We start from the raw sequence: 57,671 nt of genomic DNA, 5'->3' as shown, positions 1-57,671 counted from the left end.
ACGACTACGACGTCCGCGTGGCCAAGGTCGACGGCGAGCACGTCTGGCACGTCCACGACCACACCGACGAGTTCTTCCTGGTCCTCGGCGGCGAACTGCACATCTCCCTGCGGGAACCGGCGGGCGAGCGCACGGTCGTCCTCCCCAAGGGCTCCGTCTTCACCGTCCCCCGCGGCACCGAGCACAAGCCGTACGCCCCGACGCCCTCCGCGATCCTGGTCCTGGAACCCACCGGCACCCTCACCGTCGGCGACCGCCACGACGACGTACCGGACCACGTGGACGCCACCACGGGGCACGCGCTGAGGTGACTGTCAGTGCCGGGTGGCACGCTTGATCCATGACCGAGTCATCCCCGGCCCCGACCCCCCGTCGCGTCCGCGTCCGCGCCCCCGAGCTGATCGGCAAGGGCGGCTGGCTGAACACGGGCGGCCGCCCGTACGGCCTCGCCGACCTGCGGGGACGCATAGTGATCCTGGACTTCTGGACGTTCTGCTGCATCAACTGCCTGCATGTCCTGGACGAGCTCAGAGAGCTGGAGGAGAAGCACCGGGACACCGTGGTGGTCATCGGGGTGCACTCGCCGAAGTTCGCGCACGAGGCCGACCACCGGGCGGTCGTCGACGCCGTGGAGCGGTACGGCGTCGAGCATCCGGTCCTCGACGACCCCGAGCTCGCCACCTGGAAGCAGTACGCGGTGCGGGCCTGGCCGACGCTCGTCGTGATCGACCCGGAGGGGTACGTCGTCGCGCAGCACGCCGGTGAGGGCCATGTGCACGCCATCGAGCGGCTGGTGACGGAGCTGGAGACCGAGCACGAGGCGAAGGGCACCCTGCGCCGCGGTGACGGGCCGTATGTGGCACCGGAGCCGGAGCCGACGGTGCTGCGCTTCCCGGGCAAGGCGCTGCGTCTGCCCTCCGGGAACTTCTTGGTCAGCGACACGACCCGGCACCAGTTGGTGGAGTTGGCAGAGGACGGGGAGACGGTCGTACGGCGGATCGGTCAGGGCAGTCGTGGTGCCACGGACGGCTCCCCGGACCGAGCGCGGTTCCAGGAGCCGCAGGGGCTCGACCTCCTGCCGGACGGGACGGTGGCGATCGCCGACACGGTGAACCATCTGATCCGGCGCTTCGATCCCGGGACGGGCCGGACCACGACTCTTGCGGGGACGGGTTGGCAGTGGATGCAGGGAGAGGCCACCTCGGGCCCAGGGAGGGACGTCAAACTCTCCTCACCGTGGGACGTGGCCTGGTGGAACGACCGGCTCTGGGTCGCCATGGCCGGCGTCCACCAGCTCTGGGCGTACGACCCGGCCGACGGCACGGTGGCCGTCACCGCCGGCACCACCAACGAGGGCCTCGTCGACGGCCCGGCAGCCGAGGCCTGGTTCGCCCAGCCGTCCGGCCTCGCCGTCTCCCTCGACGGGGAGCGGCTGTGGCTGGCCGACTCCGAGACGTCCGCCCTGCGCTGGGTGGACCGCGACGGCACCGTCCACACCGCCGTAGGCACCGGCCTCTTCGACTTCGGCCACCGCGACGGCGCCGCCGAACAGGCCCTGCTGCAGCACCCGTTGGGCGTCACCGCCCTCCCCGACGGCTCGGTGGCGGTCAGCGACACCTACAACCACGCCCTGCGCCGCTACGACCCCGCGACCGGCGAGGTCACCACCCTGGCCACGGATCTGCGGGAGCCGTCGGACGCGGTCCTGGTCGGCGACGACATCGTGGTCGTGGAGTCGGCCCGGCACCGGCTGACCCGGCTGCGCCTGCCGGAGGAGGCCGTACGCGTCGAGGCGGTCGCCCACCGCACGCAGCGCGCCGCCACCGAAGTCGCCCCCGGCAAGCTGCAGTTGGACGTGATCTTCCAGGCCCCGGCGGGCCAGAAGCTCGACACCCGGTACGGTCCCTCGACTCGCCTCCTGGTCTCCTCCACCCCGCCCGAGCTGCTGCTCGCCGGTGAGGGCGCGGACACGGACCTCGCCCGCACGCTGGAGATCAACCCGGCGGTCCCCGAAGGCGTCCGGCACGTCTCCGCCATGGCGGCGTCATGCGACGACGACCCTTCGAACGAGTACCCGGCCTGCCATGTCCACCAGCAGGACTGGGGCGTGCCGGTCCGCCTCACGCGGACCGGCACGCCCCGCCTGCCGTTGGTGCTCGCGGGGATGGACGCTCAGACGCCGTAACCGTCGCTGTAGCCGTCCCGCCTGTGGTGGTGTCCGGTCTCGTCGACGACCGGCGTCGACGGCGGGACCACCACGCGTCGGCGCCTGGCGATGCTGCTGAACGTCGTGGTTCCGATCAGTCCGACGATCATCAGGATGATGCCGACGAGGTCGAGATTGACACCCTGCATGTCCCAGTCGGTCGCGAACGTGAGGATGGCTCCCACGGCGATGAGGATGATGCACCCGCCGAGGCCCATGAGTTGTCGCCTCCCTGTCCGGTGGTTCCGGTCAGAGGCGGGTACCCCGGCCCCGCGGGGCTACCCCTCCAAGAACGCCACCAACGAGTTCGCCAGCAGGTGCGGGTCGTCCGCGCCGCACAACTCCCGCGCGCTGTGCATCGAGAGGATCGCCACGCCGATGTCGACCGTCTTGATGCCGTGCCGGGCCGCGGTGATCGGGCCGATCGTCGTGCCGCAGGGCATGGAGTTGTTGGAGACGAAGGACTGGAAGGGCACGTCGGCCTTCTCGCAGGCGGCGGCCCACACCGCGCGGCCCGAACCGTCGGTGGCGTAGCGGTTGTTGACGTTGACCTTCAGGATCGGCCCGCCGTTGACGCGCGGGTGGTGCGTCGGGTCGTGGCGCTCGGCGTAGTTGGGGTGGACCGCGTGGCCCGTGTCGGAGGAGAGGCAGACCGTGGCCGCGAAGGCACGTGCCTTGTCCTCGTACGCCCCCCCGCGCGCGAACACCGAACGCTCCAGGATGCCGCCCAGCAGCGGACCGTCGGCGCCGGTGTCGCTCTGCGAGCCGTTCTCCTCGTGGTCGAAGGCGGCCAGCACCGGGATGTACGGCAGTCCGGCGCCCGAGCCGGCCACCGCGGTCAGTGCCGCCGCGCCCGCGTGCACGGACAGCAGGTTGTCCATGCGCGGGCCGGCGACCAGTTCCTTGTCCCGGCCGAGGTACGCCGGCGGCTCCACGGAGTGCACCATCAGGTCCCAGCCGGTGACCTCGCCCGCCGCCAGCCCGGCCGTCTCCTCCAGGAAGGCGATCAGGTCGCCGTCCCGCACGTCGTTGCCCAGGCCCCAGATGGGCTGCAGATGCCGCTGCTTGTCGAGCTTGAGCCCCTCCGCCGACACGGCACGGTCCAAGTGGATGGCGAGTTGGGGGACACGCAGCAGCGGACGGTCCACGTTCACCAGTCGCGTCGTGCCGTCCCGCAGCGTCAGCCGGCCCGCCAGGCCCAGGTCGCGGTCGAGCCAGGAGTTGAGCAGCGGTCCGCCGTAGATCTCCACGGCCACCTGCCGCCAGCCGTGCGCCCCGGTGTCCGGCAGCGGCTTCACCCGCAGGTTGGGGGAGTCCGTGTGCGCGCCGACGATCCGGAACGGCGTGTGGGGCGCCGCGCCCTCGGGGACGTACCAGGCCACGATCGCGCCACCGCGCAGCACGTACTTGCCGCCGCTCGTCCCGTCCCAGGCGTCCGTCTCCCCGACCTGTCGGAAACCGGCCTTTTCCAGCCGCTCGGCGGTGTTCGCCACGGCGTGGTACGGCGACGGGCTTGCCGCGAGGAAGGACATGAGGTCGTCGGTGTGGCCGCGGTCGAAGCGGGGGGGTTCGCTCATGGGGTTCACCTTAACGACGTACGAGGGCCCGCTCCCGGTGATGGGGAGCGGGCCCTCGCAAGGGCGATGTGGGTTTCTGCCGCTTGGAACCGAGTTGACTGGAACGAGCTGACTAGAACGCCGCCTCGTCCAGCTCCATCAGCTCCAGGTCGATGCCCTCGGCGAGCTTGCGCGCACCGGTGACACCCGGCAGGACGTTGGCCGCGAAGAACTTCGCCGCCGCGATCTTGCCCGTGTAGAAGGCCACATCTTTAGAAGACACAGCCTTGGCGGAGGCCGTCTCCAGCTTCTCGGCGGCGATCGCGGCGCCCTTGAGGAGCAGGTAGCCGACGACGACGTCACCGGTGGCCAGCAGCAGGCGGGTGGTGTTCAGGCCCACCTTGTAGATGTTCTTGACGTCCTGCTCGGTGGCCGCGAGGTCGGTCAGCATCAGGCCGACGATCGCCTCCAGCTCGACGGCCGCCTTCGCGAGGTGCTCGCGGGCGCCGGCCAGTTCCTCGCCGCCCTCGCCGAGCGCCAGGAACTTCTTGATGTCCTCGGCGAGCGAGTTCAGCGCGGCGCCCTGGTTGCGGACGATCTTCCGGAAGAAGAAGTCCTGGCCCTGGATCGCGGTGGTGCCCTCGTACAGGGTGTCGATCTTGGCGTCGCGGATGTACTGCTCGATCGGGTACTCCTGCAGGAAGCCGGAGCCGCCGAAGGTCTGCAGCGACTGGGCGAGCTGCTCGTAGCCCTTCTCGGAGCCGTAGCCCTTGACGATCGGCAGGAGCAGGTCGTTGAGCGCGTGCTCGGCCTTGGCGTCCTCGCCGGCCGCCTCCTTGACCGCGATCGCGTCCTGGATCGAGGCCGTGTACAGCACCAGGGCACGCATGCCCTCCGCGTACGCCTTCTGCGTCATCAGCGAGCGGCGCACGTCCGGGTGGTGGGTGATGGTGACCTTGGGCGCGGTCTTGTCCATGAAGTTCGCGAGGTCCGGACCCTGGACGCGCTCCTTGGCGTACTCCAGCGCGTTCAGGTAGCCCGTCGACAGCGTGGAGATCGCCTTCGTGCCGACCATCATGCGGGCGAACTCGATGATGCGGAACATCTGGCGGATGCCGTCGTGCTTGTCGCCGATCAGCCAGCCCTTCGCGGGGTGCTGGTCGCCGAAGGTCATCTCGCAGGTGTTGGAGGCCTTCAGGCCCATCTTGTGCTCGACGTTCGTGGCGTAGACGCCGTTGCGCTCGCCCAGCTCACCGGTCTCGAAGTCGAAGAGGTACTTCGGGACGAGGAAGAGGGACAGGCCCTTGGTGCCCGGACCGGCACCTTCCGGCCGCGCGAGCACGTAGTGAAGGATGTTCTCCTCCATGTCGTGCTCACCGGAGGTGATGAAGCGCTTCACGCCCTCGATGTGCCAGGAGCCGTCCTCCTGCTGGATCGCCTTGGTGCGGCCGGCGCCCACGTCCGAGCCGGCGTCCGGCTCGGTGAGGACCATGGTGGAGCCCCAGGTCTTCTCGACGGCGATCTGCGCGATCTTCTTCTGGACCTCGTTGCCCTCGTCGTAGAGGATCCCGGCGAACGCCGGGCCGGAGGAGTACATCCACACGGCCGGGTTCGCGCCGAGGATCAGCTCCGCGTACGACCAGATCAGCGACGGGGGTGCCGTCGTGCCGCCGATCGCCTCGGGCAGGCCGAGACGCCAGTACTCGGAGTCCATGAAGGCCTTGTAGCTCTTCTTGAAGGACGCCGGGACCGGCGCGGTGTTCGTCTCGGGGTCGAAGACCGGCGGGTTGCGGTCGGCGTCGGCGAAGGACTCCGCCAGTTCGTTCTCGGCGAGGCGGGTGAGCTCCTCGAGGATGCTCTTCGCGGTCTCGGTGTCCATCTCCTCGAACGGGCCGGTGCCGTACAGCTTGTCGCGCCCGAGTACTTCGAAGAGATTGAACTCGATGTCGCGGAGATTCGACTTGTAGTGCCCCATGGCGACGGCTCCGTTAGAGAGATCGGCGAGGCACTGGGTGTGCATCCTCGCGCTAGTTCACGTACCAACAAGTAGCTACGATGATGCTACCCGCCAGTAATAAGACGCAACCCCGATCCGCAATCTGTGACAGGTCACACCGGAACCGTCAGCGTCGCCGTGTACCCCTCCGCCGGGCTCCCCTTCATGGTGGCCATCTGCTGGTCGTAGCCGTCGCTGAAAATGCCGTCCGTCTCCAGGGACAGCTCGCTCAGGTTCGTCACGCTCCGGCGGTAGCCGTCCGTGGCGTACACCGTGTCGCAGACGTCCTTCGGGAACGCGAGCTGTGAGGTGTTGGTGATGGAGGTCGCGGCCGTGGCGTCGGCCAGGCTGCCGTAGACCTCGAAGTGGATGTGCGGCCAGCGGCCCGTGTAGCAGCCCGGGAAGATGCTCTTGAAGGTGACCTGGCCCTTGTCGTCGGTCTCCTGGACGCCCCGCAGGTAGTTCTCGTCGGTGACGCCCTCGGAGTAGAGGGAGTAGTTGCCGTCCCGGTCGCAGTGCCAGATATAGACGGCGGCGCCCTTCTTCGGCGTCCCGCAGCCGGAGGCGGCGTCCACGACCGTGAGGGTGACGGTCAGGGGGACGCCCTCGGCGGTGCCGCCCGCGGAGTCGCCGAAGCTCTTGGTGATGTCGCTGCGGACGACACCGCTCTCCTTCAGGACGTTCACGCCGTTCGAGCCGTCGCCGGGGAAGGGGCCGGCGGTCTCGTCGGGAATGGTGGCGCACTCGGCGGACGAGGAGTCGGAGGTGGGCGCCGAGGATGACGTCGAGGTCTCCTCCTCGGAGGTGCAGCCCACCAGCGGTACCAGGCTCGCGCCCGCCATGAGCCGGATCATCCGGCGGCGGGCGAGGACGGGAAGGTCGTACGAGAGTCCTCTGTCGTGCTCGTGGACCTCGTCGTCGTGATGTCGGCTCATGGTCTGACGCTAATGAAGGGCAGCTGTCGGAAACCAGGCCAGTCGCTGTCGAGTCGCTGTCGGTTTGCCAGGGCCCCGTTCCGGCCTCCCGTATTGGTCCCCCGTACCGGCCCGCCGTCCCCGCGCTCTCGGTACGCTTGCGCCCATGTACGGCTACGACCAGAACGTCGGCGCACAGCAGGGGTACGCCCCGCCGCAGCAGCCCATGGCCGGCGGCGTCGGCGGGTACGGCCAGCAGCCCCCGCTCTACCCCGAGCCGTCCCCGCCCTCGCTCGCGGACGCGGTGCGGGCCTTCACCACCGGGCAGATGTCCGCCGAGGACTTCCAGCAGGTCTTCGCCACGTCGAAGGTCTACTGCCCGCGCGGCGACAACCCCGGCTTCCTCGCCCTGCACAACACCCAGCAGCCGGTGATCCCGATGTTCACCTCGCTCAAGGAGCTGCGGCGGTACGCGGGCAAGGAGTCCAAGTACTTCGTCATCACCGGCGCCGAGGTGATCGACCTGCTGCCGACCGGCTACGGCTTCGTCCTGGACATGGAGGGCGAGCACCGCATGGTCTTCGACGCGAAGGCCGTGGAGCAGATGGTCGAGTTCGCGATGCGCCGGATGTACGGCTAGTCGGACTTCGCAGGGCCGGGCCGGAATATCCCTCCCTGGTTGTCACAGCCATGCCATAGAGTGCCCCCTGGCAGCCGCGCCCCGCATGCCACCGCCTTCCCGCGGTCCGCGTCCGGGTGCCGCGCGGCGCTCTCATCTCCCGGCAACCCCGGGATTCCTTGTGGGGGTTCATCACTGTGCGCATGCGCAGCACCTCGGCCGCGACGGCGCTCGCGGTCCTCTTCAGCTCGGCGGCGCTGAGCGTCGTGGCGGCGGGGCCGGCGTCGGCCGCGTCCGCCGTCGTCACCCAGCCCGTCGGTCTGGTCGCGGACGGCGCGCTTCAGCGCGTCTTCGTGGCGGACCAGGACAACGGACGGATCCTGGCCACCGACTACAGCGGCACCCTGGTCGACGTGAACGTCGGCTTCGGCCGCCCCAGCGACCTCGCGCTCTCGGACGACGGTCTCACCCTGTACGCGGTCCTGCCGACGACCCACGAGATCGTGGCCGTCGACGCGGCCACGCTGGACGTCAGGACCCGCTACGACCTCGGCGCCGGCGTCGACCCGCGTGAGGCCGCCTTCGCGGGCGGGCGACTGTGGTTCTCGTACCGGACGACGGACGAGAGCGGCTTCCACGGCAACCTGGGCGTCATCGACCCCGCCGCCCCCGACGCGGCCGCCGCGGTGACCCTCGGACAGCTCCCGGAGGGTGTCGCCCCGTACTACAACGCGGGCATCCTCGACGCGGACCCGTCCTCACCCGGTCTGCTCGCCTTCCACGACAGCGGCGACCGCGCGGGCGCGATCAACCTCCTCGACGTCTCCGGCGCCACCCCGCAGGTGGTCGCCAAGACGGACAGCGATCGCTGGACCCTGGACATCGACCTGATGCCCGGCGCCTCCCAGGTGCTGTGGAACGGCTACCGGAAGCTGAACTACGCCGACGGCGCCTTCACGGAGGTCGCGGGCCTCACGGAGACCGGCTGGCACGGCGACGTCTCGCCGGGCGGCCTGATCGCCCAGGCCTACGACCGCCACGTCAACATCTACAAGGCGGGCTCCGCCACGCCGGTACGCCGCTTCGACGCCGGGACCTCCAGCATGGGCGAGGTGACCTGGGCCCCCGACTCCTCCCGGGTGTTCGCCCTGGCCGGCAACTCGGACAACACGTACACCCTGAAGGCGTTCACGGGCCCGGCGCTCAGCGTGCCGACCCTCACGGTCAACGCGCCCGCGTCCGCGACCCGCGCCAAGCAGCTCACGGTCACCGGCAAACTCACGGCGAACGTGCCGTTCGCGGCCGGCACCCGGCTGACCGTCACCCGCACCGACCTGGAGAGCCCGAATGGCAAGGCGCTGCCCGCGGTCACGGTCAAGGCGGACGGCACCTACTCCTTCACCGACACACCGCCGGCCGGCGGCAAGGTCAAGTACACGGTGAAGTACGCGGGCGACGCCGAGCACACGGCGGCGAGCGCCTCCGACACCGTCGAGGTCTCCCGCGCCACGACCTCGCTCAGCCTGAACAACAACGGCAAGCTGTACAGCTACGGCACCGACGTCAAGTTCACCGCGCACCTCGGCACGACGTACAAGAACCGCTCGGTGGAGATCTGGGCCGACCCGTTCGGCGGGGACAAGCCCAAGAAGCTGATCAGGAGCGGGACGGTCAACTCCGACGGCAACATCGCCGCCTGGGTGGACATGACCCGGGACACCGCCGTCACGGCCGTCTTCAAGGGCGACGCGCGGTACAAGCCGAAGACGGTGAAGGTCACCGCGTACGCCAAGGTGAAGGTCTCCACCGCCGTCTCCAGGCACTACAAGACGGCGAAGATCGGCACGAGGACGTACTACTGGTTCCGCAAGAGCACCGACCCGCTGCTCACCACGACGATGACCTACTACCCGGGCCGCCAGCAGCGCTTCGACCTGCAGGTCTACTACCAGGGCTCGTGGTACTCGGCGGACTCGCAGTACTTCCCGCTCGGTACGAACGGGAAGTCGGCCGTGACCCTGGAGGCGCCCGGTGAGTCGGGCATCCGGGCGCGGATGCGGTCGGTGTACGTCAACGGCTCGTCCGGCGACAGCGTGAACTCGACGACGTACGGGTCCTGGAAGTACCTGTACTTCAGCAACTGACCCACCGGTCCGCTCGGACGGGGGAAGCCCGGAGGGAATGTCCTCCGGGCTTTTCCTGTTCGAGGTAGCAAGAAGTTCAATACTCAACTAAACTGTCGCACAAGGAGGTACCGACATGCCTGCAGTGACCGTCGAGAACCCGCTGACGCTGCCGCGCGTCGCCGCGCCCGCGGAGGCAGTGGCCCGTCCCGTGCTCGCCGTCACGACCGCGCCGAGCGGTTTCGAGGGCGAGGGCTTCCCGGTGCGCCGGGCGTTCGCCGGGATCAACTACCGCCACCTGGACCCGTTCATCATGATGGACCAGATGGGCGAGGTGGACTACGCGCCGGGCGAGCCCAAGGGCACCCCCTGGCACCCGCACCGCGGCTTCGAGACCGTCACGTACATCATCGACGGGATCTTCGACCACCAGGACTCCAACGGCGGCGGTGGAACCATCACCAACGGCGACACGCAGTGGATGACCGCGGGTTCGGGCCTCCTGCACATCGAGGCCCCGCCGGAGGCGCTCGTCATGTCCGGCGGTCTCTTCCACGGCCTGCAGCTGTGGGTGAACCTCCCGGCCAGGGACAAGATGATGGCGCCGCGCTACCAGGACATCCGCGGCGGCAACGTCCAGCTGCTGACGTCCCCGGACGGCGGTGCGCTGCTGCGCGTCATCGCGGGTGAGCTGGACGGCCACCAGGGCCCCGGTATCACCCACACCCCGATCACGATGATCCACGCGAGCCTCGCCCCGGGCGCGGAGATCAGCCTGCCGTGGCGCGAGGACTTCAACGGCCTCGCGTACGTCCTCGCCGGACGGGGTGCGGTGGGTGCGGAACGCCGCCCGATCCACCTCGGCCAGACCGCGGTCTTCGGTGACGGCGGCTCGCTGACGGTCCGCGCCGACGAGAAGCAGGACTCCCACACGCCGGGCCTGGAGGTCGTGCTGCTGGGCGGGCAGCCGATCCGCGAGCCGATGGCCCACTACGGCCCGTTCGTGATGAACACGCGGGAAGAGCTCCAGCAGGCCTTCGAGGACTTCCAGAAGGGTCGGCTGGGGACGATCCCCGCCGTCCACGGAATGACCGAGGGCGGGCCGCGGAGCTGACACGCACGAGGTCCCCGTCCGCGTGGACGGGGACCTCCCTCCGGAATGTTCACGTGGATCGTGAGAACTGCTCGACGTAGAAGTCGCTGAGCCGGACCACCGGTTCCGTCCGGGCCGTCGTCGAGCTTCCGGTTCACCTGCCATGAGGCGGCCAGCTCGGCCTTCCCGGGAACCAGCCGCACGGGGTACTCACCGCCCGCGAGTGCGCGCCGTGGTCGGAGGAGACGCCGGCCAGCGAGGGGGCACCCCCTGGTCTGCGCCAATCAATGGGGGTGGCCAACAGCCGATCAACGGCCGGGCACTGACCGGTCGACGCGTGTCCCGGTCACCCGGCCGGGCCGTCCGCGGGGGACACCGAGCCTGGCGCGTGATCATCTGGAGGCGTGCAGGATTCCGCCCCGCTGCTCTCCGACCCCGTCCGGCGGCTCGCCGCCTGGTGTGTCGTCGTGCTGTTGGTCGCCGGGGTCGTCTATGTCGGGATCCGGCTGGCCGTGGAGTTCCGTACGGCCGTCGTGCCCGTGCTGCTCGCGCTGCTCGGGACGGCGCTGCTCGGGCCGCTGCACCGGCGGCTGGTGAAGGCCAAGGTGAACCGGTCCGTCGCCGCCGGGCTCACCTGTGTGGCCGTCGTGGCCGTCGTCGGCGGAGCCGTGTACATCGTCGTCGCCGCGATCGTCGACACCGGCGACCAGATCGTCGCCGCGCTCAAGCAGGCGGCCAAGGATCTCGCCGAGCACTTCGGGGCCGCCGGGACCTCGCTGGACGACCTCGCCACCAACGCCAAGGAGCTGCTCACCGACTTCGGGGGGACGGCCGCATCCGGGGTCATCAGCGGGGTGAGTGTCGTCGGGGAGAGCATCGCCATGGCCGTGCTCGCGCTGCTGCTCGTCTTCTTCTTCCTGCGGGACTCCGACCGGGCCGCCGGCACCTTGCGGTCCGTCGTTCCGCGTGGGGGCGGGGACGTCGTCGAGGCCATGGCCAGGCGGGCCTTCCAGGCGGTGGAGGGGTTCATGCGGGGAACCACCTTCATCGCCCTCATCGACGCCCTGTGCATCACCGTCGGGCTGCTCGTCCTCGACGTCCCTGGTGCGGTCGGGCTCGGTGCGTTCGTCTTCGTCGGGGCCTACATCCCCTATCTCGGCGCCTTCGTCTCGGGGGCCGTCGCCGTGCTGGTCGCGCTCGCCGACCGGGGGTTCGTCATCGCGCTGTGGGTGCTGGGGCTCGTGCTCGCCGTGCAGGTCCTGGAAGGGCATGTGCTGCAGCCCGTGATCCAGAGCCGGACCGTGCAGATGCACCCGGCCGTCGTCATGGTGGCGATCACCGCGGGGGCGTCCGTGGCCGGAGTCCTCGGCATGCTGCTGGCCGTACCGCTGACCGCCGCGGCCTTCGGCGTCGTACGCGAACTGCAGGACCGTTACGCGAGCCCGGAGCCGCCCGAGCCGTCCGCGCCCCCGGAACCGTCCGCGCCCACCGAACCATCGGCGCCCACGGCCTCGTAGAGCTCGAACCAGATGCTCTTGCCCTCGCCCCGGGGGTCCACTCCCCACGCCTGGGCCAGCAGCTCGATCAGCATCAGGCCCCGCCCGGACGACGCCAGTTCCCCGGGGCGGCGCTTGTGCGGCAGGTCGTCGCTGGTGTCCGTCACCTCGACCCGGATCCGGCGGTCCCCCGGCTCGCCCCGCACCTCGGCGAGGAGCAGGGCGTCGGCGTCGGTGTGCACGAGGACGTTCGTGAGCGTCTCGGACAGGAGCAGGACGGCCGAGTCCACCTGGTCCTCGGACGCCCAGTCGTGCAGCAGCTCCCGCAGCTGCTGCCGGGCCACCGCCACCCGCTCCGGCTCCGCCTGGGCCACCGACATCATGGTGCGGCGGATCGTCGGCCGGACGGCCACCGGGGCGCCGCAGCCGCAGCCCTCTCCCTCCCGGCACAGCAGCAGCACCGCTATGTCGTCCTCGCGCCGGTCGGCGAGCGGGCCGGTGGTGTGGTGGGAGGACGGACCGTGCACGGCCTGGACAAGGGCGTCGGCGAGCGCTTCCAGGTCGCCGTCGTGCTCCTCGAGGATCGCGCGGATGCGCTTCCAGCCGGTCTCCAGGTCGTGGCCGCCGGTCTCGATCAGGCCGTCCGTGCAGATCAGCATGGTCTCGCCGGGTTCCAGGGAGATCCTGGTCGTCGGGTAGTCGGCGTCCGGATCGATGCCGAGCGGGAGGCCGCCGGCCGTCGGGCGGGCCAGCACCGTGCCGTCGCTCATACGGATCGCCGGGTCCGGGTGGCCGGCGCGGGCGATGTCCAGCAGACCGGTCGTGGGGTCGACCTCGACGTACAGGCAGGTCGCGAAGCGCAGGTCGGACGGGTCCTCGTCGAGGGAGCCGAACGTCATGCCGTGCAGGAAGCGGGAGGCGCGGGAGAGGACGGCGTCGGGGCGATGGCCCTCGGAGGCGTAGGCGCGCAGCGCGATGCGGAGCTGGCCCATCAGGCCCGCCGCGCGGACGTCATGGCCCTGGACGTCGCCGATGACCAGGGCGAAGCGGCCGCTCGGGAGCGGGATCATGTCGTACCAGTCGCCGCCGACCTGGAGCCCGCCGCCGGTCGGGACATAGCGGGCGGCGATGCTCATGCCCGGTATCTCGGGGCCCAGCTTGGGCAGCATCGAGCGCTGGAGGCCGTCCGTCAGTTCCCGTGCGGACTCGGCGGCCTCGGCGCGGGACAGGGCCTGGGCGAGCATCCGGGCCACCGTCGTCAGCACCGACCGCTCGTCCGGCGTGAACGCCACCGGATAGGTGAAGGCCGCCATCCAGGCGCCCATCGTGCGGCCGGCCACGGTCAGCGGCAGGAAGGCCCAGGACTGGCGGTTGAAGTGCGCGGCGAGCGGCCAGGTGACCGGATAGCGCTCCTTGTACTTCTCGGGCGAGGAGAGGTAGACGGCACGGCCGGTGCGGACGACCTCGGCGGCCGGGTAGTCCGTGTCCAGGGCCATGTGTGTGAAGGGGCTCTCGTCGCCGGGCTGGTGGCCGTGGTGGCCGATGATCGTCAGGCGGTCGCCCGTGACCCCGAACACCGCGAGGCCGTCCGGTGAGAAGCCCGGCATCGACAGACCGGCCGCGACCCGCAGCACCTCCGCCGTGGACCGGGCCTCGGCCAGCGCCCGGCCCGCGTCCAGCAGGAACGCCTCCCGCGAGCGCCGCCAGTCGCCGGTGACCGCCGTACGCCCGGCGGGGGTGCCCGGCGTCGGTTCGGTGACCTCCTGGAGGGAGCCCGTCACCTCGTACGACCGCTTCTCGCGGTCGAAGGAGGCGTGGAAGCGGCTGCGGCCGACCCGGACGACCCGGCCCCGCTCGTCCATGATCCGTACCCGCACCTCGCCGAGGGTGCCTTCGGCGACGGCGAGCTGGATCACTCCGCTGATCTCGTTCCAGTCCACCGGGTGCAGGCGGGAGCGCACCTGGGCCTGGCTGAGCGTGGCCTGCTCGGCGGGCAGCCCGAGCAGCCGTGCCGCCTCCGCGTCGACTGTGACCAGTCCCGTGGCGGTGTTCCAGTGCCACAGTCCGGTCGCGAGGGCGGCGAGAACCTCCCCCACGGCGGGCAGGGCCTCACCAGTGCGCATTGCCCCACTGTAAGAAGAGGTGATCGCACACTGCCACCGAAGCTGTACGGGGCATCTGGTCGGCGGGGTCCCCGGAGCGCCGCGAAACGGTGGGGAGGCGATCTCGGGGTCCCCGGTAGGCTTGGGGGAAGTTTCACGTGAAACACGCCCCCCGATCCGCGAAGACTGGATGAACGACGATGCATCGGTACAGGTCCCACACCTGCGGCGAGCTCCGCTCCTCTGACGTCGGCACCGACGTCCGGCTGAGTGGCTGGCTGCACAATCGGCGCGACCTGGGCGGCATCCTCTTCATCGATCTGCGCGACCACTACGGCATCACGCAGCTCGTCGCCCGTCCCGGCACGCCCGCGTACGAGGCCCTCGACAAGCTCTCCAAGGAGTCGACCCTCCGCGTCGACGGCAAGGTCGTCTCCCGCGGCGCCGAGAACATCAACCCCGACCTGCCGACCGGTGAGATCGAGGTCGAGGTCGGCGAGGTCGAGCTGCTCGGCGCGGCCGCCCCGCTGCCCTTCACGATCAACACCGAGGACGGGGTCAACGAGGAGCGGCGCCTGGAGTACCGCTTCCTGGACCTGCGCCGCGAGCGCATGCACCGCAACATCCTGCTGCGTACGTCGGTCATCTCGGCGATCCGGCACAAGATGACGGCGCTGGGCTTCAATGAGATGGCGACGCCGATCCTGTCCGCGACCTCCCCCGAGGGCGCCCGTGACTTCGTCGTCCCCTCCCGCCTGAACCCGGGCAAGTTCTACGCCCTGCCGCAGGCCCCGCAGCAGTTCAAGCAGCTGCTGATGATCTCCGGATTCGACCGCTACTTCCAGATCGCGCCCTGCTTCCGCGACGAGGACGCCCGTGCGGACCGCTCGCCGGGCGAGTTCTACCAGCTCGACGTCGAGATGAGCTTCGTCGAGCAGGAGGACGTCTTCCGTCCGATCGAGCAGTTGATGACCGAGCTGTTCGAGGAGTTCGGCGGCGGCCGCCACGTCACCTCGCCGTTCCCGCGGATCCCGTTCCGCGAGGCGATGCTGAAGTACGGCTCCGACAAGCCGGACCTGCGCGCCCAGCTGGAGCTCGTCGACATCACCGACATCTTCGAGGGCTCGGAGTTCAAGGCGTTCGCCGGCAAGCACGTGCGGGCGCTGGCGGTGCCGGACGTCTCCGCGCAGCCCCGGAAGTTCTTCGACCAGCTCGGTGACTTCGCGGTCTCGCAGGGCGCGAAGGGCCTGGCCTGGGTGCGGGTGGCCGAGGACGGCTCGCTGTCCGGCCCGATCGCCAAGTTCCTCACCGAGGAGAACGTCGCCGAGCTGACCAAGCGCCTCTCGCTCGCCGCCGGTCATGCCGTGTTCTTCGGCGCGGGCGAGTTCGACGAGGTCTCGAAGATCATGGGCGCGGTGCGGGTCGAGGCCGCCAAGCGTGCCGGGCACTTCGAGGAGGGCGTCTTCCGGTTCTGCTGGATCGTCGACTTCCCGATGTACGAGAAGGACGAGGAGACCGGCGCGATCGACTTCTCGCACAACCCGTTCTCCATGCCGCAGGGCGGTCTGGAGGCCCTGGAGACCCAGGACCCGCTGGACATCCTGGGCTGGCAGTACGACATCGTCTGCAACGGTGTCGAGCTGTCCTCCGGCGCGATCCGGAACCACGAGCCCGAGATCATGCTCAAGGCCTTCGAGATCGCGGGTTACGACCGCGAGACCGTCGAGGAGAAGTTCGCCGGCATGCTGCGCGCCTTCCGCTTCGGCGCCCCGCCGCACGGCGGTATCGCCCCCGGCGTCGACCGCATCGTGATGCTGCTGGCCGACGAGCCCAACATCCGCGAGACCATCGCCTTCCCGCTCAACGGCAACGCCCAGGACCTGATGATGGGCGCGCCGACGGAGCTGGAGGAGGCGCGGCTGAAGGAGCTGCACCTGTCGGTGCGCAAGCCGCAGCCGAAGTAGGTCTTTGAAGCGGTGGGTGGCTCGGAACCGGCGTCGGTTCCGAGCCACTTTCGTTTACGGCGCTCATGCAGGGCTCTCACCCAGCTCTTACCCAACCTCCTGACAGGCGCGGTCCCTGGCTTCCTTCCCCATGACGGGAAACCACACGGCCGAAGGGCCGAAACACAAGCGGGACCTCACGCGTCGCAAGGTCGTCGTGGCCGGTGCGGGAGCCGCGGCGGCGGTGGGCATGGGCGGGACGCTCGCGGCGGGTGCCTTCGCGGGTAAGACGAGCGGGTCCGCGTCTACGGGCGCCACCGCGTCGAGCAGCTCGTCGAGCGCCGAGGTCTGCTACAAGCTCACCTCCGAGACGACCGAGGGCCCCTACTACATCGACGCGGACAAGCTCCGCCAGGACGTGACCGAGGACCAGGAGGGCATCCCGCTCACCCTTCGCCTCAAGGTGATCGACTCCGAGACCTGCAAGCCGATCAGGAACGCCGCGGTCGACATCTGGCACTGCAACGCGCTGGGCGTGTATTCGGGCTATGAGGACATGGGCAGCGGCGGCGGTGGCGGGGGCGGCACCCCGCCGTCCGGTGAGCCGACGGGCGAGCCCCCCTCCGGCGAGCCGTCGGGTGAGCCGGGTGGCGGAGGCGGCGGCCACCAGGAGCCGACGGACGACGAGCGGTATCTGCGCGGCACGTGGAAGACGGACAGGAACGGCCAGGTGGTGTTCAGGACGGTCTTCCCGGGCTGGTACCAGGGCCGCTGCGCTCATATCCACACCAAGGTGCATGTGAACGGCACGTGGACGGACGCCGGTTACGAGGGCGGCACCACCTGCCACACCGGTCAGTTCTTCTTCGACGAGGAGAGCGTGCTGGCCTCCGCCGAGGTCGAGCCGTACTCCACCAACACCACCACCCGCACCACGCTCGACGAGGACACCATCTACCCGGGCAACGGGACCGAGGGTGGTCTGCTGAAGCTGAAGTACAAGAAGAACGACATCGCCAAGGGTGTGATCGCCACGATCACGATGGGCGTCGACCCGGAGGCGACCCACACGGGTCAGGACATCTGACGGACAGAGTGGTCGGGGAGGGACGTGTGTCCGCACGTCCCTCCCTCATTCACATGTATGGACATCTGCTCAACCCGTTGACCCGGAAGACCCGCCTCCGTAACGTTCCCCGGACCCGCGTACGTGATGAGAGTTCACGTATGTGCACAACCGAGGGGAGACAACGATGTCGGAAGCCGTGGTACCCGACGCCGAACGCCGCGCGGTCGGCAAGTTCCTGCGCCGGATGCTGCCGATCCTCGTCCTGATGTTGCTGGTCAACCAGATGGACCGGACGAACGTCGGCTTCGTCCAGGACGAACTCAGGGCCGACGTCGGGGTGAGCGCCACGGCGTACGGCCTCGGCGCCGGGCTGTTCTTCATCGGGTACGCCCTGTTCGAGGTCCCCAGCAACATGCTCCTAGAGCGGTTCGGCGCCCGGGTCTGGCTGACCCGCATCATGATCACCTGGGGCGCGGTGATCGTGGCCATGTGCTTTATCCACAACGTGTGGATGTTCTACGGCCTGCGCTTCCTCCTCGGCGTCGCGGAGGCCGGCTTCTTCCCCGGTGTGCTCCTCTACTTCACCCAGTGGCTGCCGGACTCCAGCCGGGGCCGGGCGAGCGCGATCTTCCTGGGCGGTTCGGCCACCGCGTACATCGTGACCGGGCCCATCACCGGCGCGCTGCTGGAACTGCACGGGGCGGGCGGGATCGCCGGCTGGCGCTGGATGTTCGCGCTGGAGGGGGTCTTCTCGATCCTGGTCGGATTCATCGCCGGCTTCTTCCTCGTCTCCCGTATCCAGGACGCCCGTTGGCTCACCCAGGAGGAGAGGGACGCGCTCAGCGAAGCGGTGGCCCGGGACAAGGAGGCGCGTGACCGTGCGCCCAGGACGTCCCGGCTGAAGCTGATCCTCCATCCCCAGGTCGCCCTGCTGACCACGGTGTTCTTCGCGATGGCCCTCACCGGGTACGCGATCACCTTCTGGCTGCCGAGCCTGGTCGACGACATCGGCGGGCTGTCGTCCTTCGAGGTCGGGCTGCTCACGGCCGTGCCGTGGATCTGCGCGGTGATCGCGATGTACACGATGGCCCACTTCACCGACCGGGCCCCGGACCGCCGCCCGTACCTGGCGATCGCCCTCGTCCTGTCCGCGGCGGGCACCTTCCTGGCCACCCTCGGCTCCCCCTGGTTCGGCCTCGCCGCCCTCACGCTGGCCGCGGTCGGCGGGAAGTGCGCGGCCACGCTGTTCTGGCCGATGGCCCAGTCGGGGCTCGACCTGAAGATCGCGGCGCCCGGGCTCGCCCTGGTCAACTCCCTGGGAAATCTGGGCGGTTTCGTCTCGCCGACCCTCTTCGGCTATCTGCAGGACACCACGGGCAGCACGAACGGGGGCCTGTACACCCTCTCCGCGGCCTCCGTCCTCGCGGTGTGCGGCGTGGCGTTCATCCGCCGGTCGCGGACGGCGGCCGTGCCGGCCCCGGAGACGGCGACGACGCGGGCGTGAACGCGGAAGGGGGCGGCCCCGAAGGACCGCCCCCTCCACCAACGCCCTGTCAGGTCAGGGACCTGTACCCGCAACGCCCTGTCACGTCAGGGACCTGTACCCGCAACGCCCTGTCACGTCAGGGACCTGTACCCGCTCCACCCGGTCGCGATCTTGACCCGCGAGCCGAAGGACCCCTTCCCGTCCCCGCTGTTGCGCCACACGTTGCCGCTGGTGTCGCGGGAGACGAGGTCCGGGCGGCCGTCGTCCGTGATGTCGCCGATGCCGACGACGACGTTGTAGCTGCCGCCCCAGTCGGCGAACACCTTCACACGGGCGGCGAAGGTGCCGTCGCCCTTGCCGTTGTAGCGCCACAGGGTGTTCGCGGTGTCCTGGGCGAGCAGGTCGGGCCTGCCGTCGCCGGTGATGTCGCCGACGCCGACGATCTTCCGGTAGCCCTTCCAGTTGTCGTACAGCTTCACGCGGGCGGCCAGCTTGCCGGTGCTCGTGCCCTTGTAGAGGTAGACCGTGCCGGTGGACGCCTGGCGGACGATCAGGTCCGGCCGTCCGTCACCGCTCACGTCACCGGGCGAGGTGAGCGCGTTGTACTGGGTCCAGCCGCTGCTCGCGAGGGTCGTGTACGACGTCGACGGCTTGACCGCCGCACCGCAGCCCGGCTTGTACAGGCGCAGGGCGCCGCTGCTGTAGCGCACGAGGACGTCGTTGCAGCGGTCGCCGCTCAGGTCGCCGCTCAGGTCGCCGAAGGGGACGGCCGTGACGGTGGTGGGCCAGCCGGTGCCGGTGTACTTGGAGTTGACCTTGCCCGTGCCGGTGCCGCTGTGGAAGGTCAGGCCGCCGGAGGAGCTCAGGGTGAGCAGGTCGCCGCGGCCGTCGGGCCCGTCGGGGCTGGTGAAGTCGCGGCGTACGGCGGCACCCCGCATGAGGTACCCCTCGCCGCTGGTGACCGTGGCCGCGGTGGAGGTGCCGAGGCCGGTCGCCCTGAGGGTCCAGGTGAACCCGCCGTTCGGGAAGTAGCCCCCGCTCGCCGTCCTGCCGTCCCAGGCCGCCTCCACCAGGCCCGTGCTCGCGCCGCCGCTGATCGCGCGGGTCGCCTTGCCGCCCGCGCCGCTCTGGACCGAGGTGAGGGTGAGGGACCAGGAGGTGACCGGGCGGGACAGGAACCACAGGCCGTTCCAGGGATCCGAGCCGGGCGGATACGCGGAGCTCTCGGCGTCCGTGTGCAGGGCCGTCGGCGCGGACGGGGTGACGCCGGTCGTGGCGACGTGCGTCTGCTCGTACGTGTCGAACCAGGCGACCAGGCCCGTGTACTCGTCGACCGTCCAGCGGAAGCGGCGGTCCTCGGCGAGGCCCGTGTCGGGCAGCCCGGACGCGAGCACCCGGGTGTCGCCCGTGGCCGCCTCGGTCAGGACCAGCTGGTCGGCGCCATGGTCGTGGCGGACGGTGAAGCCGTCGCCGAGGAGGACGTCACCGGGGGTCACCGACCGCGCCGTACCGGTCTTGGTGTCGTACACCCCGGCCGAAGCGGTTCCGCACGCCCAGTACAGCCAGCGGCCCGCCGCCTGCAGCTCGCTCGGCACGCAGGCGAGGCCCGGGACCGTCACCGTGGCGAGGGTCCTGTTCTCGGTGAGGCTGTACGAGGTCAGCTTGCCGGCGGTCGTGGTGGCGCTCCACAGGGTGGGACCGTTCAGGGCGGCGGCGCGGAGGGAGCGCTTCAGCCGCTGTCCCTGGCCGAACTCGCCGACGTACTGCGCCGGGGTGGCGCCGCCGGAGTTGTAGACGGCGTAGTCGTCGGAGACGTCCACGATGGCGCCGGCCTCGGTGTGGAACTCCAGGCGATGGCCGCCGATGGAGACCAGCGCGTCCGCGTGCTCCAGGCCGCTGCCGCCCTCGTCGCTGTCGTAGTACGTGTCGAGATAGACGTCCCTGGCACTGTCCCCGTCGTGCATGCCCCACAGTGCCGAGCAGGTGGCGCCCGGGTAGGGGCACTCCGGGCTGATCGAGGCGCTGTCCGTGGCGGTGGACGCGGTGAGTTCGGTGCTGCCGTTCGTGGTGAGCGTGCGCAGCGAGGTCGTGTCGGAGCCGCTGCTCGGGTTGTCCTCCGCGACGCGCAGACTGCCGCGGCTGAGCGCGAGTCCGGTCTTGGCGTTCTCGTACGGCGCGACCTTGTACAGCTTCTTCAGCTGCGGGGCACCGTCGGCGCCGATCGACACCCGCTGGACCCACCAGTCGGCGGCGCCGGTGCCGCCGGTGACGAGGGCGTTGCCGTCGGGGGTGGCCAGCGGGGTGCCGTACGACCTGGTCAGCAGCGTCTTGTTGGTGCCGTCGGTCAGGGACACGGCGTACACCCGGCTGGCGGAGGTGATGACGAGCCAGTCGCCGACGAGGGTGGGGTAGCCGTCTCCCGCGAACCCGGCGGGCACCGGCACCGTCTCCTCGGCGGTGAGGTCGGCGCGCGGCTTCAGGTGCAGGCCGCCGGTGACGGTGTACCAGCCGATGCGGTCGTCGGTGAGGACGAGCTCGGGCTTGGTGGGCAGATCGGTGAAGACGGTGGTGAACTGCGCGGTGGCGAAGTCCACATAGCCGACGGAGTACGACTCGACGCCGCCGATCCCGTCGGGGTTGGGGTGGGCTAGCAGCATGCCGGTCTCGTCGCCGGTGCGGGGATTGTCCGTCCACCAGGACTGCTGGGACGGATAGCCGGTCACCGGGCGCTGCCGCGTCTCGCCGTCGACGAGGTCGAAGAGGTGCAGCCAGGTGCCGTCGAAGCTCTGGCCGTCGAAGGACCCCCGGAAGTCGGCCGCGACGACCGTGTCGCCGTACGTCCCGACGTAGGTGTCGGTGGACCCCGTGTCGACGGTCCGCAGCGCGCTGCCGTCCGGGCGCCACAGCGACACCGGGTCGGTGTAGGTGGTGTGCGGCAGCGCCACGGTGTCGGTGGCCTGCCCGTACATGCCCGAGGCGCAGCGCGCGGAGATGTCGTAGCAGCTGGTGGTCGTCGGCTTGTAGACGCCGGACGGGCCCTCGACGGTGACGGTCGTGCCGTCGTCGTAGTCCGTCCACAGCAGCCCCGCGACCCCGGCCTGGCGGTGCAGGAACCCGGTCTCGCCGGCCGAGAGGAGCCGGTCGGAGCGGGTGGTGTCGTTGCGTGGATCGTCCAGGACGATCTCGGTGGTCCCGGCGGCCGATACGGCGGCCGTCGTGGCGGCCTGCGCGGTGCCGCCGCCCTCGGTACCGGAGAAAAAGGTGATGGATCCGGCCGCTACGGCGACCGCGAGCGCGGAGACGAGGACGGCGGACCCGCCCCGTCTCGGGGCGTGTCTGCCCACGTGAGTTCCCTCCCCTGCGAGGGTCCCCGCCCTCGCACAAGTGGCCGGATCGTACCAGGGTGGCCGGTGTCACCGGCGCTACTCCCCGCACGGCCCGACGCCCCGGAAGGCAGAGCGCCCGAGACCGTGAAGTCCCGGGCGCCCTGGCGATGTCGCGGATATGGCGGACCGTCAGGAGACGCTCTTGTAGCCGCTCCATCCGGTGGCGATCCGCGTACGGGAGCCGAAGGATCCCTTGCCGTCGCCGTTGTTGCGGTAGAGGTTGCCGCTGGTGTCGCGGGAGACCAGGTCGGCCTTGCCGTCGCCGGTGATGTCCCCGGCGCCCACCACGACGTTGTACGAGCCGCCCCAGTCGGCGAACACCTTGGTGCGGGCCTTGAAGGTGCCGCTGCCGGTGCCGTTGTAGCGGTACAGGGTGTCGGACGAGTCCTGCGCGAGGAGGTCGCCGATGCCGTCGCCGGTGATGTCGCCGACGCCGACGATCTTCTTGTAGCCCTTCCAGTTGTCGTACAGCTTGACGCGAGCGGCCGGCTTGCCGGTGCTGGTGCCCTTGTAGAGGTACACGGCTCCGGTGGAGGAGTTGCGTGCGATCAGGTCGGGCCGTCCGTCACCGCTCACGTCACCGGGCGAGGTCAGGACGTTGTACTGGGTCCAGCCGCTGGTGGCGAGCGTGGTGTACGACGTCGAGGGTGTCACCGCCTTGCCGCAGCCCGGCTTGTACAGCCGCAGCGCGCCGCTGCTGTACCGCACGAGGACGTCGTTGCAGCGGTCGCCGCTCAGGTCCCCGATCGGCACCGCCTTGATGGTGGTGGCCCAACCGCTGCCGCTGACCTTGCCGGACAGGGTGCCCGTGGACGCCTTGCCGAACTGCCAGGTCAGAGCGCCGGAGGAGTTGAGGGTGAGGAGGTCGCCGGTGCCGTCGGGGGTGGCGGAGGCGCCGCCGAAGTCGCGGGGGACGGCGGCGCCGCCGGTGACGGTGACCGTGCCGGTCTCGAGCACGACAGGGCTGTCGCCCTCCTCCGCGGTGGCGGACAGCTTCCAGCGCAGGAGGCCGTTGGGGGCGTAACCCCCGGAGGTGGTGCGGCCGTTCCAGACCGGTGCGATGGTCCGGCCGTCCGGGGTGCCGGTGAGGGTGCGGACGGTCCGGCCGGCGGTGTCGGTGAGCGTGAGGCTCCAGGAGACGGCCGGGCGGTTGATCTCGAACTCAGGGGCCCACGCGCTGCTGGAGGCGGTGGTTCCGCGCAGGGCCGCCGTGTTCGGCCAGGTCGCCTGGGCGAGGCTCAGCAAGGGCCACGCCGTACGGGCTCCATAGGTCCTCCAGACGTCGCCGTCACCGTCGTCGTCCGTGTCGGCGAGCCCCGAGAACACGGCGACGGCAGCACCGTCGGCACCGGCCGCGACCTGGCCGTACACGGATTCCTGGGCGTCGTCGGAGAGCGCCTCGGACGTGCTCCAGGCGTCGCCGGTACGGGTGGCCGTGTACAGCTCGCGCTTCCCGGTCGAGCCGTGGTTCTGGGTCCAGATGGCGCGTACGACACCGTCCGGACCGATCGTCGAGTCGTACTGCTCGGGCACGTATGCCGTCGAGAGCGTGCGCACGGACGACCAGGTGCCGTTGGTGCGCGTGGCGGTGCGGGTGCCGAACGCCGAGGTGTGGTCGACCCAGACGAGCGTGACGTCACCGTCCGGGGCGACGAGCGGCTCGGGAGTGTCGACGAGGCTGTCGGTGCCGGTCACGGTCTCGGTGGCGCCCCACGTGGTGGCGGAGGCGGCGCGGGTGGCGCTGAGGATCGAGCCGCCCGCACGCCAGACCAGGGTCAGCGCACCGTCGTCGCCCGCGCCCGGCTCGGGCCCGCTGTTCGACTCGGTCTCGTCGGTGACGCGCACGGGGGCGGACCAGTCGGCGGCGCCGGCCGCGCGGGACACCGTACGGACGGAGCCGAGCCCGGCGTTCCACTGCCGGTAGGCGACGGTCGTCACGCCCGCCGCGTCCACGACGACGGACGGCGCGTCGGCGGCCTCGCCGCCGGCCTCGGCCGCGACGGTGCTGAGCCGGACCGGGCCGGACCAGGTGCCGTCGGCGGCGCGGACGGCGGTGCCGATCTCGTACGGCGCGGAGGCCGAGGCGCGGGCCGACCACACGGCGGTGACGGTGCCGTCCGGGCCCTCGGCCAAATCGATGTCGTGGACGTCCACGGCCTGGTCGGCGGAGACGACCTCGACCGGCCGGCTCCAACCGCCCTGGTCGGTCAGGTACTTCGCGCTCACGAGACGGCTCTCGGCGGATCCCGAGCCGGGAGCGGTCTCGTTCGGGAACTCGGTCCACAGCGCGAAGATGCCGCCGTTCGCGGTGGTCAGCAGCCGAGCCTCGCCGCGCTCGGTGGGCGTGACGGTGAGTTCCTGCGACCGACTGGCGTGGAGACCGGTGTCCGGGTCGTCGTCGACCGTCGCGTACAGATGCCGGGATCCACCGCCCTGTGGATCCCCCTGGTTCCACAGGGTCACGGCGGAGCCGTCGGCGGCGATGGCGACATCGAGCACGGCCGTGTCCTGGTCCGTGAAGACCATCTGGCTTCCGGTCTGCCAGGGGGTGAGCTCCGCGGCGGACGCCGCCGACGGCAACGCGCCCGTCCCGGCGACGACGAGCGCGACGACAGCGGCGGCCGCGGCCCCCCGGCCACGGCTGGGGGCGTATCTGCCCACGGGTTCTTCCCTCCCCGCGAGAGCCCACGCCCTCGCACAAGTGGGCGGATGCTAACAGTGGGGTCTGTGGTCGGACCGGGGCGGGCCGTCACTCATCCGCATCCGCCGGCGGCCTGAGCGCCTCCTCCTCCAGCAGCCGTTCCGCGATGTCGTCCGCCCATGCCCGAACCCACCGGCGGAGCACCGGCACCAACTCCTCGTCGAGACCCCGCGCGGTGAACTCCCGGTCGTCCAGCAGCTCCGTGGCCTCCAGACGGGACTGGAGATCCGCCAGGTCGAGGTCGTCCCAGGCGTGGCGGCGGCCGAGTTCCTCCAGGTCGGGGTAGCTCCAGTGGGCCGCGGCCAGGTAGATGTGGACCACGTCGCGCGCGGCACCGCGGTCGGTCAGGGCGCGGACCTTCGTGCCGATGAGGTCCTCCAGGGAGAGGGCGGGGCCCAGGCCGGTCAACACCGGCGGACGCCAGAAGGTCTCCTTCAGCAGGTCGACCGTGCCTTCCGCACCCGTGTCGGGGTCCGTGACGAGCAGGCGGGCGGAGAGCGGGTCGGTCTCCACAGGGCGTACCCGCCAGCCGCGTTCCGTCAGACCGAACCGGACCATCGCCGCGATCTGGTCCATGGGCTCGGGGTTCTCGGTCGCCACCTCCACCGACGTCACATGCCGTGCGGTGAGGTCATGCGCCCGGGCCGCGCAGTCGCCGGCCAGGACGAGCGGGTAACGGGCGCCGACGACGAGGACGTCGGGCAGGAGATCGCGGGGCGGGGGCAGCATAGTGGCCCCGATTATCGCGTCCGTGTCCGAATCTTCCCGCCGTCACCATGCCGCCGTACAGGTGTAGTTCACCTCACGGACTCCTCCTGTATTTCTCAAGACTGGTTAAAGAAACCCAAAGGCTTCTCACAGACCGCTCCCCGATCGTCCTGGACATGAGCGCGCCGCCGACGACGGCATCCGCGGCAAGGACTACCTCGTGGTGAGCGGTGGCACGGTCGCCGTCACGGCGGGTGGCGACGGGCTCAAGGCCGACAACACCGAGGACGCGGACCGGGGTTACCTGGCCGTCAGTGGCGGCACCGTGAAGGTCACCGCCGAGGGCGACGGCGTCGACGCGGCCACCGACCTGGTGGTCACCGGCGGCAAGCTCACCGTCGGCAGCGAGGCCTCCGACGACTCCTCCGCGCACGGCCTGAAGTCGGGCGTGATCACGGTCCTGGAGGGCGGCACGATCGACGTCGACTCCTCCGCGGACGCCCTGCACAGCGACGGGGCCGTCCACCTGGCCGGCGCGACCGTCAAGGCCGCCGCCGGTGACGACGGCGTCCACGCCGAGGGCGACCTGGTGATCAGCGCGGGCACGCTGGAGATCACGGAGGCGAACGAAGGCCTGGAGGGCAAGGACATCCTGGTCAGCGGCGGCTCGACGACGGTCACGTCCAGCGACGACGGCGTCAACGCGTCCGGCGGCGAGAGCTCATCGAACGATCAGGGCGGCTTCGGTGGCGGCCCCGGTGGCGGCGGTGGTGAGAACGTCGGCGACTACACCGCCAAGGTCACCGGCGGCACCCTCGTCATCAACGCCGACGGCGACGGCTTCGACTCCAACGGCACGGCCGAGATCAGCGGCGGCACGGTCGTCGTCAACGGCCCGGAGAGGAACGGCAACGGCGCGCTGGACGTCAACGGCGGCTTCACCGTGAGCGGCGGCACGCTGCTCGCGGCCGGCAGCGCGGGCATGGTGGTCGCCCCGGACACCGAGTCCGGACAGGGCTGGCTCTCGGCCACGCTCGACTCGTCCGTCCCGTCGGGCACGACCCTGCATGTCGTGGACTCCGACGGCAAGGTGGTGGCGACGTATGTGACATCGAGGACGATCCAGAACGTCGTCTTCTCGTCCTCCGCGATCAAGAGCGGCGAGGAGTACCGGATCCACTCCGGCGGCTCGGCGTCCGGGGACTCCACCGGCGGCCTCGCCGAGGCGGGTGACCTCGGCTCGGCCGACGAGATCGCCACGGTCACCGCGGGCGAGGCCCCTGAGGGCGGCTTCGGCGGCGGACCGGGCGGACGGCGGTAGAGAACGGCCGTGGAGAAACGGCCGTGGAGAAACGGCCGTGGAGAAACGGCCGTGGAGAACGGGCTACTTGGCCACGAACTGCGTCAGGATCGCCTGCACCTCGTAGATGTCGACGCCCTTGGTGAACGTCTTCTGGATCGGCGTCGCCGACCCCGAGAGCCAGATCTTCAGCTCGGCGTCCAGGTCGAAGGTGCCGGCGGTCTCGACCGCGAAGTGAGTGATGCTGCGGTAAGGGATGGAGTGGTACTCCACCTTCTTGCCGGTGATGCCCTGCTTGTCGACCAGGATCAGACGGCGGTCGGTGAACAGGATGGTGTCGCGTATCAGCAGGTACGCGGCGTGCACCTGCTCCCCGTGGCCCAGCAGGCGGGCGTAGTCCCGCTGGGCCTGCCCCTGGTCGACGGTGTGCGCGTTCCCGAACAGTGCCATAAAGGGATCCCCCACTCATTTGCGTGCAATGGCTAGCAGCGTAAGGGATCAGGCGTCGTACGAACCGTCCCAGGGCGCGCCGAAGCCGAGGAGGTCCGGGTAGAGCTCGGCCCAGGCCTCGCCGTCGTCCTCTCCGGTCAGCAGGCCGAACAGCACGCCGTCGACGGTGAGTTGGAAGGGGCGGATCGCGATGTCCGTGTAGGTGCGCCGGGGGAGGCTGCGCAGTCCGGTGGCCAGTCGGGCGCGGGCGCGGGCGAGGACCGAGTCGGGTCCGTGCGGGGCGCGCTGCTGCTCGGCCCAGGTGCCGGCGCACCAGATCTCCGAGTCGCGGTATCCGCCGTCGGCGTCGAAGGTGTGGAGGACCGAGTAGAGGCGTTTGTGCCCTTCCCAGCCGGTGCCGAGGTCGAAGCCCTTGGGGAAGGCGTACGTGACCGAACCCATGAACTGCCCGTCCGCGTAACGGCCGATCGCCTCGGTACGGCCATGCGGCGCGTAGGCGATCGGAATGACCTCAGGGACTGCCATGGCGGAAACCATACGGTCGTGCCGAGGGGCATGGTGGCGGTGGGGCGCGATCGATGCCAACCGGATGGGCAACATCCGCGTGATGTCCCCGAGTTGGGCACCAGTCAGCCAAAAAATTCACGGCAACCTTTCAGATCTCCGCGACCACACACCGGTCGGAAGCCCGCTCACGCGGGCTCGCTCGCCGGCGCGCGAGCCTCACCGAGGTATGTAAGGACTCATTCGTGGCATCCCCTTCCCACCGCCCCACCCACCGTCGTTCCCTCCGCGGTCGCCGCACCGCCGTCATCACCGCCGCAGCCCTGGCCGCCGGCGCGGGTGCCGGGGTGTTCGTGATGAACGCGAACGCCGGCGCGGTCGACCTGTACCACGAGTCGCTGCCCGCCAAGGACGGCTGGGCGGCCTCCGGCTCCGGTACGACGGGCGGTTCGAAGGCGGACTCCGCGCACACGTTCACCGTCAGCACCCGCGCGCAGTTGGTGAAGGCGCTGGGGTCCGTCTCCGACACCACGCCCCGGATCATCAAGGTCAAGGGCACCATCGACGCCAACACCAGCGATGCCGGCAAGAAGCTGACCTGCGCCGACTACGCCTCCGGCACCGGCTACTCGCTCTCCGCCTACCTCAAGGCCTACGACCCGGCGACCTACGGCAAGAAGGCGCCGTCCGGCACGCAGGAGAACGCCCGCAAGGCCGCCGCGGACAAGCAGAAGAAGAACATCGTCTTCCGGGTGCCCGCCAACACCACCATCGTCGGCGTCCCCGGCACGAACGCCGGCATCAAGGGCGGCAGCCTGCAGGTGCAGAACGTGCGGAATGTCATCGTCCGCAACCTGACGTTCTCGGCGACGGAGGACTGCTTCCCGCAGTGGGACCCGACGGACGGCTCGTCGGGCGAGTGGAACTCCAACTACGACTCCGTCACCCTGCGCGGCGCGACGAACGTCTGGGCCGATCACAACACGTTCACCGACGCCCCGAACTTCGACAAGTCGCTGAAGACGTACTTCGGGCGCAAGTACCAGGTCCACGACGGCGCCCTCGACATCACCAACGGCTCCGACCTGGTCACCGTCGAGCGCAACCTCTTCAACTGCCACGACAAGACGATGCTGATCGGCAGCAGCGACACCGACAGCACGGGCAAGCTGCGGGTCACCCTCCACCACAACGTGTGGAAGGGGATCGTGCAGCGGGCGCCCCTGGCCCGCATCGGTCAGATCCACCTCTACAACAACGTCTACGACACCACCACGCTCAACGGCTACGCGCCGAAGTACAGCATCGACTCCCGCGCCAAGGCCCAGGTCGTCGCCGAGCACAACGCCTGGAAGCTGCCGTCCGGCACCAAGCTCGCCAAGCTGCTGAGCGGCGACGGCACCGGCTCGATCGCCGGCGGCGGCAACCTCGTCAACGGCACGACGACCGACCTCGTGGCCGCCTACAACGCCGCGAGCTCGAAGAAGATCAAGACGACGGTGAACTGGAAGCCGGCGCTGACGGCGGGCCTGCAGTCCTCCGCGAAGAACCTGGTGGCGGAGCTGGCGACGACGACCGGCGCCGGGGCGCTGTCCTGACGCCGGGCTGACGTACGGCTGAGGAACTCTCCTGGTCGGCTGCTGTCACACTTCCGCGGCGCCCGGCGTCAGGCAGGCAGTGGACCCGCCGCGCGGCCCCCGCCGTGCGGTTCCGACCGCAGCTGACCAGGAGTTCCTCATGCAGACCGCCTATGTCGTCGTCACCGTCGTGGCCGCCCTGATGGCCGGATTCTCCGGCACCGTCCTGCTCCTGCGGGCCCAGTGGATCGTGCGGGCACTCACCGACTACTCCGTGCCCCGGTCGTGGTGGACCTGGCTCGGGCTGGCGAAGGTGGCCGGGGCCGTGGGGCTGGTGGCCGGGCTGTTCCTGCCGGTGATCGGGGTGCTCGCGGGGGTCGGGCTGGTGCTGTACTTCCTCGGGGCCGCGGTGACGGTGGCGCGGGCCCGGTGGTACGCGCACATTCCGTTCCCGCTGGTCTACGCCGCCCCGGTCATCGGCGCACTCGCTCTCGGGTACGCCGCCTGAACCGGGACGCGCCCGTCTCGTACTAGGCGGTCGGCTTCTCTTCCAGGCGCGGGAACAGGGCCGCCCCCTTCGTGACCGTCGCACCGACCGGGAGCCGGCCCCAGTGGCCGGCCTCCTGGACCCGTTGGTCCGCCAGAGCGCCGAGCGACGCCTCCGCGCCCAGGGAGTCCCAGAGCTTCCGGGAGGTCTCCGGCATGATCGGGTCGAGGAGGACCGCGACGGCGCGGAGGGACTCCGCGGCGGTGTAGAGGATGGTCGCCAGTCGGGCGCGGCCGGCCTCGGAACCGTCCTTGGCGACCTTCCAGGGCTCCTGCTCCGTGAGGTAGCCGTTGACCTGCTTGACGAAGTCGAAGACGGCCAGGATGCCGCCCTGGAAGTCCAGCTCGTCGCCGATCTTCCGGTCGGCCGCCGCGGCCGCCTTGGCCAGGCCGTCGTGGATCGCCTTCTCCGCCTCGCCGTCGGCCGTCGCCGCCGGCAGTTCGCCGCCGAAGTACTTGCCGACCATGGCCGCCACACGGGAGGCGAGGTTGCCGTAGTCGTTCGCCAGCTCGCTGGTGTAGCGGGCGGAGAAGTCCTCCCAGGAGAACGAGCCGTCCTGGCCGAAGGCGATCGCGCGCAGGAAGTACCAGCGGTAGGCGTCCACGCCGAAGTGCGAGGTCAGGTCCTGCGGCTTGATGCCGGTCAGGTTGGACTTCGACATCTTCTCGCCGCCGACCATCAGCCAGCCGTTGGCCGCGATCCTGCCCGGCAGCGGGAGGCCGTTCGCCATCAGCATGGCCGGCCAGATGATCGCGTGGAAGCGGAGGATGTCCTTGCCGACGAGGTGGACGTCGGCGGGGAAGGTCGACGCGAACTTCTCGGGGTTCTCGTTGTAGCCGACGGCCGTCGCGTAGTTGAGGAGGGCGTCCGCCCAGACGTAGATGACGTGGCCGTCGTCCCAGGGGACCTTGACACCCCAGTCGAACGTCGAGCGGGAGACGGACAGGTCCTGGAGGCCGCCGCGGACGAAGTTCACCACCTCGTTGCGGGCCGACTCCGGCTGGATGAAGTCGGGGTTGGCCTCGTAGTGGGCGAGAAGGCGGTCACCGTACTCGCTGAGCTTGAAGAAGTAGTTCTCCTCCTTGAGGAGGTCCACCGGGCGCTTGTGGATCGCGCAGAGAGGAGTGCCGTCCTCCGTGACGTAGTACGTCATGACCTCACTCCATCACACCCGCACCAGGGCCTTCACGCCGTTTACGCCGCCTCGCCGCCGAAGCGCTCCTTGTACGCCTCCAGGTCGTCGTCCGTGAGCTTGGCGAACAGGACCGGGGGGACGGTGAAGGGGGTGCCGGCGGGGACGGACGTGAGGGAGCGGGCCTCGTCCGCGCTCACCCACGTCGCACGCTTTTGATCAGACGCAGTGTCGGCGAGGGCGAACGCCTGGCGCATGGCGGCGGCCGTCGTCGGGATGAACGGCTCCGAGACCACCGCGTAGAGGTGGATCAGGTTCATCGCCGTACGGAGGGTGAGGGCGGCGGCGTCCTTGTCGGTCTTGATCTCCAGCCAGGGGGCCTTCTCCTCCAGGTAGGAGTTGCCCGCGGACCACAGGGCGCGCAGGGCGGCGGCCGCCTTGCGGAACTGGAGGGCCTCCATGTGCTGCTCGTACTCGGCGAGCAGCTCGGCGATCTGCTCGCCCAGCTTCGCCTCCGCCTCGCCGGCCTCGGCGCCCGCCGGGACCTCCTCGCCGAAGCGCTTCCTGGAGAAGGACAGGACGCGGTTGACGAAGTTGCCGAGGGTGTCGGCGAGGTCCTTGTTCACCGTGGCCGTGAAGTGCTCCCACGTGAAGGACGAGTCGTCCGACTCGGGGGCGTTGGCGATCAGGAAGTAGCGCCAGTAGTCGGCGGGGAGGATCTCCAGCGCCTGGTCGGTGAAGACGCCGCGCTTCTGGGAGGTGGAGAACTTACCGCCGTAGTACGTCAGCCAGTTGAAGGCCTTGACGAAGTCGACCTTCTTCCACGGCTCGCGGATGCCGAGTTCCGTGGCCGGGAACATCACGGTGTGGAAGGGGACGTTGTCCTTCGCCATGAACTGCGTGTAGCGGACGTCGGTGTCGACGTCGTACCACCACGACTTCCAGTCGCGGTTCTCCGGGTCCAGGTCGGACCACTCCTTCGTCGCGCCGAGATACTCGATCGGCGCGTCGAACCAGACGTAGAAGACCTTGCCCTCGGCCGCCAGCTCCGGCCAGGTGTCCGCCGGGACCGGGACGCCCCAGTCCAGGTCACGGGTGATCGCGCGGTCGTGCAGGCCCTCGTTCAGCCACTTGTGGGCGATGGAGGAGGCCAGGTGCGGCCAGACGTCGTCGTGCCGGGCGACCCACTCCATGACCTCGCGCTGGAGCTTGGACTGGAGGAGGAAGAGGTGCTTGGTCTCGCGGACCTCCAGGTCCGTGGAGCCGGAGATCGCGGAGCGGGGGTCGATCAGGTCCGTGGGGTCGAGTACGCGGGTGCAGTTCTCGCACTGGTCGCCGCGGGCCTTGTCGTAGCCGCAGTGGGGGCAGGTGCCCTCGACGTAGCGGTCCGGGAGGAAGCGGCTGTCGGCCGGCGAGTACACCTGGCGGATGGCGCGCTCTTCGATGAAGCCGTTCTCGTGCAGCTTGCGGGCGAAGTGCTGGGTGATCTCGACGTTCTGCGGGCTGGAACTGCGGCCGAAGTAGTCGAAGGCCAGCGCGAAGCCGTCGTAGACCGCCTTCTGCGCGTCGTGCGCCTGCGCGCAGAATTCCGCCACGGGCAGGCCCTGCTCCTTCGCCGCCAGCTCGGCCGGGGTGCCGTGCTCGTCCGTCGCGCAGATGTACAGGACGTCGTGGCCGCGCTGGCGGAGGTACCTGGAGTACACGTCCGCCGGGAGCATGGACCCCACCATGTTGCCCAGGTGCTTGATTCCGTTGATGTACGGAAGGGCGCTGGTGATGAGGTGTCGAGCCATCGCGGGCTGCTCCCAAGTCGCTACGTGGGGTGACGGGCGCCGGGTCGTGGGGCGTCTGTCGTCGGTTTGGAACCTTGAAATCGTATCCGACATGGGTGGGCCGCCCGCTTTCCGTTTTACGTGGTGGAAAGCGGGCGGCCCGGGTTCGCTGCGGTGCGTTACGGACGCCAGTTCGCCAGGATGCCCTCGTAGACCTGCTGGTCGGTCAGCTCCAGCGGGGTCTTGCCGGCCAGGAAGTGAGCGGTGTTGGCCGTCTTGAGCTTGCGGAGGTAGTCGAAGGCCTTCTGCTCGGGGTCGCCGAAGGCGACGAAGGAGAAGAACACGGAGGGGTGGTTCTTCGCGGCGTCCGTGAGGGCCTGGGTGGCCGGGGTCTTGGCGTCGGGGGCGCCGTCGGTCTGGAACACCACCAGGGCGGGGGTGTCGGGGGCCGTCTTCCGGTGGTGCGTGACGACTTCTTCGACGGCTGCGTGGTAGCTGGTACGGCCCATGCGGCCGAGGCCGGCGTGCAGCTCGTCGATCTTGGTCTCGTGGTCGGTGAGGGTGAGGTCGGCGGTGCCGTCGAGTTCCGTGGAGAAGAAGACGACGTGGACCGTGGGGTTGGCGGTCTCGGGGTCGAGGTGGGCGGCGAGGGCGAGGGTCTGGTCGCCGAGGGCCTGGGCGGAGCCGTCCTTGTAGTACGGGCGCATGGAGGCGGAGCGGTCGAGGACGAGGTAGACCTTGGCGCGGGTGCCGGTGAGGTTGAGCTTGTCGAGGGTGGTGGCGGCGGACTTGTAGGCGGTGACGAGGCCTGGGGGGAGGGTGGGGGTGGTGCCGGTGGCTGCGGCGGTGGCTGCGCCGGTGGCGGTGGCGGTGGCGGTGGCGGTGGCGGTGGCCTCGGCTTCGCCTTCGGCGTCCGTGTTCCCGCCCGCACCACCCGTGCTGCTTTCGTCGTCGGCTGCGAGTGGCCCCTGTGGGGCTTCCCCGCCATCGGCGGCCGCGGGCTCGTCGGTCGCCGGCTCCGCGACCGGTTCGGGGGTGGCCTCGGCGGCTACGGGCTCCGCGACCGGTTCGGGAGAGGCTCCGGCGGCTACCGGCTCAGGGTCCGGTGTGACCTCGGCGGACACCTCGGGCTCGGCGACCGCCTCCGGCGTGACCTCGGCGCTTGCCTCCGGCTCGGATGCCGACTCCTCGCCGGCCGCCACCGACGCGGGCTCCTCGGCCACCGGCTCCTGCTCGTCCGGCACCGGCACCTCGTCCGGCGTCTCCGCGACGGGCTCTGCCTGTACGGGCTCCTCGGCCGCGGGCGTTTCAGCGACAGTCTCTGCCTCGGCGGGCTCTTCGGCGACGGGCTCTTCCGCGACGGGTTCCTCAGCGACCGGCGCCTCGGCAACGGGCTCTGCCTCGGCGGGCTCCTCGGCGACGGGCGTTTCAGCCACCGGCTCCTCGGCCGCAGGCGTCTCGACGACGGCCTCTTCGGCGGCGGGCGTCTCGGCAACAGGCGCCGCCTCGACCGCTTCCTCGGCGACCGGCGCTTCCGCCGCAGGCTCCTCGGCCGCAGGCTCCTCGGCCGCAGGCGCCTCGGCAACGGGCTCTGCCTCGGCGGGCTCCTCGGCGACGGGCGTTTCAGCCGCCGGCTCCTCGGCCGCAGGCGTCTCCGCGGCAGCCTCTTCGGCGACCGGCGCTTCCGCCGCAGGCTCCTCGTCCGCCGGTGTCTCAGCCACCGGCTCCGCCTCGGCAAGGCTCTCGGCGACCGGCGCTTCCACTCCCGCCTCTTCGGCGACCGGCGTCTCCACTCCCGCCTCTTCGGCGACCGGCGTCTCCACTCCCGCCTCTTCGGCGACCGGCGTCTCCACTCCCGCCTCTTCGGCGACCGGCGTCTCCGCCCCCGCCGTCTCCGCGACGGCTTCCTCGGCGACCGGCGTCTCCGCCCCCGCCGTCTCCGCGGCAGCCTCCTCGGCGACCGGCGCTTCCGCCCGCGCCCCCTCGTCGACCGCCGTCTCCCCCCGCGTCTCCACCGACCCGGTCGGCTTGGGCACCGTGACGTTGTCGAACGCGGCCGAGACCAGCTCGTGCGCTGCGTCCTCCGTCTGCTCGGGCCTGCCGAGGTTGTCGGACTTCTCGGACTTGTCCGTGCCCTCCGGCTTTGTCGACCCCTCCGACACCCGCGGTTCCGGGACCTGGGCGGTGGCCGCCGGCTGGGGTTCCGGGGAGGGGGAGGGGATCGTCGGCTGTGGCTCCGGCGAAGGAGTCGCACCCTCTGCTTCGGCGGTACGTACCTTGCGTGACCGGCCGAACGCGTTCCGCAGGAGAGTGAGAATGCCCATGTGCGCAACCCTTCGCGTGAGTTGATGCCCGTAATCCCTGGCCAGGACGGACACGTAAGGTTAGCGGCCCCAGATGGTGATCTTGGGGAGGGGCGGACACAGGGGCTCCCGGTACGTCAAGGGCGGCATCGAGCCGAGTCCGGCCGCGGACTCAACTGCCGTACGTCCACCCCTGATTCACCTGTCGTTCATGCGGTCGCCCCGCTCCCGCACAAACGTGCCCCTACCGTCCGTCACGCTGCACTCAAGGGGAAGCAAGGGGAGTACAAAAACGCCATGCGCATCCAGCTACCGATCATCCGGACCAACAGTGACTCGCACCCTGGTGGCCGATCCGCCCTGACCTGTCGGTTCCGGTGTGGTGACGCCTGTTTCCACGAGGTGCCGAACACCACCACGAACCCGTACGTCGGTGACGTCATCGCCGAGGCCGTGAGCCGCCGTACCACGCTGCGCGCCGCCGCCGTCGTCACCGCGGCCGCCGCCGTGGGCGCCACCACCACCGTCGCCGCGCCGAAGGCGGGCGCCGCCGAGGCCGCTGCCGGGGACGCCGCCGCGGCCGAGCGGACCGGCGGCACCTTCTCCCGGGGCGCCCGTGGTCTCCGGTTCAACCCCGTCGCGCCGAACACCGCCGACACCGTGACGATTCCGGACGGTTACGCGCAGAACATCGTCATCCGCTGGGGCGAGCCCATCCTGCGCGGTGCCCCCGCGTTCGACCCGGAGAACCAGACCGGCGCCGCGCAGTCCCAGCAGTTCGGGTACAACAACGACTTCCTCGCCCTGCTCCCGCTGCCCGGCGAGCGCAACCGGCAGATCCTCGTCGCCAACCACGAGTACACCGACGAAGTGCTCATGTTCCGTGGGTACGACGCCGACAACCCGACCAAGCAGCAGGTCGAGGTCGCCTGGGCCGCGCACGGGCTGTCCGCCGTCGTCGTGGAGGCGGACCGGAGGACCGGGAAGCTGACCGCCGTGCCTCGGCATCCGCTCAACCGGCGCGTCACCGCCACCAGCGAGTTCAAGGTCACCGGGCCCGCCGCCGGCTCCGACCTGCTGAAGACCTCCGCCGACCCGACCGGCACCAAGGCCCTGGGGACTCTGAACAACTGCTCCGGTGGCGTCACCCCCTGGGGCACCACCCTCCACGGCGAGGAGAACTTCAACCAGTACTTCGCCAACGCCACCCGCGCGACGGACAAGCGCTACGGCCTCGGGACCGGTGCGAGCGAGCGCAAGTGGGAGCGGTTCGACAAGCGGTTCGACGTCGCCCAGGAGCCGAACGAGCCGCACCGGTTCGGGTACGTCGTCGAGCTCGACCCGTACGACCCGACCTCCAAGCCGCGCAAGCACACCGCGCTCGGCCGCTTCAAGCACGAGGGTGCGACCGTGCGGCTGACCGAGGACGGGCGGCCCGTCGTCTACTCCGGTGACGACGAGCGCTTCGACTACTTCTACAAGTTCATCGGCAGCAAGCGGATGAAGAAGGGGACCAGCCGGGCCGTGCGGGAGCACAACCTCTCGCTGCTCGACGAGGGGACCCTGTACGTCGCCAAGCTCACCGGTGACTCCCCCGCCATCGAGATCGACGGGAGCGGGAAGCTTCCGGCCGACGGCGAGTTCGACGGCAGCGGCGAGTGGGTCCCGCTGGCCACCGCCACCGCCGACGGCGCCGTCTCGCACGTCGAGGGGATGACCGCGGACGAGGTGTTCGTGTTCACGCGTCTCGCCGGGGACAAGGTCGGCGCCACGAAGATGGACCGGCCCGAGGACATCGAGCCGAACCCGTACTCCGGCAAGGTGTACGTCGCCCTCACCAACAACGTCAACCGCGGTGTCGGTACGAACGCCAAGGCCGACGAGGCCAACCCGCGCAACGCCAACAAGCACGGCCAGGTCCTGGAGCTGACCGAGCGCTGGAACCGCGCCGACAGCAAGAAGTTCGCCTGGACGCTGTTCCTGGTGGCGGGTGACCCGGAGGACCCGGCCACCTACTTCGCCGGGTTCCCGAAGGAGGACGTCTCCCCGATCTCCTGCCCGGACAACGTCGCCTTCGACTCGTACGGCAACCTGTGGATCTCCACCGACGGCAACCAGCTCGGCTCGCACGACGGCCTCTTCGGCGTCGCCACGCGCGGTGACCGGCGCGGTGAGCTCAAGCAGTTCCTGACGATGCCGAAGGGCGCGGAGACCTGCGGCCCGGTCATCCAGGACCGCCGCGTGCTCGTCGCCGTGCAGCACCCGGGCGAGATCGACGGCGCGACGGTGGAGAAGCCGCTGAGCGCCTGGCCCGACGGCGCCGGCAAGATCAACCGGCCGGCCGTCGTGGCGGTCTGGCGCAAGGACGGCTGCGACATCGGCGTCTGAGGCATCTGAGGTATCTGAGGCGCCTGAGCCGCCTGATCGCACAGGCACCCATACGCATGCGGGCCGCCCTCCTCACGAGAGCGGCCCGCATACGTTGTGGCAGAGCTCAGGGGGCGAGGCAGCTCACGCCCGGGGCCGCGGTCGGGTCCAGGAGCGCGGCGGGGTCGAGCAGGGCGGCCGGGTCGGCGAGCTCGGGCACGGCGGCGGGGGTCTCGGCCAGGCAGGTGACGGTGCCCACCGGGTCCGGCACGGCGTTGGCCGCCGGGGCGAGGGTTCCGGCGAGGGCGAGGGTTCCGAGCAGGACGACAGCGGTACGGCGCATGAAAAATCCCCTTATCGGGAGGCCAGTTGAACTGGATAGATCATTGCCTCTGCCCGCCCCTGACCTCGTCCTCCGTCACCCGCACGAGGATGAAGTAACGATTTACCGCCTGCGCGGGGTTGACCATGGCGGGGTCGCTCACGGCAGTGCCGGGACCGGTGGCCGGCCCGCACCGTCGCGTTCCAGCCACTCCCGGTACGCCGGTGCCTGCCGCGCCGCCTCCCAGTACGCCTCCTCCAGGGCGGGATAGACGCCGTCCAGGTCCGTCTCGGTGCGAGCCGCGAGGAGCAGTCGTACGCCGAGCGGGTCGCCGTGCAGGCGCCGTACCGCCATCGTGGGGCTGTCGGCGTGGGTCGGCTGGCAGACGGCGACCACCTCGCCGGTGGCGACCAGGGCGTCCGCCGTGTAGTAGTCGCCGTGCAGGACATGGGGGTTGACGCCGGCCGCGCGGAACATCCGCTGCACGGCGTCCCACTCGCCGTCCACCGTCGGGTCGACCATCCAGCGGTCGTCGGCCAGGTCGGGGAGGGTGACCTCCGGTTTCGCCGCCGCCGGGTGGTCGGTCGGCAGCGACACGAACTGCGGCTCGCGTTCCATCAGCACGCGCAGGCGGAGTTCGGGAGGGATGCGCAGGGGAGAGCCCTCCACCTCGTGCACGAAGGCGACGTCCAGCTGGCCGTCGGCGACCATGCGGAGCAGGGCGTTCGGGGAGACGTTCATATGGAGGGTCGGGTCCTGGCCGTGGCCGCGCAGCCGGCGCAGCCAGCCCGCCAGGGCCTTGCTCGCCGTCGAGCCGACCCGCAGCTCCGCACCGCCCGCCGCGGCCGCCCTCGCCTCGGCGGCCAGGGCACGCATGTCGGCCACCAACGGGCGGGCACGGCTGAGGACCAGACGGCCGAGCGGGGTGGGGCGGCAGCCGGATCTCGCGCGCACGAAGAGTGCGCCGCCGAGCTCCTGCTCGATCCGCCGCAGCTGTGTGCTGAGCGACGGCTGGGCGACGCCCAGCTGGCGGGCCGCCCGGTGCAGACTGCCGGTGTCGGCTATGGCGCACAGCGCGCGGAGGTGTCTCACCTCGAGGTCCATGCACTCGGAGACTAAAGCGGAATCAAGGCTTTCACCAGCCGCACAAATCCGCCCCGAACCTTGCCGATTGGGGCCCTGATAGGGCCGTCCTATCACCGGTTGCCATCATCACAGCCGCCGCACAGGCGCCGACACTCGCCTTGACGACTCACCCCCCACCTAGGAGTCATCAATGCGTACGTCCTTTTCCCTGTCCGCCCGTTCGGCGGTGACAGTCGGTCTCGGTGTCGCGGCCCTCGGCTTCGGCACGGTCGCTCCGGCGACGGCGGCCCCGGCCGCCCCCGTGCAGGCCGGTTACGTCGTCAAGTCAGTTGAATCCGACGGCAGTCGGGCCTTCTTCGAGGCCGTCCTGAAGTCGGTCGCCGAGAAGCGCGCCGCGAACCCGAGGGCCGCGGCCGTCACCGTCACCTACGACGCGTCCGCCGCGCCCACGTTCAGCGCCCAGATAGCCCGCAGCACCGATATATGGAACGGCTCGGTGTCCAACGTGAAGTTCCAGGAGGGCTCCGACGCCGACTTCACCTACCGCGAGGGCAACGACTCGCGCGGCTCCTACGCCTCGACCGACGGTCACGGCAACGGCTACATCTTCCTCGACTACGCGCAGAACAAGGAGTACGACTCGACTCGCGTCACCGCGCACGAGACGGGGCATGTGCTGGGGCTGCCGGACCACTACGAGGGGCCGTGCAGCGAGCTGATGTCGGGCGGCGGGCCCGGCCCGTCCTGCACGAACTCCGTCCCGGATGCCAACGAGAAGGCCAAGGTCGAGCAGCTGTGGGCCAACGGGTTCGCTGCCGCGATGGACAAGGCTCTGCACAAGGCCGGTCGCTAGCAGCGCCGGTTCTCCAGGACCCACCCCCCACATGGCGCGGTCGCCCTCCTGCACGGGGCGGCCGCGCCGGCTTGTGGTTCGCCCAATAGCTCGGGTGGCTTGTGTGGTCGTGCGGCTCCGGGTTGTTCGTGGTTGATCGCGCAGTTCCCCGCGCCCTTTGGGGCGCTTCAGTGCGGGGACGCGATCGCGCGTGCCGCTGCTACCTCTTGCCGTAGGGGCTCCAGGACGCTGTCCGCCGGGCCGGTCAGGTCGGTGCGGACCTCGTACAGTGTCTCGGCATTCCGTACCCCCTCCGCCAACTCCCGCAGCTGACGCACCACTTGGGTCACCTCCGCCGCTGATGGCCGAGTCGCGCCGTATTTCACCCGTACCCGTGCCGCCGTCGTCGCGTCCACGATGCGTTCCACGGCGACGACCAGGGGCCACCAAGCGGCGGCGCGGCGGCCGGTGGGCGGGGGTTCGGTCAGGGCGCGTTGGAATTCTGTGCGGATGGCGGAGAGATCGCGGTAGAGGCGGCGGCGCATGCGGGCGCGGGCCGGGGGGTCGACGGCGTCCGGGCCGAAGGCGCCCTCCACATAGCGCGCCGTGTCCTCCACGGCGTCCGCGAGCCGGTCGCCGACACGGGTGTGCCAGCTCTCCGGCCAGAGTAGATATCCGGCGACGAGGGCGATCGCGCATCCCATGAGGGAGTCGACGAGGCGGGGCAGCAGCAGGGCGGTGCCCTGGCGGTTCAGGACGTCCGACAGGAGCAGGATCACCGGGGTGATGGCGGCCGTCTGGTAGCCGTACCCGCGCGGGGTGAACGCCGGGATCAGCGGGGCGAGCAGGAGCAGCACCGGTACGTCCCACCAGCCGCGCGGCACCTCCGCGAGCACCGCCGCCGCGATCACCAGCCCGCCGACCGTGCCGAGGGCGCGCAGCAGCGCGCGGGAGAAGACCGAGCCGAAGTCGGGCTTGAGGACGAAGGTGATGGTGAGGGCGACCCAGTAGGAGCGGGGGACCGGGATGAGGGACACCAGGATCTGGGCCAGCCCGATGCACAGGGCGAGGCGCAGGCCGTAGCGCCAGGAGGCGGCGGAGAGCGTCACGCCCCGCAGGGCGCGGGCGGCGCGGGTGCCGAGTGTGGCCGGCCGGCCGAGGCGGTCGTCGATGCCGCGCGGGTCGACGTCCGGGCTGGTGACGACCTCGGCGGCGTGGCGCAGGGCGTGGTCGACGGCGCGGGCGGTCTCGGTGGTCGGGGTGGGGAGCTTCGGGCCGGTCGGTCCCGGGTGGCCGGTCTCGACGGCGGCGGCGAGGTGCCGTACGGCGTCCGGGACCTCGGGTGGGAGCGGGGTGCCGCTGAGGTGCGCGGCGGGGGCGGCCTCGACGACGGGGGTGATGGCGTTCAACTGGGCCAGCAGCCGGGTCAGTTCGGGGCTGCGGCCGTGGTGGCGGGCGCGGTGGGCGAGGACGATGTCGTACGACTGGTTCAGGGACCGGGTGACGTTGTGCCGGGCGTCGTCGTACGCCTGCGTGCTGCCGCCGCCGCACGTCGCCAGCAGCTCGGCGACCGTCCGGTAGGTGTCCGCGACCGCGGCCCGCTCCGGCACCCCCGACCGGAGCGGCCAGGCGAGCAGGGCGAGGAGCAGGACGAGCAGGCCGCCGCCGGACATCAGCAGCGGCGCGAGCCACCAGTCGCCCGGCATCGGCAGGCCCGCGCCGACCACGCAGGTCAGCAGCAGCACCAGGCCCGCCGCGGAGGCGACCGCGCCGATCGTCGAGATCATCCCGGAGACCAGCGCGACACCGGTGACCGCGGCGACGGCGACCCAGCCGTGCCCGTACACCAGGGAACCGACGGTGACGCCGACGGCGCCGAAGAGCTGCGGGATCGCGATGGTGGGGATACGGACGCGGTACGCGGCGGCGGTGTCGCTGATGACGCCGTTGAGGGCGCCCATGGCGGCGAGGGCGCCGTAGGAGGGGCGGTCGACGGCCAGCCCGATGGCCAGTGGGAGGGCCATCGCGAGCGCGGCGCGGGCCACGGCCGGCCAGTTGACGGGGGCCGGCTGGGGCCGGAGGTTCCGCACCAGCCAGTCGGGGGGTGTGCGGCCGATGGGGAACTCGCGGGACATGCGGCCCATTATGAGCACCCTCGTTCAGCTCGTCGTCGACGTCATCCGCGCTGGTGAAGCGTGACGTCTACGAGCAGCGCGCGATGGTCGGTGCCGGGCAGGTCGAGGAAGCGGGCGGTGCGGGCGGAGAGGTCGGCGGTCAGGAGCACGTGGTCGATCTGCACGCCGAAGGCCGGTGTCGTGCGGGCCGGCCAGGTCGGTGTGCGGTCGTGGCCGGTGAGCCGGGCGGCGTCGCGCAGGCCGGTGTCGAGGATGCGGCGGAAGGCGGCGTGGTCCTGGGAGGCGTTGAAGTCGCCGGCGAGGACGAGGGGCGTCCCGCCGTCCCCGGCGTTCCCGGCGGCGAAGTCGCGCAGCTCGCCGAGCTCCCGGCGCCACAGGTCGGTCCGGCCGGGCAGCGGCGGCACGGGGTGTGCGAGCTGGAGCCGTACGACATGCCCGCGTACGTCGGCGACGGCGCCCGGCATGGCCATGGTGCCGGGGACCGGGTCGGTGGGGTCGAGCGGGAAGCGGCTGAGGACCACCGACCCCGCCGAGCCGCCCGCCACCTGTGCCGCCCGGTGCGGATAGCCGGTGCCCAGGGCTTCCCGGAGCGTGGCGTCGCAGGTGTACTCGCACTCCTGGACGAACACCAGGTCCGGCTTCTCCCGGCGGACGGCCGAGACGAGGGCGTCGGTCGCGTGCCCGAACTCGACGTTCGAGGTCAGCACCCGGAAGGAGACGAGCGCGGGCCCGCCCGGCTCACCGGTCTTCCCGTACGGCTCGATGAACCAGGCCAGCAGCCCGCACAGGGCGACGGCCCACACCACGCCGAACCACCGGCGCGAGAACAGCGCGAGCAGCAGCCCGAGTCCGGTGGGCACCAGCAGCCACGGCAGGAAGGCGAGGAGCTGCGGGACGGGGGTGATGCCGTCGGTGCCGGCGACCCGGCAGCCGACGACCACGCTGACGCCCAGGAACAGCAGACCGGCCGACCAGGTAGCCGCATTCTTCAAGGCCCGGCCTCCGCTCACGGGTGGGATGCCCGAATCCTCCCTCAAGGACGAGGGTTGTGGGGCGAAGGTTGCGCGGAGGCGGATCGGAGGTGCCGTATCGGAGGTGCCGTATCGGAGGTGGCGGATCGGAGGCGGCGGGATCGGCGGAGGCGGAGCGGGAGGGGTCCCGGCCGTGCGTGCCGATGATGAGCCGTCGGTCACCGCTGTGGAACAAGGAGATCCGCGATGACGCCCGTACAGGTCAACTGGCTGACCCTGGTACTCGCCCCCCTCGCCGTCGTCGGGCTGGTGGTCGCCTTCACGGCGGCCCGGTCGGCGGCCAAGAGGGGCGAGCCGATGCCCGGCTGGGGGAAGGCCGTCCAGGGGGTGGCGATCGCCTTCGTGCTGCTCGTGGCCCTGATGAACATGACCGCGAGCGGGTCGTGAGGGGGCGGGACAGCACGTGGGGCAGCACGCGCAGCGTCATGCGTCGACGCGGGCCAGGAACGCTCGCAGCGCCTCGTTGAACGGGTAGGCGTCGTCGGCGCCCACGACGACCAGGGGGGCCGTGACCCACAGGTCGAGGGCCCCGGAGAGATCCGGAGCCCTCGACGTTGCGGCTGCTTGTCAGTTCAGGTGGTTCAGGCGGCGGCCTCGGCTTTCGGCGATGCGTAGGGCGTCCCGCAGTGCCTCGGTCAGGCGCTCGGCGAGGTAGCGGAGGTCGCCGGGCTGGGTGTGGGGGAGCAAGGCGAGGGCGTGGTCGACGAGTTCCTGGCCCATGTCGAGCTGAATCGACTCCGTGACGTCGGCACATCGGGAGACCGGTCCGCCGTCGTCATCGGTGACCAGGTAGCAGTGCTTGCCGCCGGGGCCGGACCTGGGAAGCAGACGGGGTTCTTGCGGCATCAGGCCACCTCCAGCCCGTGAATCCCATACGGGCCGGGCATGTCCTGGCCCAGCGCGGCGATGGCCAGTTCCCGCCGGCGCTGACGTTGCTCATGAGCGGCCAGATACGGACGTACGGATCTGACCGCCGAAGCGTCCAGCGGGGTGTCGTCCTGGGCGTAGGGGCTGCGGTGGGGTGGGAGCGGCGGGGGGCAGGTGCCGAGGGAGGTCGACGGGCAGGACCCCGGGTGGCGACGGCATGGGGCCGGGCGGCGCGGCGTGCCCCGTCAGCAGGAGGGACGTCCAGGTGACGAGTCGACGGACAAGGTCGGTCATGTCATCCGCTCCGAATCGCTTTGGCTGGTGGCCGCGCCCCCGGACGGCAGCATCCGTCGCGGGGGTCTCGCATGCCCGGCGAACGATGGGTTCGTCCGAGCCGAGGTCGGCCTGGGTTCGTTCGTTGCCGAGCGGCCCGAGAATGCGGGCACTGGAGGAGACGCGTAGGCAGGGCGGCGCACAGAGGGACCGGCTCAGCTCAAGGCCTTGCCCACCTCGTAGATCGTCGGCCGGTCCTCCGGAGCATGGCTGAGCATCGCCTCGATCAATTCGCCCAGCTCGCCGGGTGCCTTCACCGGTCGGCGGCGGCCGCCTGCCACAGCTTCTCTCTGGACGGGACGTGGAGCGTCGTCCGGGTACTCGACCGCCCGCCGGCCGGTGGCGGAGATGAGCAGGGAGGCGCCGAGCGCGTAGACGTCGGCTTCCTGCGTCGGCTCGGCTTCCCCGATGGCGAGCACGCTGCGGGCGATCTCCGGTGCCTCGTAGTGCACGAGGCAGCCGCGGAACGGGAAGTCGTACGCCTCGGGCACCTGTCCGCCCCTCGCAAGGGCGAGGTCGATGAGGTGAGTCCGCTCCGGCCCGATGATGAAGTGGGCGGGCTGTACGTCACCATGCGCCCAGCCCTTGGCATGGAGTCCGGCCAGCGCCTCGACACAGCTCAATGCCACGCCGGTGTGCGGTGCGACGGATGAGCCCTGCCTACGGCAGGGCTCCCACAACCCGTACAGGTCCGGCCCTTCACACCACGGCTGGAAGCTCCACGTCCCGCCCTCCCACTCGCCGTACGCGAAGTCGGCGAAGCCGAGGTGATACAGCACGGCACCCTCGCGCGCAGGCGCAAGAGCGGTCCAGGGCTGGGCGGGCCAGTCGGCCGTGGCTTCGATCGGATAGCCGACTTTCACGGCGTGGTGGCCCCGAGGACCCTCCACCTCCCAGACCATGGAGCCCCGACGATTGAGCACCAGGCGCCAAGCCGTGGGCATGAGCGCGTCGAGCACCACGATCGGCAGTTCAGGGGTTGAGCCGGACAGCGTCTCTTCTCCTTCCGAGCGAACGCGGCCGACCACGAGTCGAGGCCGGCCGCGTGGCTGATGTCGTGGGCTACGCCTGACCGTACGGGCGGCCACAGTCCGAGTCGCACTGAGCGAGGTTCGCGCCGTCAACGGTCCACAGGTCATCGAAGACCATGCACCCAGCCGCCTTCATGGCACGCACCGAGACGGCCACCATCTCTTGGCCTGGGCGCCGTCTGCTGTCCGAACGTGATCATTTGGTTCGTCGCAGTCGTGTAGGTGGTGCCTGGTGCCGGAGGTGCTCGGTTTGCTGGAGGCCAGAGAGAAGAGCGGTCCGTGATGGCCCGCCGCCACTGGCGGAGCCGCCCTGAACTGGCGCGGAACTTCGCGGTAGTGGAACCTGCCGCTCACCAGAACAAACGCCCAGTTGCGACGTCTGGTTGGCATTGCCGTGCAGCCGATCGACTGTCCGCAGTGTGGACGCTTTCGCGGTAGTGGAACCTGCACACCTCCGTCATCATCTATGCCATTGCCTTTTCCTGCCCATTTTGATGGTGCATCAGATCTTCGCTCAGATGTTGCTCAACTCCCGTGATCTTTGATCACGGCCATGATGCAGTTCACCTCAAACGCCAGCCCGCATTCGCAAAGCTGGCGGAACTGAGGGGGCTTCATGCAGAGAAGATCCAGCGTGCTTGTCGGCGTCACCGGGCTGCTCATGTTGGCGACCTCCGTGCCGGCCTTCGCCGCTGATGAGCCCACGGCCGGGACCAGCCGTGTGGCGCCGCCCATAGTCGCGGACGATGCGCCTGTCGAGCCGGGAAGCGTGACCGACAATCCGAGTGCAGGCGCGGTGACCGGATCGGACAGCAGCGGAGCGCTTGAGGAGGACGCCCCGATTCCGGGCGAGACCGAAGAGGCCATCGAGGCCACCGATCCCGTATTCCCGGGCAAGCCCGGCGACGAGCTGTTCCCCAATGGGCCAGTCTGCGATAGACAACAGTTCGTGCACGTCACCAAGAACACGAAGAACACGATGTCGGTCAAGTACAAGACCTTCGTGAAGGAATGACCTGTCCTATTCGGTCGACTTCAAGTTCACGTCCAAGAAGTCGGGCACGACAACCATGGGTGCGTCGATCACCGTCAGTGGCTCGGTCAAGGTGTTGTGGCTCGGCAAGTTGGAGGTCGACGTCAACGGCAGCGTCAGTAAGAGTTGGACATCTGAGCTCGGCATCGAGACCGGCGGCAAGGTGAAGGCCCGCTCAACGGTCAAGGGCGACTACGGCATCATGAAGGAGAACGTGTATGGCTACGTCGCGACGCGGTACGGCAACTGCCAGCTCAGCGACAAGCAATACATGAACGTATGGGCTCCCTATCGCGAGGGTTGGCGCCTCTACAGCTGACCCGCACGCCGCCACTGAGCGCCTCGTCGTGACCGTTGGTACCAGGACGCGTCCACGCCTACCTCAAGGATTCATCGCATGCGCCGACATGTTGCCGCGCCGGTCCTGCTGGCCTTTCTGATCGCCGGGTGCGCAGCTGACGATGGTGACGCCAGCTCGCAGGCCCCAGCCTCTTCGCCGTCGAGCGCTGCAGCGGCGAGCCCCGGCAAGGCCCCCCGAGACCCCCTGGCCCTGCCAGAGAAGCCTGATTTCCTGCTGCCGGTGACCAATGGCACGGACAGCCGCGCGTTGCCGGTGTTCACACCGGCCGAGAAGGTCTATACCATCCACGCCCTCTGTACAGGCAGGGGCACCGTGACGATTCAGTACGGTCCCAGGGATTCAGACCCTTCCAAGATCACATGCGGTGACCCGGTCACCATAGGACGCGTCTACACCGCGCCCAGCGAACAGAAACACCTGTCCGTAAAGGTCAACGGCACCGGTGTGCACTGGTCCATGGCCATCCTGTCTGGCACTCACGCCATGTGATGACCGAAGACGGTACTGCTCCGAATGACGGCCACGCTGACGGCAACGACGGCATACGGGGACCGACGACCATGAGCGTCAGCGACCAGCCCGGAACAGGGCGGAGCCCTCGCCTAACCAGCTGCCCGAGCCTACGGATCAGAAGGTTGCAAGTTGGAATCCGGCCGCGTGAGCCAGGCGAGGGGGGCGCCGGAGGGGTCTGGGGCCTCAGGTGTTGACCAATGAGCCGCTGGTTCAGTCGGTTCGGTTCCCGTGGCCGTCTGCCGTGGCTTTCGGCAATGTGGAGTGCCTTGGTCAGCTCTCGGCCAGGAACCGGAGTTCGCCCACCGGGGTGGCGGGAGCATCTCGCCGACGTGGGAGAGAAGCTCACGGCCCATGGCCAACTGGATGAACCCGTGACGTCGGCGAGGCGGGACGCCGGTCCGTCGTTTGTGTCGGTGAGTAGGTAGCAGGGCTTGTCTTCGGGGGCGAACCACGGCAGGGGGCGGGATGCGCGGGTCATGAGGCGACGTTCCGCCCCATGGGTCGAGTAGGGGCCGAGCATGTTCTGGCCCAGTGGCTGCCAGGGGCACTTCGCGGCGCCGCTGTCCGGTAAGTGACCGTTCCCCTGTTATCGGCTGTCGTCGACGCAGGTCAGAAACTCCCCCAGTGCCGCGTTGAACTCCCCCGCCCGCTCCAGGTTCGGCATGTGTGCCGCCCCCTCGATCACCCGCAGTGTCGAGTCGGGGAGCGCCGCGTGCATCGCCTCCGCGTCCGTTACGGGCGTGTAGGCGTCGTCGGCGCCCACGACGACCAGGGCGGGGACCGTGACCCGGGTCAGGAGGTCGCGGTAGTCGGGGCGTTCGGCGCGGCCGCGCAGGGCCGCCGCGGCGCCCTCGGGGGGCGTCGCCGTCATCATGCGGTGGACGTGGGCCTTGACCTCGGCGTCCGCGTACGGCGCGACCATCTTCTCCAGCACCTCGTCGGCGTATCCGCGCATGCCCTCGCGCAGCAGCCGGTCCGCCATGGCGTTCCGCGCCCGCTTGCCCTCGGTCGTCTCCGCCGCCGGGAAGGTGTCCGCGAGGACCAGGCCCCGGATGCGGTCGGGAAAGCGGTCGTAGCACTCCATGACGATCTGGCCGCCCATCGAGAGGCCGGCGAGGACGAAGGTGTCCACCTTCAGGTCGTCCAGCAGGGCCTCGATGTCCCGGGCGAAGTCGGAGAGGGGGGTGATGCCGGGGACGACCGGGGAGGCGCCGTAGCCGCGCAGGTCGGGGGCGACGACCCGGCGGTCGGCGGAGAACGTCTCGATCTGAGGGGTCCACATCGTGCGGTCGAAGGGGTGGCCGTGGACGAGGACGAGGGGGACGAGGGGAGTCGGTGAGCTATCGACGCCTTTGTCCTCGAATGCGAGGAAGGGGCTCATGTGGACGACCCTAGATCGGCTCAACTCCTCGGTGCAATAAGATCTTTGCCCTCGGTGCAATGTCAGGGTGTCAGGGTGTCAGGGTGTCAGGGGGATGGCTCGTGGACGACTACCGGCGCCTCGCCGACCGCATAGCCGACGACATCACCGCCGGACGGCTTGAGCCGGGTCAACGGCTGCCTCCGCAGCGGGTGTTCGCGCGGCGGCGCGGGATCGCCGGGTCGACGGCGGGGCGGGTGTACGCCGAACTCGTCCGGCGGGGGCTGGTCGTCGGCGAGGTCGGCCGCGGCACCTTCGTACGGGCCGCTCCGGCGGGGACGGGGCGGGCGCTCGTCGAGACCGGAGCCACCGAGGCGCCGGTCAACCTGGAGCTCAACTACCCCTCCGCACCCGGCCAGTCGGAGCTTCTCGCCCCGGCCCTCGCCCCGCTCCAGCGCCCCGACGTCCTGACCGAGGCCCTGCGCCCGGCCGCAGCCAACGGCACCCCCGCGGCCAGACAGGCGGCGGCCGCCCTCCTCGCCACCCCCGGCCGGCGCCCCGCCCCCGACCGGATCCTGTTCACCGGCAACGCCCGCCAGGCCATCGCCGCCACCCTCGCCTCCCTGGTCCGGCCCGGCGGGCGCCTCGGTGTCGAGCCGCTGACGTATCCCCTGGTCAAGGAGATCGCCGCCCGGCTCGGCATCGCCCTGGTCCCGCTGGCGGCGGACGAGGGCGGGGTGCGCCCGGAGTCCGTCGCCGCCGTGCACCGCCGTACCCCGCTGTCCGCGCTCTACCTCCAGCCGACGCTGCACAATCCGACGTCCCTGACCACGAGCGGCGAGCGGCTGCGCCAACTGGCCGCCGCCGTCCGCGCCCTGGACATCCCCGTCGTCGAGGACCGCATCTGGTCCTTCCTCACCGACGACGACCCCCTCGCGGCCCACGCGCCCGACCTCACCCACGTCGTCGACGGCCTCTCCAAGCGCGTCGCCCCCGGCCTCACCGTCGGCTTCGTCGTCGTACCCGAGGCGCGCCTCGGGGCGGTGGCGGCGGCCGTACGGTCCGGTGGGTGGAGTGCGGGGCGGTTCGCGGTGGAGGCGGCCACGCGGTGGATCGGGGACGGGACGGTGCAGCGGCTGGTCGCGGCGAAGCGGGCGGACGCGGCGCGCCGACAGCGGATCGTGGGCGAGGAGCTGCGCGGATTCGTCGTACGGTCCGATCCGCGCGCCTATTTCGCCTGGTGGGAGCTGCCCGCCCCGTGGCGCGCGGACACCTTCACGGCCGCCGCGGCCGCGCACGGCATCGCGGTGACGCCGGGCCCCGCCTTCGTCGTCGACCCGAACCGCACCCCGGACGCCGTCAGGCTCGGGCTCGCGTCGGTTCCCGAGCCGGATCTGCGGCGGGCGCTGCGCACGCTCGCCGGCGTCGCGCGAGGTACTCCGTGAGCCGGCAGACCAGGGCCACCGCCAGGCCGAGGGCGATCAGCAGCCAGGACACCGTGCGCAGGGTCTGCGTCAAGGCGTCGTAGACCGCGCCCGCCGCCGGGCGGTGGGCCGCCTCGGGCAGGTCGGCCAGCGTGAACCGGCGGCCGATCGCCACCGCCAGGGCCAGGAACGCGCCGCCGAGGGCCGTGCCCAGCGCGGTCGCCGTGACCGCGCGGCGGCGACAGGCGGCGACGGCGATGCCGGTCGCGGCGAGCACGGCGGCCGAGACGGGCAGCCAGAAACCGGCGACTTCGAGCACGGCGTACCCCTTTCGGAGCCGGTCCAGTCGGTGGGCCGGGAGCACCGGGACCTCGGTGTGCTCGACCGGGATGCGGTGCGCCAACGAGACGTGGTCGGCGATGAGCTGGTGTTTGACCTGGGCGGTGATGGGGGCGACGTCGACCGTGACGGTGCGGTCGCGGCCGTCCCGCAGGGCGCTCAGGACGGCGTCGTGGACCGCCCTGTTGCCCGCGTCCCACGCCGTGCGGAAGGCCTCGGTCCGGGTGAACGAGCGCACCGCGTCGTGCACGAAGGGCCGCATGGTGCGCAGCTCGGGCGAGACGGTGGATTCGGCCAGCCTGCGGTCGACCTCCTGCGTGATCCCGGCCCCGACGGTGTCCGCGACCGCGCTCTGCACGGCCGGATCCGCGGCGAGCGGCGCCATCGCGGTGACGTACCGGCCGGTGTCGGCCAGCCCGTACGTCACCCAGGCCGCCAGGACGCCGAACGGCACGAGGAGGCACGACAGGGCGATCAGCGCTGCCGACAGGGCGTTCCGCAGACGGGTGAGACGGGTGGGCACGTCTTCAGGCAAGGGCCATCCGGGCGGGCGGGCCAGCGGTGTGCCTGCATACGGCGGCACTGTTCCGCTCTCCGGTGGAGCGTTCACCCGAACGGGTGTCTCATGGAGCAGAGGAGCCAGGAGCGCGAGGAGTGCGAGGACGCTCCCGGTTCCGTGGGTGGATGAAGGGGAACGGGTCGGCCCCGGCCCAGTGATGGCCGGGGCCGATCTGTGCTTGCGTGCGTCAGCCGCGTATGTCGTCCACGTCCGTCAGCCGATGTCCGTCAGCCGATACGGCGGCCCTGTGCGTCCTCGTGCGTGTAGTAGCGGTAGAACAGCACGGCGAAGAAGACCGCGCCGATCACCAGCCCCATGAGCGCGGACCTGAGGGCGGTCTTGTCGGTCTCGCTGTACAGGAACCCGAACGCGCTGCCCGCGAACGCGGCCCACAGGATCGCGTGCACCTCGCGGATGGAGCGTTCGGCGATCCAGCGCACGGCGACGTACAGCACCATGAACACGGCCGCGGTGACGAAACCGAAGAGCAGGTTCCAGCCGGTGATCTCACCGCCGGAGCGCCGGTTCGCCGCGGCCCAGTAGCCGTAGACGAGCCCGAGGACGATCGGTACGGCGATGCTCGCGGCGCGGTGCGTCCGCGCGCTGAAGACGTCGGGCAGGCCGCTGGTGCCGCTCGTGCCCGTCCTCGCGGTCCTCCTGCCGGGTGCGGGTGCCGCATGAGCCATGAGAGCACTCCTCTCTCCTCGCCCCCGCCATCCAGGGCACACCTGAGGGCCGCCCTTCGGCAAGTCGTGGGAAGCCCGGGTACCCGGATGCGGCCCGCCGAACGCCGTGCTTCGCTGAAGCCCATGAGGGCCGTAAGCGACGGTGGAGCCGGCCCGCGGGGCGAGGGGCGTCGGCCGCAGCTGCTGCGCGTGCGCGGCCGCAGCGTCGCCTGGGTGCCGCCGCTGCTGTTGCTCGTCGGCATCGTGGCGGTCGACTTCGAGACCAGCAGCGACTTCCGGATCCTGTCCTGGATGGTGCTGGTGCCCGGTATCGCCGCCGCGATCTGCGGGGTGTGGGGGACGGCCGTGTTCGCGTTGCTCGCGCCCGCCACGTACGTCGCCGCGGACGCCGTGCTGCCGCACGAGTACCAGGCCGGCCTGCCCGACCTCGTCCTCGCCGGCATCGGCGGTGTCCTCGCCACGCTGGCCTGCGCGGTCCGGGTGCGCGGGGAGCAGCGCATGCTGCACATGCAGGACGTCGCCGAGACGATCCGGCGTACCGTGCTGCGTCCGTTGCCGGCGGGTTGGGGCGGCCTGGACCACGCGGCGGTGTATCTCGCGGCCGACAGCGAGGCCAAGGTCGGCGGCGACTTCTACGACATCCAGATCGGCCTGCACGGCACCCGCGTCATCCTCGGCGACGTGCAGGGCAAGGGGCTCGGCGCGGTGGAGGCGGCGGCCGCGCTGCTCGGCACGTTTCGTGAGGCCGCCTATCACGAGCCGGATCTGACGACGGTCGCCGTACGTCTGGAGCTGCGCATGCAGCGGCACATCCGGATGGGGACGGCGCTCGGCAAGGAGGAGGGCGACCGTTTCGCCACCGCCGTCCTGCTCGGCTTCCCCGAGGAGCGGCGGGACGCCATGGACGCCGTGGTCCTCGGCCACGAGACCCCGCTCGTGGTCTGTCCCGACGGTGTACGGTCCCTGCCGCCCGACCGCGGACTTCCCCTCGGCTACGGCGGACTCGCCCCCGCCGACGGGCCGCCGCCGGTGCTGCGGGTGCACCTGGCACCCGGCGAGACGCTGCTGCTGACCACGGACGGCGTCACCGAGGCCCGGAACGGGGACGGCGCCTTCTATCCGCTCGCCGACGAGGTCGCCGCCGCCGTCGCGGCCGACCCGGGGCTCGCGCAGCCGCGGCGCCTGGTCGCCTTCGTGCGGGAGCGCACGCTGCGGCACTGCGGGGGGCATTTGGAGGACGACACGACCGTGTTCGCGGTGCGGCGGGGGGACGGGGCGCGGGGGAACGGGATGCGGGGGAACGGGATGCGAGGGGACGGGGCGCGGGGGAACGGGATGCGGGGGAACGGGATGCGAGGGGACGGGGCGCGGGGGAACGGGATGCGAGGGGACGGGGCGCGGGGGAACGGGATGCGAGGGGACGGGGCGCGGGGGAACGGGATGCGAGGGGACGGGATGTGAGGGGACGGGATGTGAGGGGACGGGATGCGGGGGAATGGGGACGGAAATGGACGTTTGCGGTCCTGAGATCCCCCGTTCGCAGCCGCAGCGGTTACGGTGCTGCCGTACGTGATCGACGGGGGATGGGGAGGGACCGATGCCCGGAACCGTGCTGCTGCTGGCCGCCGCACCGGCGGCCAAGGGCTGTCTGGTGGACGCCGCCTCCGTGCTCCCCGTCCTCGCCGCGGTCCCGCCGACGGTGCTGTCCGGCACGGACACGGCGAACGTCGTGGAACTCGCCGACCCCCTGGAACCGCAGGCCGTCCTCACCCGCCTGCGGGCCGCCGCGGCCGCCCCCGCCCCGCTCACCGTCTTCGTCACCGGCCAGCTGCAACTGGACCGCCGCCAGCACCTGCCCCACCTCGCGCTGGCCCGTACGACGCCCGCGACCGTCCGCTACACCGGCTTCCCCTGGCACTGGTTCCGCGAGGAACTGCGTCTGCGCGCACCGGGCTCGACCACCCTCCTCCTCGACCTGCACGCCGACGCCGAGGCCTGGGAGTGGCTCCTCGCCCACCCCCTCGACTCGGGCCGCAACAACACGGTGTACGGCCGCATCGCGCCCCCGCCGAACCGCCGCACGGTGGCGACGCCGGCCTACATGAAGGCCGTCGCCACCCTCCTGCGCAGCGGCCTCCGCCCACCCCTCGACCAACTGCACCAACAGGCCCTGTCCCGAATCGCCCCCGACTCCGGCCCGGGCACCGACATCATCCTGACCGCCCAGGGCCCGACCCAGTTCCCTGCACCGACCCGCGCAGCGACCCCTGCACCGAATGCCGCGCACAGCTCCACGCCGGTGCCGGGTGCTGCGCAGAGTTCGGTGCCGGTACTGGTGCCGGTGGCGGTGGCGGTGGCGGGGGCTGGTCAGAGTTCCGGGCGGATGCCGGTGGCGGGTGGTGGGCAGAGTTCCGTGCCGATGCCGATGCCGGGTGGGCAGAGTTCCGCGCAGGGCCCGGTGCCGGGTGGCGCGCAAAGCCCTGTGTCGGCCCCCATGCCGGGCCCCGCCCAGAATCCCCCGCCGGCGCCTGCGCAGAGTCCCGCACCGGGCCCTGCGTCGAGCACCGAGCAGAACCTCCCGCCGATGCCAGGGCAGGCCCCTGCCCACAGCCCTGCATCGCCTGCGGGACCGATCTCCACGCCGAGCTCCGCGTCGGCTTCTGCGCCGAGTCCCGTGTCGAGCCCCGCGTCGGCTTCCGCGTCGGCTTCCGCGCCGAGTTCCGCGTCGAGTCCCGCGCAGAGTCTCCCGCCAGTCGCGGGGCAGAGCCTCCCGCAGGCGTCTGCCCACAGCTCTACCTCGGCTTCTGTGGCGAATGCGGTGTCCCCTTCCGTGGCGGCTAGCGGGTCGAGTCCCACCCCGGATTCTGCGCCGGGCTCCGCCCCGGATTCTGCGCCGAGCTCCGCCCCGGCTCCCGCGGCGGCTTCCGTGCCGAGCCCCGCGCCGGCTTCTGCGCCCAGTTCCGCGCAGAATCTGCCGCTGGTCCCGGGGCAGAGTCCCCCGCAGGCGTCTGCCCACGGCTCCGCCTCGACTTCTGCGCCGAACGCGGTGCCGACGTCCGTGGGGGCTTCCGCGCCAGGCTCCGCCCCGGCTCCCGCGGCGGTTTCCGCGCCGAGCCCCGCGCCGGCTTCTGTGCCCAGTTCCGCGCAGAATCTGCCGCTGGTCCCGGGGCAGAGTCCCCCGCAGGCGTCTGCCCACGGCTCCGCCTCGACTTCTGCGCCGAACGCGGTGCCGACGTCCGTGGGGGCTTCCGCGCCAGGCTCCGCCCCGGCTCCCGCGGCGGTTTCCGCGCCGAGCCCCGCGCCGGCTTCTGTGCCCAGTTCCACGCAGAACCTCCCGCCGATCCCGGCGCAGAGTCCCCCGCAGATCCCTGCCCACAGCCCCGCATCGGCTTCCGCGTCGAGTCCCATGCCGACCGCCGCGCCCGGCCCCATGCCGACTTCCGCGCCCACCCCCGCATCGGCTTCCGCGCCCAGCCCCATGCCGGCCGTGGCCCCCAACCCCACGCCACCCCCCGCCCCCAACCCCACGCCACCCCCCGCCCCCAACCCCATGCCAACCCTCGCCCCCAACCCCGCCCTCGCTTTCGCCCCCAGCCCGGCGTGGGCCCCCGCCCACACCCCCCTGCCGAGTGACCCGCACGGCGACATCGCTGCCGCTGTCGAGGCGGGGCGGGCCGGGGAGGCTGATGCGTTGGCTGCGCATCATGAGCAGGTTGCTGTGCGTAGTCATGGGCCGTACTCGGAAGAGGCCCTGCACTGGATCGAGGTCCGGGCGGATCTGGCGATGCTGGCGGGAGACCCGGTGCGCAGTTGCCGGACCTGGCTGACGGTCGCCTCGGCGCGGCTCTCCGCGGGGCAGGCCCCGGACGCGCCCGCCGTGGAGGCCGCCGTGGATCGGGCCCATCATCAGTGGGGGCAGATCCATGAAACGGCCGCGGTACGCGAACTGGGGTCCGCCCTCGCGGAGTTGAGGGGCCGGGTGCCGGGCCGCCGACGGGGTGCTCTGGAGAACGTCCATCAGCGGCTGCGGCAGTTGCAGGTCAGCGGGTGAAGGTGAAGTACTTCCAGCCGCCGTACGTCGTCGCGTTGACGTTGTCGCCCGACGTCGTGTCGATGTAGGAGGAGCGGAGCCGGAAGCGGACGCCCGTGGGCGGGTTGTCGTCCAGGAGGACGGAGTCCTTGCCGTAGCTGTCCAGCCCGAAGTACTCGGTGGTCGTCGTGTGCCAGGCTCCGCTGTAGAACTGCTGGATCTGGAACTGGTACTTGCGGCCCGGGTACATCGTCATCGTCGTGTTGTAGACGGGGTCCTTGGACTGGCGGAAGTAGTAGTACTTCGCGTTCCAGGCGGTGGCCGTCTTGTAGGCCCCGGTCAGCGAGGTCGAGATCGCCACCTTGGTGTAGACGGTGTTGGTCGTCGTCTTCGCGGAGTAGCGCGTGTCCCCCGTGAACCTGGCGCTGACCTTGGTGTCCCGGGTGAGGTGGACGGTCGCCGTCAGGTTGCCCGCCGAGTCGACCGTGCCCTTCCTGACCAGCGTGTTGGGCTTGTCGGAGCCGTAGGGATCGGCCCAGATCTCCACGGTGCGGTTCTTGTACGTGGTGCCGAGGTGCGCGGTGAAGCTGACGTTGCTGCCGTAGCCGTACACCTTGAGGTTGTTGTTCAGCGTCAGCGTGGTCGCCGTTTTGGCGACGGTCACCGAGTCGGCGGCCGTGGCGCCCGCGTGGTCGGCGTCGCCCGCGTAGGTCACGGTGTAGGTCACCTTGCCACCGGCCGGCGGGGTGTCCGTGAAGGAGTACGAGCCGTCCGCGGCGACGGTCGCCGTGCCGAGGGACTTGCCGGCGGGCGACTCGTCGTCCGTGCGGGTGACCGAGAGCGTCGTGCCCGCCGGGAACGCCACCGGGGAACTCAGCGCGCCGGTCACGGTCAGGGGCTTGGCGCGGGTCGCCGTGGCGGGGGCGTCGGCCGTGAGGGTGGTGGACGCCTTCGTCGGGGCGTCGAAGACGCGCAGCGAGTAGGCGTCGCTGTCGTTCTTCGACACCGCGAACAGCTTGCTCTCGTCCGGCGCCCAGGCCAGGCCGCGCGCGGCGAGGGTGTCGGTGCCGCTGCTGGTGCCGGTGTTGGGGAAGTCGTACTGCTTCAGCGGGGTCGACACACCCTGCTTGAAGACGTGCACGTCCGGGTCGTACCAGGAGAAGGTGCCCGCCGCGACGTCGCCGTTCGGGGCGATGTCGACCGCGTTCGGGTAGGTGTTGGTGACGTACTTGCCGTCCGCCGAGAGGTCGGAGAGCTTGTAGGCCGCCTGGTAGTACGGGGCCCCGCTGGCCGTGATGACGTCCTTGCCGTCCGGCGTGACCGCGAGGTCGGCGAGGTTGCCGCCGCCGGTGTTGCCCGGGTCGAAGGCGTACGCCGTCCGGCTCGCGGTGCCTGAGGAGACGTCGTACACGGCGAGTACGACCGGGCTCTGGCTCGGCGCACCCGCGACCAGTGTGCCCGGGGCGCCCGCGGAGGCGTCCAGGATCGGAGCGTCGTAGAAGGTGCGGCTCGTGTCCTGGCCCAGGGTGACGACCGGGTCGGTGCCGCTCAGGTCGAGCGAGCCGATGTTGCCGTCGCCCCCGGCGCCGTAGCTGAACCAGATCTTGCCGCCGGTGAGGGCCACGTACTCGGGGCCGGCCGTGCCGGTGGCGTAGCGGTGGGCCTCCGTCGCGGTGGCCGTGTCGATCGCCACGACCGCGTCGGCGTCCGCGACGGCCGCGTACAGGGTGCCCGAGTCGGGCGACAGCTCCAGGCCGTGGACGCCGGGCAGTGAGCCGACGGTCCCGACGACCGTGCCGGCGTAGTCGGTGACCAGGACCTGGCCGGCGGTCGGGTCGCTGATGAAGACCCGCTGGTGGACCCCGTCGACGACGACGTCGCCGGTCGACTTCAGTGGCAGGGACGTGCTGGAGTCGGCGGCGGCCGACCCGGCGCCGGTCGCGACCAGGGCGACCGAGCTGAAGAGGACCGCGAGTGCCGTCGCGGTCGGAAGAGTGTGTCTGCGCACGGTTTTTCGAACCCCCCGGAACGAAAAGAAGCGAAAGAAGCGATGAGAGCGGACGCGGCAGCAGGGGCGCGCGTGCACCGCAGCCAGTAAGCGATCGCAGGCTAGGTCATCGCACTGACAGCAGGGTTAAGCCGTGTGTAAGAGCCGGGTGTGAACGAGCCGGTGTGAATGAGCCGGTGGGCATGGGGAAGCCCCCGGCGGGACAGGGGGGAGTGTCCCCGCCGGGGGCGGCTGTGGGCGCCGGGTGTCAGCTCCAGGCGTTGAAGCTGATGCCGGACGGCTTGGCCGCGTTCAGGGTGCCGCGGAAGTGGTCGTCCCTGTCCTGCAGGGGGAAGTTGGCATTGCCCCAGTTGGAGCCCGCCAGCGCGTTC

The 57,671-nt window shown here is 70.7% G+C and carries 43 protein-coding genes and 4 pseudogenes (2 of these 47 only partly in view); 22 read left to right on the top strand and 25 right to left on the bottom strand.

The window, feature by feature from the left end; genetic code table 11:
- On the top strand, positions 1-311 hold the 3' portion of the coding sequence (locus QQM39_RS21765; RefSeq protein WP_301998978.1) for a cupin domain-containing protein. The gene continues 76 nt to the left of window position 1, outside the view; the window shows 311 of its 387 coding nt (coding positions 77-387); its start codon lies beyond the left edge, outside the window; its stop codon occupies positions 309-311.
- Positions 312-340: 29 nt separating this feature from the next.
- Positions 341-2,185 (top strand): thioredoxin-like domain-containing protein, encoded by a 1,845-nt coding sequence (locus QQM39_RS21760; protein ID WP_301998976.1) that lies wholly within the window; start codon positions 341-343, stop codon positions 2,183-2,185.
- On the opposite strand, the gene QQM39_RS21755 is transcribed toward QQM39_RS21760, so the two are convergent.
- From QQM39_RS21755 to QQM39_RS21740, 4 genes are all read right to left on the bottom strand, one after another.
- On the bottom strand, positions 2,173-2,424 hold the full coding sequence (locus QQM39_RS21755) for a DUF6458 family protein (protein ID WP_301998974.1): 252 nt from the start codon (positions 2,422-2,424) through the stop codon (positions 2,173-2,175). The two genes, QQM39_RS21760 and QQM39_RS21755, sit on opposite strands and share 13 nt — an antisense overlap.
- Positions 2,425-2,484: 60 nt before the next feature.
- The gene (locus QQM39_RS21750; protein WP_301998972.1) at positions 2,485-3,783 is read right to left on the bottom strand and encodes a M18 family aminopeptidase; all 1,299 of its coding nucleotides are present in this window, start codon (positions 3,781-3,783) and stop codon (positions 2,485-2,487) included.
- Positions 3,784-3,895: 112 nt separating this feature from the next.
- Complete coding sequence (locus QQM39_RS21745; protein WP_301998970.1) at positions 3,896-5,737, bottom strand: acyl-CoA dehydrogenase; 1,842 nt, start codon at positions 5,735-5,737, stop codon at positions 3,896-3,898.
- A gap of 134 nt (positions 5,738-5,871) precedes the next feature.
- The gene (locus QQM39_RS21740; RefSeq protein WP_301998968.1) at positions 5,872-6,693 is read right to left on the bottom strand and encodes an intradiol ring-cleavage dioxygenase; all 822 of its coding nucleotides are present in this window, start codon (positions 6,691-6,693) and stop codon (positions 5,872-5,874) included.
- Positions 6,694-6,838: 145 nt separating this feature from the next.
- Here QQM39_RS21740 and QQM39_RS21735 point away from each other — a divergent pair, with 145 nt between their 5' ends.
- From QQM39_RS21735 to QQM39_RS21720, 4 genes are all read left to right on the top strand, one after another.
- The gene (locus QQM39_RS21735; protein WP_031483212.1) at positions 6,839-7,312 is read left to right on the top strand and encodes an SseB family protein; all 474 of its coding nucleotides are present in this window, start codon (positions 6,839-6,841) and stop codon (positions 7,310-7,312) included.
- 182 nt (positions 7,313-7,494) lie between these two features.
- Complete coding sequence (locus QQM39_RS21730) at positions 7,495-9,435, top strand: YncE family protein (RefSeq protein ID WP_301998964.1); 1,941 nt, start codon at positions 7,495-7,497, stop codon at positions 9,433-9,435.
- Positions 9,436-9,550: 115 nt separating this feature from the next.
- Positions 9,551-10,528: a pirin family protein gene (locus tag QQM39_RS21725; protein ID WP_301998962.1), complete on the top strand. Its 978-nt coding sequence runs from the start codon at positions 9,551-9,553 to the stop codon at positions 10,526-10,528.
- Between the two features lie 383 nt (positions 10,529-10,911).
- Complete coding sequence (locus QQM39_RS21720; RefSeq protein ID WP_301998960.1) at positions 10,912-12,024, top strand: AI-2E family transporter; 1,113 nt, start codon at positions 10,912-10,914, stop codon at positions 12,022-12,024.
- Here the strand turns inward: QQM39_RS21720 and QQM39_RS21715 are convergent.
- Complete coding sequence (locus QQM39_RS21715; protein ID WP_301998958.1) at positions 11,940-14,126, bottom strand: SpoIIE family protein phosphatase; 2,187 nt, start codon at positions 14,124-14,126, stop codon at positions 11,940-11,942. The two genes, QQM39_RS21720 and QQM39_RS21715, sit on opposite strands and share 85 nt — an antisense overlap.
- Before the next feature lie 179 nt (positions 14,127-14,305).
- Here QQM39_RS21715 and aspS point away from each other — a divergent pair, with 179 nt between their 5' ends.
- The 3 genes from aspS to QQM39_RS21700 all read left to right on the top strand — a co-directional run bounded on the left by aspS (position 14,306) and on the right by QQM39_RS21700 (position 18,621).
- A complete protein-coding gene (aspS, locus tag QQM39_RS21710; RefSeq protein WP_301998956.1) occupies positions 14,306-16,069 on the top strand; it encodes an aspartate--tRNA ligase in 1,764 nt (587 codons plus the stop codon).
- Positions 16,070-16,199: 130 nt separating this feature from the next.
- A complete protein-coding gene (locus tag QQM39_RS21705; RefSeq protein WP_301998955.1) occupies positions 16,200-17,135 on the top strand; it encodes an intradiol ring-cleavage dioxygenase in 936 nt (311 codons plus the stop codon).
- A gap of 166 nt (positions 17,136-17,301) precedes the next feature.
- The gene (locus QQM39_RS21700; RefSeq protein ID WP_301998953.1) at positions 17,302-18,621 is read left to right on the top strand and encodes an MFS transporter; all 1,320 of its coding nucleotides are present in this window, start codon (positions 17,302-17,304) and stop codon (positions 18,619-18,621) included.
- Positions 18,622-18,734: 113 nt separating this feature from the next.
- Here the strand turns inward: QQM39_RS21700 and QQM39_RS21695 are convergent, their stop codons facing one another.
- The 3 genes from QQM39_RS21695 to QQM39_RS21685 all read right to left on the bottom strand — a co-directional run bounded on the left by QQM39_RS21695 (position 18,735) and on the right by QQM39_RS21685 (position 25,419).
- A complete protein-coding gene (locus QQM39_RS21695) occupies positions 18,735-21,947 on the bottom strand; it encodes a VCBS repeat-containing protein (protein WP_301998951.1) in 3,213 nt (1,070 codons plus the stop codon).
- Positions 21,948-22,118: 171 nt separating this feature from the next.
- Positions 22,119-24,650 carry a VCBS repeat-containing protein gene (locus QQM39_RS21690; protein ID WP_301998950.1) on the bottom strand — a complete coding sequence of 844 codons (2,532 nt, stop codon included), beginning with the start codon at positions 24,648-24,650 and terminating at the stop codon, positions 22,119-22,121.
- Positions 24,651-24,738: 88 nt separating this feature from the next.
- A complete protein-coding gene (locus tag QQM39_RS21685) occupies positions 24,739-25,419 on the bottom strand; it encodes a hypothetical protein (RefSeq protein WP_301998948.1) in 681 nt (226 codons plus the stop codon).
- A 175-nt stretch (positions 25,420-25,594) separates the two neighbouring features.
- Here QQM39_RS21685 and QQM39_RS21680 point away from each other — a divergent pair.
- Positions 25,595-26,719: pseudogene (locus QQM39_RS21680) on the top strand (carbohydrate-binding domain-containing protein); the annotation flags it as partial.
- Between the two features lie 63 nt (positions 26,720-26,782).
- On the opposite strand, the gene QQM39_RS21675 reads toward QQM39_RS21680, so the two are convergent.
- The gene (locus QQM39_RS21675) at positions 26,783-27,148 is read right to left on the bottom strand and encodes a PH domain-containing protein (RefSeq protein WP_301998946.1); all 366 of its coding nucleotides are present in this window, start codon (positions 27,146-27,148) and stop codon (positions 26,783-26,785) included.
- 48 nt (positions 27,149-27,196) lie between these two features.
- Complete coding sequence (locus QQM39_RS21670) at positions 27,197-27,673, bottom strand: hypothetical protein (protein WP_301998944.1); 477 nt, start codon at positions 27,671-27,673, stop codon at positions 27,197-27,199.
- 224 nt (positions 27,674-27,897) lie between these two features.
- On the opposite strand from QQM39_RS21670, the gene QQM39_RS21665 reads away from it, so the two are divergent.
- Complete coding sequence (locus QQM39_RS21665) at positions 27,898-29,250, top strand: polysaccharide lyase family 1 protein (protein ID WP_301998942.1); 1,353 nt, start codon at positions 27,898-27,900, stop codon at positions 29,248-29,250.
- A 139-nt stretch (positions 29,251-29,389) separates the two neighbouring features.
- Positions 29,390-29,737 (top strand): DoxX family protein, encoded by a 348-nt coding sequence (locus QQM39_RS21660; protein WP_301998940.1) that lies wholly within the window; start codon positions 29,390-29,392, stop codon positions 29,735-29,737.
- Positions 29,738-29,759: 22 nt separating this feature from the next.
- Here the strand turns inward: QQM39_RS21660 and QQM39_RS21655 are convergent.
- From QQM39_RS21655 to QQM39_RS21645, 3 genes and pseudogenes are all read right to left on the bottom strand, one after another.
- Positions 29,760-30,896, bottom strand: a pseudogene (locus QQM39_RS21655) (methionine--tRNA ligase); the annotation flags it as partial.
- Between the two features lie 74 nt (positions 30,897-30,970).
- A complete protein-coding gene (gene metG / locus QQM39_RS21650; protein WP_301998938.1) occupies positions 30,971-32,701 on the bottom strand; it encodes a methionine--tRNA ligase in 1,731 nt (576 codons plus the stop codon).
- 158 nt (positions 32,702-32,859) lie between these two features.
- A complete protein-coding gene (locus QQM39_RS21645) occupies positions 32,860-35,004 on the bottom strand; it encodes a VWA domain-containing protein (RefSeq protein WP_301998936.1) in 2,145 nt (714 codons plus the stop codon).
- A gap of 276 nt (positions 35,005-35,280) precedes the next feature.
- On the opposite strand from QQM39_RS21645, the gene QQM39_RS21640 reads away from it, so the two are divergent.
- Positions 35,281-37,371 (top strand): PhoX family phosphatase, encoded by a 2,091-nt coding sequence (locus tag QQM39_RS21640; protein ID WP_301998934.1) that lies wholly within the window; start codon positions 35,281-35,283, stop codon positions 37,369-37,371.
- A 106-nt stretch (positions 37,372-37,477) separates the two neighbouring features.
- On the opposite strand, the gene QQM39_RS21635 is transcribed toward QQM39_RS21640, so the two are convergent.
- Together QQM39_RS21635 and QQM39_RS21630 are read right to left on the bottom strand one after the other, a co-directional pair.
- Entirely contained in the window at positions 37,478-37,693 is a 216-nt protein-coding gene (locus QQM39_RS21635; protein ID WP_301998932.1) for a hypothetical protein, read from the bottom strand.
- A gap of 138 nt (positions 37,694-37,831) precedes the next feature.
- Positions 37,832-38,776: a LysR family transcriptional regulator gene (locus QQM39_RS21630; protein WP_301998930.1), complete on the bottom strand. Its 945-nt coding sequence runs from the start codon at positions 38,774-38,776 to the stop codon at positions 37,832-37,834.
- A gap of 172 nt (positions 38,777-38,948) precedes the next feature.
- Here QQM39_RS21630 and snpA point away from each other — a divergent pair, with 172 nt between their 5' ends.
- Positions 38,949-39,611 carry a snapalysin gene (gene snpA / locus QQM39_RS21625; protein ID WP_301998928.1) on the top strand — a complete coding sequence of 221 codons (663 nt, stop codon included), beginning with the start codon at positions 38,949-38,951 and terminating at the stop codon, positions 39,609-39,611.
- Between the two features lie 167 nt (positions 39,612-39,778).
- Here the strand turns inward: snpA and QQM39_RS21620 are convergent, their stop codons facing one another.
- Both QQM39_RS21620 and QQM39_RS21615 read right to left on the bottom strand, forming a co-directional pair.
- On the bottom strand, positions 39,779-41,725 hold the full coding sequence (locus tag QQM39_RS21620) for an FUSC family protein (protein ID WP_301998926.1): 1,947 nt from the start codon (positions 41,723-41,725) through the stop codon (positions 39,779-39,781).
- A gap of 41 nt (positions 41,726-41,766) precedes the next feature.
- Complete coding sequence (locus QQM39_RS21615; protein WP_301998924.1) at positions 41,767-42,717, bottom strand: endonuclease/exonuclease/phosphatase family protein; 951 nt, start codon at positions 42,715-42,717, stop codon at positions 41,767-41,769.
- A 225-nt stretch (positions 42,718-42,942) separates the two neighbouring features.
- On the opposite strand from QQM39_RS21615, the gene QQM39_RS21610 reads away from it, so the two are divergent.
- Positions 42,943-43,143 (top strand): hypothetical protein, encoded by a 201-nt coding sequence (locus QQM39_RS21610; RefSeq protein WP_301998922.1) that lies wholly within the window; start codon positions 42,943-42,945, stop codon positions 43,141-43,143.
- 180 nt (positions 43,144-43,323) lie between these two features.
- Here QQM39_RS21610 and QQM39_RS21605 read toward each other — a convergent pair whose 3' ends face one another.
- Together QQM39_RS21605 and QQM39_RS21595 are read right to left on the bottom strand one after the other, a co-directional pair.
- On the bottom strand, positions 43,324-43,602 hold the full coding sequence (locus QQM39_RS21605) for a hypothetical protein (RefSeq protein WP_301998920.1): 279 nt from the start codon (positions 43,600-43,602) through the stop codon (positions 43,324-43,326).
- A 509-nt stretch (positions 43,603-44,111) separates the two neighbouring features.
- On the bottom strand, positions 44,112-44,948 hold the full coding sequence (locus QQM39_RS21595) for a protein kinase (protein ID WP_302003672.1): 837 nt from the start codon (positions 44,946-44,948) through the stop codon (positions 44,112-44,114).
- Between the two features lie 673 nt (positions 44,949-45,621).
- Here QQM39_RS21595 and QQM39_RS21590 point away from each other — a divergent pair.
- From QQM39_RS21590 to QQM39_RS21580, 3 genes are all read left to right on the top strand, one after another.
- On the top strand, positions 45,622-46,002 hold the full coding sequence (locus tag QQM39_RS21590) for a hypothetical protein (RefSeq protein WP_301998918.1): 381 nt from the start codon (positions 45,622-45,624) through the stop codon (positions 46,000-46,002).
- A 55-nt stretch (positions 46,003-46,057) separates the two neighbouring features.
- Complete coding sequence (locus QQM39_RS21585; protein WP_301998916.1) at positions 46,058-46,339, top strand: hypothetical protein; 282 nt, start codon at positions 46,058-46,060, stop codon at positions 46,337-46,339.
- 78 nt (positions 46,340-46,417) lie between these two features.
- Entirely contained in the window at positions 46,418-46,870 is a 453-nt protein-coding gene (locus QQM39_RS21580) for a hypothetical protein (RefSeq protein ID WP_301998914.1), read from the top strand.
- Positions 46,871-47,480: 610 nt separating this feature from the next.
- Here the strand turns inward: QQM39_RS21580 and QQM39_RS21575 are convergent.
- Complete coding sequence (locus QQM39_RS21575) at positions 47,481-48,275, bottom strand: alpha/beta fold hydrolase (protein WP_301998912.1); 795 nt, start codon at positions 48,273-48,275, stop codon at positions 47,481-47,483.
- A gap of 101 nt (positions 48,276-48,376) precedes the next feature.
- Between QQM39_RS21575 and QQM39_RS21570 the strand changes: the two genes are divergently transcribed.
- Positions 48,377-49,699, top strand: coding sequence for a PLP-dependent aminotransferase family protein (locus tag QQM39_RS21570; protein WP_301998910.1), 1,323 nt, complete (start codon positions 48,377-48,379; stop codon positions 49,697-49,699).
- Here QQM39_RS21570 and QQM39_RS21565 read toward each other — a convergent pair.
- Entirely contained in the window at positions 49,614-50,540 is a 927-nt protein-coding gene (locus tag QQM39_RS21565) for a hypothetical protein (RefSeq protein ID WP_301998908.1), read from the bottom strand. The two genes, QQM39_RS21570 and QQM39_RS21565, sit on opposite strands and share 86 nt — an antisense overlap.
- 263 nt (positions 50,541-50,803) lie before the next feature.
- Positions 50,804-51,262 (bottom strand): hypothetical protein, encoded by a 459-nt coding sequence (locus QQM39_RS21560; protein WP_301998906.1) that lies wholly within the window; start codon positions 51,260-51,262, stop codon positions 50,804-50,806.
- Positions 51,263-51,385: 123 nt separating this feature from the next.
- On the opposite strand from QQM39_RS21560, the gene QQM39_RS21555 reads away from it, so the two are divergent.
- Both QQM39_RS21555 and QQM39_RS21550 read left to right on the top strand, forming a co-directional pair.
- Positions 51,386-52,723 carry a SpoIIE family protein phosphatase gene (locus tag QQM39_RS21555; protein WP_301998904.1) on the top strand — a complete coding sequence of 446 codons (1,338 nt, stop codon included), beginning with the start codon at positions 51,386-51,388 and terminating at the stop codon, positions 52,721-52,723.
- Between the two features lie 136 nt (positions 52,724-52,859).
- Positions 52,860-53,483: pseudogene (locus tag QQM39_RS21550) on the top strand (hypothetical protein); the annotation flags it as partial.
- A 146-nt stretch (positions 53,484-53,629) separates the two neighbouring features.
- Here the strand turns inward: QQM39_RS21550 and QQM39_RS21545 are convergent.
- The gene (locus QQM39_RS21545; RefSeq protein WP_302003954.1) at positions 53,630-54,766 is read right to left on the bottom strand and encodes a hypothetical protein; all 1,137 of its coding nucleotides are present in this window, start codon (positions 54,764-54,766) and stop codon (positions 53,630-53,632) included.
- Positions 54,767-54,878: 112 nt separating this feature from the next.
- Between QQM39_RS21545 and QQM39_RS21540 the strand changes: the two are divergent.
- Positions 54,879-55,313 (top strand): annotated as a pseudogene (locus tag QQM39_RS21540) (hypothetical protein); the annotation flags it as partial.
- Here QQM39_RS21540 and QQM39_RS21535 read toward each other — a convergent pair.
- On the bottom strand, positions 55,303-57,300 hold the full coding sequence (locus tag QQM39_RS21535) for an Ig-like domain-containing protein (RefSeq protein ID WP_301998903.1): 1,998 nt from the start codon (positions 57,298-57,300) through the stop codon (positions 55,303-55,305). The pseudogene QQM39_RS21540 and the gene QQM39_RS21535 overlap by 11 nt on opposite strands.
- 247 nt (positions 57,301-57,547) lie before the next feature.
- Positions 57,548-57,671, bottom strand: the 3' portion of a protein-coding gene (locus tag QQM39_RS21530; protein WP_301998901.1) for an NPP1 family protein. The gene runs 725 nt beyond the window's last position; the window shows 124 of its 849 coding nt (coding positions 726-849); its start codon lies beyond the right edge, outside the window — the gene reads right to left on this strand; its stop codon occupies positions 57,548-57,550.

Source organism: Streptomyces sp. DT2A-34, assembly GCF_030499515.1.
Classification (GTDB): domain Bacteria; phylum Actinomycetota; class Actinomycetes; order Streptomycetales; family Streptomycetaceae; genus Streptomyces.
The sequence above is the reverse complement of the archived record's forward strand: the minus strand, read 5'-3'. Positions and strand labels throughout refer to the sequence as shown.

Coding starts and splice junctions, on each gene's coding strand:
- metG (WP_301998938.1), bottom strand. CDS start 32,701: ATGGCTCGACACCTCATCACCAGCGCCCTTCCGTACATCAACGGAATC.
- QQM39_RS21580 (WP_301998914.1), top strand. CDS start 46,418: ATGCGCCGACATGTTGCCGCGCCGGTCCTGCTGGCCTTTCTGATCGCC.
- QQM39_RS21660 (WP_301998940.1), top strand. CDS start 29,390: ATGCAGACCGCCTATGTCGTCGTCACCGTCGTGGCCGCCCTGATGGCC.
- QQM39_RS21575 (WP_301998912.1), bottom strand. CDS start 48,275: ATGAGCCCCTTCCTCGCATTCGAGGACAAAGGCGTCGATAGCTCACCG.
- QQM39_RS21725 (WP_301998962.1), top strand. CDS start 9,551: ATGCCTGCAGTGACCGTCGAGAACCCGCTGACGCTGCCGCGCGTCGCC.
- QQM39_RS21670 (WP_301998944.1), bottom strand. CDS start 27,673: ATGGCAGTCCCTGAGGTCATTCCGATCGCCTACGCGCCGCATGGCCGT.
- QQM39_RS21745 (WP_301998970.1), bottom strand. CDS start 5,737: ATGGGGCACTACAAGTCGAATCTCCGCGACATCGAGTTCAATCTCTTC.
- aspS (WP_301998956.1), top strand. CDS start 14,306: ATGCATCGGTACAGGTCCCACACCTGCGGCGAGCTCCGCTCCTCTGAC.
- QQM39_RS21750 (WP_301998972.1), bottom strand. CDS start 3,783: ATGAGCGAACCCCCCCGCTTCGACCGCGGCCACACCGACGACCTCATG.
- snpA (WP_301998928.1), top strand. CDS start 38,949: ATGCGTACGTCCTTTTCCCTGTCCGCCCGTTCGGCGGTGACAGTCGGT.
- QQM39_RS21715 (WP_301998958.1), bottom strand. CDS start 14,126: ATGCGCACTGGTGAGGCCCTGCCCGCCGTGGGGGAGGTTCTCGCCGCC.
- QQM39_RS21675 (WP_301998946.1), bottom strand. CDS start 27,148: ATGGCACTGTTCGGGAACGCGCACACCGTCGACCAGGGGCAGGCCCAG.
- QQM39_RS21610 (WP_301998922.1), top strand. CDS start 42,943: ATGACGCCCGTACAGGTCAACTGGCTGACCCTGGTACTCGCCCCCCTC.
- QQM39_RS21630 (WP_301998930.1), bottom strand. CDS start 38,776: ATGGACCTCGAGGTGAGACACCTCCGCGCGCTGTGCGCCATAGCCGAC.
- QQM39_RS21755 (WP_301998974.1), bottom strand. CDS start 2,424: ATGGGCCTCGGCGGGTGCATCATCCTCATCGCCGTGGGAGCCATCCTC.
- QQM39_RS21735 (WP_031483212.1), top strand. CDS start 6,839: ATGTACGGCTACGACCAGAACGTCGGCGCACAGCAGGGGTACGCCCCG.
- QQM39_RS21705 (WP_301998955.1), top strand. CDS start 16,200: ATGACGGGAAACCACACGGCCGAAGGGCCGAAACACAAGCGGGACCTC.
- QQM39_RS21685 (WP_301998948.1), bottom strand. CDS start 25,419: ATGCTGCCCCCGCCCCGCGATCTCCTGCCCGACGTCCTCGTCGTCGGC.
- QQM39_RS21585 (WP_301998916.1), top strand. CDS start 46,058: ATGGGTGCGTCGATCACCGTCAGTGGCTCGGTCAAGGTGTTGTGGCTC.
- QQM39_RS21700 (WP_301998953.1), top strand. CDS start 17,302: ATGTCGGAAGCCGTGGTACCCGACGCCGAACGCCGCGCGGTCGGCAAG.
- QQM39_RS21605 (WP_301998920.1), bottom strand. CDS start 43,602: ATGCCGCAAGAACCCCGTCTGCTTCCCAGGTCCGGCCCCGGCGGCAAG.
- QQM39_RS21560 (WP_301998906.1), bottom strand. CDS start 51,262: ATGGCTCATGCGGCACCCGCACCCGGCAGGAGGACCGCGAGGACGGGC.
- QQM39_RS21640 (WP_301998934.1), top strand. CDS start 35,281: ATGCGCATCCAGCTACCGATCATCCGGACCAACAGTGACTCGCACCCT.
- QQM39_RS21760 (WP_301998976.1), top strand. CDS start 341: ATGACCGAGTCATCCCCGGCCCCGACCCCCCGTCGCGTCCGCGTCCGC.
- QQM39_RS21740 (WP_301998968.1), bottom strand. CDS start 6,693: ATGAGCCGACATCACGACGACGAGGTCCACGAGCACGACAGAGGACTC.
- QQM39_RS21635 (WP_301998932.1), bottom strand. CDS start 37,693: ATGCGCCGTACCGCTGTCGTCCTGCTCGGAACCCTCGCCCTCGCCGGA.
- QQM39_RS21620 (WP_301998926.1), bottom strand. CDS start 41,725: ATGTCCCGCGAGTTCCCCATCGGCCGCACACCCCCCGACTGGCTGGTG.
- QQM39_RS21730 (WP_301998964.1), top strand. CDS start 7,495: ATGCGCAGCACCTCGGCCGCGACGGCGCTCGCGGTCCTCTTCAGCTCG.
- QQM39_RS21555 (WP_301998904.1), top strand. CDS start 51,386: ATGAGGGCCGTAAGCGACGGTGGAGCCGGCCCGCGGGGCGAGGGGCGT.
- QQM39_RS21645 (WP_301998936.1), bottom strand. CDS start 35,004: ATGGGCATTCTCACTCTCCTGCGGAACGCGTTCGGCCGGTCACGCAAG.